Source organism: uncultured Duncaniella sp., from assembly GCF_910577345.1.
In the GTDB taxonomy this organism is placed as follows: Bacteria; Bacteroidota; Bacteroidia; order Bacteroidales; family Muribaculaceae; genus Duncaniella.
In genome coordinates this window covers 57,672-115,342 of sequence record NZ_CAJTMT010000007.1, presented here as the reverse complement: position 1 = coordinate 115,342, position 57,671 = coordinate 57,672, and the positions used below count along the sequence as shown (strand labels likewise).

The window sequence follows — 57,671 nt, the reverse complement described above, 5'->3', positions numbered from 1 at the left end:
AACCGGAAGCGGTAGAACGGTATTTTGTCACGCATTTCTGTACGGGACCATTTGAAAAAATCTCATTAGTCCATATCGGATATACATGGCTCCATGACCTTGATACAACATTCTTCATACATACCTTTTCGAACTCATACTCAGTTTTCCCCTCTGAATCAATTTCCATTACTTTCTCATACCATATAGGAGTAGCACCTGCTTGTCCTGTAAGATAATCTGAATATGGATTTATGGAAAGAAAACGATCATGTACACCAATATATTTATTCCCCCCAACATATCTGTAACACCAATAGGGCGTATCCGTTATGAATGTATGCAGCAAGGGCGCGGCACAGATTTGGGCGAGACCATTGCCGTCTATTCCATATATATATTCCTTGGTTCTGAAATCCTCAGATCCTGAATTTTCTTTCATTCTTATAGTCCTGACACGAAGCCCTCCACCTTCTGAAAGATTTATGCCATTTTCTATGTGGTCTTTGGCCCATTGTGGCACCTCCTGTTCCGGGAACCGGTGTACCTCATACTCCCACTCGACGCTTCCTCCTGTAGGATAAATGGCTTTAGTCAGCATGTAAGCCCTCATCTTCTCTTCATCAATTCTCCTATCCGCACCACTTATAATTTGTCCGTTATTGATGTTTTCCGTCATTTTGACTTCGGGAGAGGGCCTGAGGTTATTATCTCGTCCATTATAAAATCCCCACCAATCAATCATATCACCTCGTGAAAATGTATTCCGGTCATATTCAAAAGAGTATATCTCTGAATTCTGAATCGTAACACCTGACAACAACTTAGGATCTACAGAATGATCCATTGCTGCCGTAAACACATTTTTATCATCACATGACACTGTCACAGACTCAAGCATCCTCACACTGCCACCATAGTTGCAATCAAGCTTTCCTCCAGGAAATGTAATGCTCAACAGATCCTTTGTATTATAATATGTATGTGGTTCTTTACTTTCAATCTTCCCGATATTATTGATATATGTAAAAGGATGGTTATAAGTATTATAATAAAGCGAAGTTGGCGCCTGAATTTTAAATTTCCAAGCTCCATGATTTACCAACTGCCATTCGAAATTAATCATACTTCCTGACTGAAGAGTTATTGACGTCAGCAGCCACTCTGTACGCATATTCAGATAATCTATGTACTCACCGTCAATAGAAAAATCATAGATTACTCCATTTGGATCCGTTACCTTTATATAGGACAACTCTTTACCGCTTTCTATTATATATTCATCGCAATCAACACCATGGAACGCTCCATCCTTATATATCAAGGTCAAAGTCTTATCAATCAGATATATCGTATAGATGTCATGCTCGGAATCGTAATAACCCGGATAGCCCTTTGACCCTGCACCATATATCGCTACACAGCCGTAACCGTTCATGTAGCTTTCCTCAACGAAATCGGACCCCTTATCCCCGACAAACGTAAAATACTCATCCGGACGTCCCATTATCTGCCTTGACACGCGCAGAGGGGGCGTGAGCACCCAGCCGTAGCCTATCGGCTGCGGGTCATCCTCCGGTTTTATGCCGTTGGACCGGTACTGCAAGGTTATCGGAATCTTGAACCCCTCAACTTCAATTGTATATATCGGAACCGAGAACTCACACGCCCCCGTAACCAATGCCGGAGTCGGCATCATCACCTGACGGATGGCCTTTGCCTGCGGCGATTCCGGCCAGACATTCTGTTCCGGCCAGGGTACATCAAGCGCCACCGTCCGCAGGCAGACAAGCAGAAGGATGAAGATATGTGACAGTCGGTTCATACCGGGAGGGAGATTTATGGGAATTTAAGGTAAATGTGATGCAGTGTCAGATGCTGACCGTTATCTTACGGTTGGAAGGAGTCCCCGCCGATACAGTCAGTATGTACTGGCCCGGGGGAAGCGCGGGAAGCGGAATCTCCCACAGTTCGCTATTCAAGGTAGCGCCGAGCGGTTCGTGATGGAACCGGCTTCCGGCTATGTCGGAGATATGCAGTGTAAGGTTCACATCAGCAGGGAAATCCCCCTCAATCCTCACCATACTCCCCGAAAGCGAGATTCTCGCATTGTCAAGGGCATCCTGCACAGCCTCGCGTAAAGACTCTTCATTCATTGCAATTTCCGAAGCGGGAACGATGAAAGCCGAGGTCACCGACGACACCTTACGACCGTTGTGGAGCACGTTTTCCGTAATCTGCAATGCCACTGGCAAAGTGTCGCCCGCCACGAACCAGCGCGTCCTGACCGTCTCGCGCGTCCTCTTCAACCCGTCCGGCAGCGAATCAGAGACCAGCCATTCGGTGAAGCTCCGGCGCTCAGTGACAGCGTCCGCACTGACAGCATTACCTTCGGCAAGGACAAGGCGTCCCCTAATAGGGTACAGCGACTCATAGCTCCCATCCTGACCGAGCGCGAAAGTCCGGCAGTAGACACCCCTCGTCCCGCCATCCTCGCGTCCCAACAGCAACGGATTGCCGAAAGCCGAGGTCGGGATGGGCGTTTCAGGCACAGCCTTGTAGAATCGCGTCTCCTCCCCCATGTAGAATGCAGAATCATTCCTGAGTCCGTACCACTGTCGGCAACCCGAATAGATCTCAGCCACAAGGGTGTCGCCGTAGCTGCGGTACATCGGACATCTGTCAGCCCGCTCCGACTGCGAGAAATCCCAGACCGTCCCCTCTGCATCCACCTTCTGAGACTCCATGGAAAGTCTCCGGTCGTCAGCAATCCCAAAAAACGAAACAGCCATGACAACCGACACAGTCACTGATATTTGCACCCAAGGTTTCATCGTTCGCAATATACGAAATAAAAACCGCGTATGCAAATTTATGTCAACAAATTTGCATACGCGTTAAATTTAAATTCTTGCGTTGGGAGCGTCCGGCTCAATATCCGGAGGAGGTGACTCTATATACAGGGCGGTGACTCTATATTTCGGGGCGACGACCCAATGTCCGAAAAGGCAACCCTATATCTTGAAAAAGGCGACCTGACGTCAGGTCTGCGCGTCAGAACGTGCAGGTGAGGGTGAAGCCGGGGGCACCGCCGACGAGGGTCGGCATGAGGGAGGAGCTGAACGAGGGGCGCCGGTTGATGACCGACGGATTGTCCTTGCCGAGATGGGCCTTGCGTTCGTAGCTTCCCCTGAAGAGGTTGACAACCTCATTGACCGGGTCGACAAGGAAGACAACGATGTTGCCCATCAGGCGCGATCCCCAAAGCGTGTAGTCATGCTCCACGATGTGGCGCTTGCATTTGTAGAAAAGCTCGCCGATGATACTGCCGATGACCGGAGTGATGACAATGTCCTGATACGACGGACGTTCCATGCAGGCCTCGACACCGAACTCCCACCCGACCGTGGAAATGAGCGCCGAATAGAGCATCGATCCCCAGAAGCTGAACCCACACGAGCGGGCAGCCATGAAATAAGCCGCTCCTGCGTAGGGGTGAAGGATATAGTTGAAGATGGCATTGTCATGGTCAATCTCAGGATTCTCGACAAAGATATTGTCATACCAACGTGTGTAGAAAGGAGTGTCCTGAAACTCGGCACGGTTCCAGGAAGTGGCATCCTCAGGCAGACATTGCAACACGAAGAGCGTCCCGAGGAAGGCTCCTGAGAGCACCGCCGTGTTGATCCACATCCTGTGCCAGTCGGGATGCGAGCCTCTGTGGCGCGAATATGGTTCAAGATAGATGCTCCAATGTTTCTGCGGGATGTCGACCGCAGGGACAGGGATGTTATCATCATACTCCAGGTCCTCAATTGTGGCCACCGGAGGGAAGACAGCCGCGTTGCGGAGCGGACTCGTCTGCGGGTCGGGCGTGAGGCGGAAATCCTCTATGCTCTCGACCTCTATGTCAAGATGTCTGACGGCCAGCGTGTCACTGTCGACAATCTGACCGACGACGGGTTCGACAGCCGTGAGGCTGATGCAGCAGGCAAGAAGCGCTGCCGTGCGCCGTGTGTGTGTTTCTCTCGTTCCCATAATATAAATAGTTTTATATTACGATTTTATTTGTTTCTTCGGCCGTGGGAGTGAATAGCGTGCTTGTTGAGAAGTATTTTTGTGTGTTGATGCCACACGGCCTTTATCGTGAGTTATGTTATTCGGATCTTACTTAAATAACACCCGGCGAGGCTCCCCGGCAAACATATCAATAGCTAAAAAAACTTAACGGAACTGCTCATCAACTTTTCGTCCCGTATAGGTGTTAATACACCGAGAATCACTTTCAACCGACACTATTAACCGTCCAAAAAACAACTATTATTATGAGCGAGAGAAAAACCAAATCCGGAACTACACTGTGGCTTGCCATAGGCGTGGTTGTCCTTATAATTCTGCTTATGTTATGGCTCACTATCGCCGACCTACTCGGCGATACCGACGTCGCAGCCTTCATCCCCCCGATGCTATAACGGCACACTAAAAATCCCCCGACCCTGAGAGAAATTCAGTGGAAAGGGCACATAAAGACGTAAGGTCAGAAGAAACATAAGATTTTTTCAGCTACTCGATTGGCCGATAAACTTATGTCGCTTCTGACCTTACGTCTTTATGTACCCTTCCATCCAATGAAAAAATTAAAGAGCCTCACAGACTTGCTCGCCTCACGGTGATTGGGGTCTGGGGCTCTTTTGTGTCCGGGCGATGGAGTTGGGGGACGCCCGGACGGGCGGGTATTCAATATCTTTACGCCTTCTTCACTACGCGGCGCTCTTTGATACGGGCCTTCTTGCCTGTGAGCTTGCGGATGTAGTAAAGTTTTGCGCGACGTACCTTACCATACTTGTTGATGGTGATTGAGTCGATGAAGGGTGACTCGATCGGGAAGATACGCTCTACACCGATGTTGTCGGAAATCTTGCGTACAGTGAAACGACGCTTGCTGCCGTCGCCTGAGATGCGGATAACCACACCACGATACTGCTGAATACGCTCTTTGTTACCTTCCTTGATGCGGTAAGCCACTGTGATAGTGTCACCGGGCTGGAAGTCGGGATGCTGCTTGCCTGTTGCAAAAGCCTCCTCGGCAACTTTAATTAAATCCATTTTTCTATTCGAATATTAAAAATGTTAACACTAATCGCAATATTCGCAGGCTGCATGTCCTGCCAGAGATTACGAAATCGGCTGCAAAGGTAAGGGAAAATCAGGTGAATTGCAAGAGTTTGACTGAAAAAATTTCCGTCATTCACCTCATTTTCAAACCTCCCCACCACATCTGGGAAGATCAATCCACAAACCAACCATCCCAAATTGACACATCCCATCTGAACGACGGCATCCAAGGAGTGTAGCCCCTAAAATCATGCGTGATGTCCGGCAGGACATCGATTTACTCGTAACCCGGATCTAAAATCATGCGTGATGTCCGGCAGGACATCGATTTACTCGTAACCCCGTACATCGAAGCGTAGCGAAGATGTTCGGGGCTCTGACACCCACACGCAACAGCGTGTCCGGCAGGACACGGATTTACCGATCTGCATAGCCAATGTCTTTACGTAAATCGATGTCCTGCCGGACATCTTGTGGATGGGTATTCCTGAACCCCGGACATCTGCGCTACGCTTCGATGTCCGGGGTTACGAGTAAATCAGTGTCCTGTCGGACACTAATTCTGTCGGACACTAATCATCCCTATAACCAATCCTCCATCATGATACATCTGACGACGGTCAATCCCATGGAATACTCACAATCTTCACATTGTCCAGAATCGAATCCATCAATGCCCGCTTCTCCTCCGGGATATTCTCGTATGAGATATCGATACTGTATATGAAATAGCTGTCCTGACGGAAAAAGAGACTGTCGCGCGTAAATGCCCGCGACCTTGCCACATTACCAAGCCTACAGTTGTAAAGATTCATTTCGTTATCTTCGAATTCGGGATTTACACACAAAAATCCATAATGAAAAGTTAACCATCCATTTCCTTTTATACCTACTTTGTGAAATTTATGGAAACCCTCTGTATATCTATCGATAGGCCTACTTGGAATTATGTCCGATGAAGTAGGTATTGATAGTATGGCCATGATGTGCTCATCACATATTATAGTGTCGTGAAATATGGCTTCCCTTTTCTTACGCCACACTGCCTTTATCCGCTCCCTTATCCCATCATCCTGTTCCTGAATTGGAGCCGACATCTCAGCATCGCATACAGGCACTCCCAACTGCGCCATAACAGTCGACGAGAATATGCCAACGACACATAGTATAATAAGTAACAGTCTCATAATCTGCCGAATTTAATATTCTTCAAAACATATTTTTTCACTTGACATGGACATCTCTTTAGTCCGTTTGATGACATCATAATCCCATGGTATCCTCTCTCCATCATGATACATCTGACGATGGTCAATTCCATAACCATTTCCAAGATATTTGAATGATTTAGGATCTGCACCATCGACAATATACCGCCTCACATACATACCTCCCCACCCCGTACCATCTTCATATTCGCCATCCTCACAAATGGATTCTATTGGATAGAATATATAGTTTTCATCTTTAGAATAATCGCTTCCAACACATACCATAAAAGTATTAACATCAATTTCTTGCATAGGATGATAGCTTCTGTCATCATCCGGTTTTCCTATAAAATAGCCACTATAAATCCAATTACCACGACGATGATAACAGCCACACTCTTCTCCATCGGAAAGACTTATCCACACACCCGCATCACTGACCTCATCATATCCTTTAGGGCCACAGCCACATAGGGAAAGAAGAATCAGCATACATGAAACAATATATCCGAATTTTATTCTTTTGCGCATATTTGGAATTATTTAATACGACGAAGATTCACAAATACAAAACTGCCATCATCCTCCGAAACCTTTCCGGATACTCTTTGCTGAAAATATCTCTATCGCAAGAAACAAACCCTGTTATGAATTTTTCATGGCATCGTCGTTTGAAGCGATTGGAGAATGACGCATCGCAAGTTACTGATTTTATTTGGGATATGCAATATCTGTTGATTCAATCTGTCAAGGAGATATGGACTATCTAAATACAATTGATATTATCGGTCCTCACTCTTGGCAGAAGCTTATATTCGCCAGACATTTCTGAAATGTTGCCATATCACAAACATTATTGTCCACAATAATATCTTTACCATATAAATACCCCAGAAAGTAATTGTTGAATACGGGTACTCCGTCAACGAGAACAGGAGAACCTCATTGATTGCCAATATTCCAAGACAAAATATTCCAATGCTGATTTTCGCCATCCGCTCCAACACTCCGGAGAGATTGCCTATAAATAGGAAAATACTTGTAGTCAGCCATGCAAGCAACAATGCCGGCGAAGTCATTAACCATAATCCGACTCCCTCTTGAAACACATCTTCCACCGCACACCCATAAGCAAGCAATGGATAGACACACAGCCAAAACCCCGTATGCAAGCCAATCAACAACGCGGCACTCTTTACAATGCTGCGAAAAAATGTGGCAACAATCGTTACAAATCTTATTTCCCTCATATCTGATGATTTCTTTTTGAATGTATATACGAGGCAAAACTTTCGTAAGAACCGATTAACCTTTTTTACGTTTAAATTGCCTTTTGAACTCCTCACCGTTTTCAAACCGGTAATATATCAGACCATACTTCTTCGAGATGACAAACGTAGACATTTTATTCTTAACTTCCTGAACCCAAAAATCTGAATATTCTGAATTGGTTGAATCCGCAATAATGCAATCATGATACAGCACTGAGTCCATCATAAAATCCCTTGTTTGCAATGGCCTATACATATCCCCCTCATAGTCAGAATACAACCTGTTCAAATCGAACCTAGCCCAAAGCCCATCCTTATTTATCAACCGCTTAACCGCTAAACCGCCGGTAAAGACAGTGTCATTTTGACGAATTTCAAAATCATATCCGGCATTCGCCTCATAATCACCGGCACCGGCTTCTGTAAATTTAAACCTATTTGTAGAATTATAAATATTAACTCCATCATACGACAACTTTGCCGTATTTCCCAAATTCGACAAAAATGTTGGTGCCGGATAGTGACTGTAGCACTGAATCCAGCCCAGATCCTCCTGAGAAAGATGTGTCATCCTGAAATAGACACAATTAGACAAACAAAGACAGACGAGGATAAATATCATAATCACATGTCTCATAAACCAACTTTTTCAGAGAATAATTACATATTAGAGTTAAGCATTAACGCTCCTGCAAGATAGGAGCCTCATATTTCCGAAGTTCACTCAATACATACTTTTCAAAAACATATTCTATCTCGGTTTTCTCCTTTTTAGGTATATCTTTCATACGCCTGTAACCTCGAAATGCTTTTTTATCGTAGGTCACACCAAGTAGCATGTAATTAGTTGGCCCCCTTTCGCGCATGTCGACAACTGTCTGAAGAACAATTACTGTATCCCTTATGGGTACACAAAAATGATATACATACCAATATTCCAGATAAGCGTCATCTTGAGACACAATGCTGTCGTTTATTGACCGAATCACATTATATTCAGGATGCTCTTCCTTGATGGCTGTTATGCCTTCAACCAGTTGTTTGGACGACATGTCAAGGGCATATATTTCCCTTCCGCAGAAACTCCCGGCATACTCATAATCACAGCCGGCAATAACCACAAAAATGCCAAATATTAATGCAATAATTAACTTCTTCATAGACACTCTTTGCTGAAAATATCTCTATCGCAAGAAACAAACCCTGTTATGAATTTTTCATGGCATAGCCGTTTGAGGCGATTGGAGAATGGCGCATCGCAAGTTACTGATTTTATTTGGGATATGCAATTTATTCCCGGATTATTATCGCACAATCTGCCTGCAATCGCCACCATAAATCAAAAATTAACGGCCTATTTTTTGCCATCACGATAAAAACCTTTAATTTTGTGGGAAACCTACCCACGATTACTGTTTTTTCAATGGGCACATTTCTTAAAATCAAATCTTTGGGGCTGACAGCCCTCATGCTTCTGGCAGTTTCATGCTCGGGCCGACACTCTGTCGATGTAGAGCCGACGGACCCGGCCATTCTCTATATGGGCCGCATACTCGTCACCGACTCAACAGCCCCGACCTTCACCTATCCCGGCACAACCGCCATGCTCAACTTCGAGGGCAACGGCATAGCCATGGCAGCCTCGCCCGGCAGCGGACAGTTCATGGTCGAGGTCGACTCGATGGCTCCGTTCAAAATCAACTTCACCCCCTCCGATTCACTCATCACCCTCGCCGATTCACTCGCCGATGGCCCCCACTCGCTGCGCGTGACCTACGCCATCGAGGGCTACGAGAAGCACCCCGAATTCCGCGGATTCACCATCACCGGCGACAATGCCAAGCTCCTCCCCGCTCCCCAACGCCCCGGCTTGAAGATTGAATTCATCGGCAATTCCATCACCTGCGGCTACGGCACGGAAGCCGATAGCGGCGACATCCATTTCAGCTACGATACCGAGAACCATACCCTCAGCTATGCTTATCTCACCGCCCGCGCGCTTGATGCCGACTTCAACATCGTGGCCCGCTCGGGCATAGGCATGTATCGCAGCTACGGCGGTCCGCGCGAAGGCACCCCCGCCGAACGTATGCCGGTCGAATATGACCGCACCCTCATCTACAACCCCTCCCACTACTGGAACCACCGATCATTCCGCCCCGACATCATCTGCATCAACCTCGGCACCAACGACACCTCGCTGGACAACTACGACATCGAACTTTTCGAGACGGCATATAAGAAATTCCTCGCCCATCTCCACATCCTCCAGCCACAGGCCAAGATTGTATTGCTGACAGGCCCGATGCTCCACGGACAGGCCCTCGACGACGTGAAAGCCTCGCTCGACCGTCTTGCCGAAGGCAACGACAATGTCTATCGCTTCGACCTTTCCGAACAGACCGGAGAGCTGGGCTATGGCGCGGACTATCACCCCTCAGCCGCCCAGGCAGCCAAAAACGCCGGAGAGCTGACCACCTACCTCCGCACCCTCATCCCCTGACACATCATCTCCTCCATTTCTTTCCCAATCTACCACACATCCCGGAAGAATACTGTATCAAATCCTCACAGAGGATACAAAAGTACAAAAGAGCATAAGCGACAAAAGATATAAATAGAGAATCTGAAGATAACTTTCAATCTTACAGAAAACTATATATCTTTTGTCGCTTATGCCCTTTTGTGGTTCTGTATCAAAAAACGGAAATTCCGAATTATGATACAGCTCTCATATCAATTTAAAATCTTATTTCCCGGGCATTACAACCATTTCCATCATTCTTGAATCGACAGACAATACCACCTTATCAGAGGTAAGGCTTATGACTTTATATTCCATGTCATCATCCATCATATTCAGAACCAAAGTTTTTGTACTTGACTCATACCGGAAAGAACCACCCATAGCACTGCCCTGCACACTTGAACTCCAGATGCCTTTGGAATCAAAATAGTATGTCCAGGGATAAGCGGGACGATTGTCAAGCGTCGCTATGCCAACCATTGTCCAAGTCTTGTCATAAAGCAAGGATATGTCACCGACTGTAAAAGGTTCCTTTGTGATTCTGGTCAGCAGGAAAGGAGCCTTGACGGCCTCGCTGTTATCCCAAAGCATGATTATATCGTCTGTCACCTTCCTTACGCTCACACTGCCACCCTCGGATGTATCAAGAATACCCTTCTCTGCATCGTAACTGTATGTTCCGGGTTCAAAGTGTTCGCCGTCAGCCATAAACCACTTCATATACCCTTCTGAGTTGAACCCATACATCGCACGGCCTGCGACGCCCCAATCACCGATAAGTGTGGATAGAGGACATGGAGCATAATCAGTATCGGGAACGCTCGGATCCACCGCTCCTTCCTTCACAAGTGTCATCCTTTCGCCCTCCGAATCAATTATGACAAGCAAACCGTCGCTCAGTTCCACAATCTGCCAACGCTCTTTTTCACCCATACAATTAATCACCACGCTATGCTCGGATGCATTATAGGTGTAGGAGAATTTCAACGTCATTCTCCCTGAGCGGGATGATAAGCCGGACACAGTTCTCGCACTCATATCCTCATCATCAAAGTCACCCGAGATATAGCCGGTACCGTCAGCATTGAATGTGTACTGCATACCATAGAGGTTCCATGTGCCGATAAGCTCCTGAGGCACATCAAACTTCTTGTCATCATCATCGTCACTACTACAGGACGACACGGCCAAAGTCATGAACAAAGCAATAAATATTGCTACAAACTGATTCAGTTTACTGGTTTTCATCATTCTATTAAATTATTAATTATCTAAGATTTAGCGTCATAAGCCAACATAAACGAACAAGAACATAATTGTTTGCAAATATAGGTAAACTGCTCAAATTACCCCCCCCCGATTTGTTAATATTAGTTAACACAACCGTTAAATCCGTAAGATTCAAGCATCCGGAATTATAATCAGTCCGACAGCCGTTGCCCTATCCACCCTTCTTGAATTGATATGAACCAAAAATTAACCGTCTATTTTTTGCGGTCACAATAAAAACTTTTAATTTTGTGGAGAAGCTAACTATCACAGTTTCCATGGGCATCCGTGTCATATATTTCCATCACGACCAAACCCATTATCAACTCTCTCCACTTAAACGACACTCAATACTGAACACAAGTGGATAATAAAGATTTCTCAAACCTCCTTGCCGAGCGCATACTCATCCTTGACGGTGCCACCGGCACCATGATACAGTCCTACGGTCTCACCGAGGCAGACTTCCGCGGGAGTCGCTTCAGTGACAGCCTCTGCGACCTGCGCGGAAACAATGACCTGCTCGTACTCACCCGCCCCGACATAATCCGGGAGATAGCCGAAAGATATATCGACGCGGGAGCCGACATAATCTCTACCGACACCTTCAACGCCAACGCCATCTCAATGGCCGACTACGGGATGGAGGGCCTCGTCGGAGAAATCAACCGCGAGGCCGCCAGACTGCTGCGGGAACTCGCCGACAGCCGCTCGGCAGAACTCGGCCGCCCCATACTGGTAGCCGGTTCGGTAGGGCCGACCAACAAGACCGCCTCGATGAGCCCCGATGTCAACGATCCCGCCTTCCGTGCCGTGACATTCGATGACCTTTTCAATGCCTACCGCGAACAGACAGTCGCACTTATCGAGGGGGGCGTTGACCTCCTGCTCTTCGAAACCGTCTTCGACACCCTCAACCTCAAAGCCGGACTCGACGCTGCCCGTCAGGCCATGGACGATTGCGGGAAAAGATGTCCTGTAATGGTGTCGGTGACCATCTCCGGTCCTGACGGCCGCACCTTCTCAGGCCAGACACTCAAAGCATTCCTCGCCTCCATCGGCCATGCCGACATTGCCACCGTCGGCATCAACTGCTCGTTCGGAGCCGCTGACATGCTCCCCCATGTCGCCGAACTCGTCCGCATCTCCCCCATGCCGGTCAGTTGCCATCCCAATGCCGGACTCCCCAACGCAATGGGTGAATATGAGGAAACACCGGAGACAATGGCCCTCCACATCCGCGAATATCTCTCGCAAGGCTTGCTCAACATAGTCGGCGGCTGCTGCGGCACCACCCCCGCCCATATCGCAGCCATAGCTGCTGAGGCCAAATGCCATTCCCCCCGTCCCCTGCCCGAAATTCCGGCTGCCATGCACCTTTCAGGCCTCGAACCGGTCGACATCCGACCAGACTCGCTCTTCGTCAACGTCGGTGAGCGCTGCAATGTGGCCGGGTCGCGCAAGTTCCTGCGCCTCATCAAGGAGGGAAAACTCGACGAAGCCTTGACCATCGCGCGCAAGCAGGTGGAGGACGGTGCACAGATTATCGACATCAATATGGACGACGGCATGATGGATGCCCGCAAGGAGATGTGTGGCTTCCTCAACCTCATCGCCTCCGAGCCAGACATAGCGCGTGTACCGGTCATGATCGACTCATCGAAATGGGAGGTAATCGAAGCCGCGCTGAAATGCGTGCAGGGAAAGCCGATAGTCAACTCCATATCGCTCAAGGAGGGTGAGCAACCTTTCCTCGAACATGCACGGCGCATCATGCAGCTCGGAGCGGCCACTGTCGTCATGGCCTTCGACGAAACCGGTCAGGCCGACACATTCGAACGCAAGACCGAAGTCTGCGCCCGCGCCTATCGTCTGCTGACCGAAGGCCTCGATTTCAACCCCGAAGACATCATCTTCGACCCCAACATCCTCGCCATAGCAACCGGAATGAAGGAACATGACCGCTACGGACTCGACTTCATCCGCGCTGTCAGGTGGATAAAGGAGAATCTGCCGGGCGCAAAGGTGAGCGGAGGTGTCAGCAACCTCTCCTTCTCCTTCCGTGGCAACAACTATCTCCGCGAGGCCATGCACGCCGTCTTCCTCTATCATGCAATCGCCGCAGGAATGGATATGGCGATTGTCAACCCCTCCTCGGCTGTCACCTACGAGGACATCGAGCCGGAACTGCGTTCGCTGTTGGAGGACGTCGTGCTCTACCGGCGCGAGGAGGCTGCGGAGGAACTGATCGAACACGCCCAGCAGATGCTGCGCGAGAAGGAATCCGCCTCGCAGTCCGGCACAGCAACCGCTGCCAAAGAGGAGGAATGGCACAAACTCACGGTTGAGGAGCGCCTGACCCATGCGCTTGTCAAGGGTATCTATGACCATCTCGACAGCGACCTTGCCGAGGCTCTTGAAAAGTATCCGGACCCCGTCAGTATCATCGACGGCCCTCTGATGGAGGGAATGAACCGCGTCGGGCGACTCTTCGGCGAAGGGAAGATGTTTCTGCCGCAGGTCGTGAAGACCGCCCGCACGATGAAACGCGCCGTCAGCATCCTCACCCCTGCCATCGAGGCGCGGAAAGATTCACGCGAGGCCGCAAAAGCCGGAAAAGTGATATTCGCGACGGTTAAGGGTGATGTCCACGACATCGGAAAGAATATAGTCTCGATTGTCCTCGCCTGCAACAACTACGAGGTCATCGACCTCGGCGTGATGGTTCCGGCGGAGAAAATCGTCAGCACAGCCATAGCCGAGAAACCTGACCTCGTGTGTCTCTCCGGCCTCATCACCCCCTCGCTTGAGGAGATGGCCCATGTGGTCGAACTGATGGAAAAGAGCGGACTCGACATCCCGGTGATGGTCGGAGGTGCCACAACATCGCGCATCCACACAGCCGTGAAAATAGCACCCTGCTATTCCGCACCGGTCATCCATGTTCCCGACGCATCGCAAAACCCTCTCATCGCCGCCCGTCTACTCAACTCGTCTACACGCGAGGACTACATCCGTGCACTCCGCGACGAATATTCCACCCTGCGCCAACGCGAACAGCTCCGCAACACGCCCAAAATTCCTCTCGAAGAGGCGCGCAAGCGCTCAATCCGCCACTCACTGCAACAGCATAATCCCGTGGAGCCTGCGGTCAAGGGGCGCACTGTGATGGATATTCCCTTGTCGGAAGTGCTGCCATTCATCAACTGGCGCTTCTTCTGCAACGCATGGAAGATGCCGGGCGACTTCTCATCGGTCACCACACTCCATGACTGCCCCTCCTGCCGCCGCGCATGGATAGAGAAGCATTGCCACGGCGACGTGCAGAAGGGTGAGGAGGTGTTGAAGCTCTATGACGATGCTTCAGCTCTCCTGCGCGAACTCCAACGCGATGGGACGGTCTGCAAAGCTGTCGTCACCCTGACCGAAGCATATCCCGAAGGTGACGACATCATCATATCGACCGCAGAAGCGAAAGAGGGTGAAAGCTCCACGGTGCGTATCCCGACCCTGCGGTCGCAGACTCCCGAAAAGGATGCTCCGACACGCTCACTTGCCGACTACATCCTTCTGGAGAATGACCACATCGGCGCTTTTGCCGTCACAGTCGACCTCTCGAAACAGCGCGAACGCTTCGATGCGGAGGGTGACAGCTATCGCTCCCTACTCGTCCAGAGCATCGGTCACCGCATCGCCGAAGCAGCCTCAGAGTATCTGCACTCGAAAGTGCGCCGTGAGCTTTGGGGCTATGCAAAGGATGAATCCCTGACCATCCACGAACTGTTCCAAGGCCGTTACAGCGGCATACGCCCGGCTGTCGGCTATCCCTCCCTGCCCGACCAGAAACTCACCCACGAACTCGCCCCCCTCCTCCGCTTCGAAGAAATCGGCGTGAGCCTTACCGAAAATGGAGCTATGGAACCCTCGGCAACTGTATGTGGCCTCTACATAGCCCATCCGGAAGCCTCCTATTTCCTCATCGGCCCGGTCGGCGAGGACCAGATGGCCGACTATGCCCTGCGCCGGAAGTTACCGATAGAGGAAATCCGCAAACTCCTCGCGCATAATTGAGGCCTATATGCTACATAGATAATTCATAGGGAAATACAGATACATTAGAAAATAGCCACCCTCACTTGGCATACGCGCTACAGCGCGTCCCTACAAAGCATCCAGCATGGCTATTATCTATACTCTATACTTTACCCTCTATACTGAAAAAATCTCTATACTGAAAATTCTATACTCTATACTTTAACCTCTATACTCTCAATTACCATGCTAATCAAGACCTACGGTGCAGCAGTGCAAGGCATTGACGCTCTCATCATCACCATCGAGACCGTATCGGAAAACGGTGTGCAGTTCTCGCTTGTCGGGATGGCAGATACAGCCGTCAAGGAGAGCTATCAGAGAGTGGTTTCCGCGATAAGCCAGTCGGGCTACAAATGGCCCCGTCGGCGCACGGTCGTCAACCTCTCCCCAGCCGATGTGCGCAAGGAGGGAGCCGCCTACGACTTGCCCATCGCCATAGGTATATTGGCCGCATGTGAGCAGATAAGTCCGTCGATTCCGCTCGACTCCTTCATGATAATGGGCGAACTCTCGCTCGACGGCTCCATCCTGCCGATAAAGGGTGTATTGCCTATGGCCATAAAGGCACGGGAAATGGGATTCAAGGGGATGATAGTGCCTGTGGCCAACGCAACGGAGGCCGCAGTGGTCAACAATCTGGAGGTCTACGGCATGTCGACACTCCGCGAGGTGATTGAATTTGCGACAGGAAAGAGCGTACCGACACCGGTCGTGGTCAACACACGGGAGGAATTCGCCCGCGCATCGGCCATTTTCGACTGCGATTTCTCGGAGGTGAAGGGTCAGGAATTGGTCAAGAGGGCCTTCGAGGTGGCATGTGCAGGAGGCCATAACATTCTTATGGTCGGCCCTCCCGGAGCGGGCAAGTCCATGATGGCCAAGCGTCTGCCGACCATACTTCCGCCACTTACCCTCGCCGAGGCACTTGAAACAACAAAGATTCACTCCGTGGCAGGAAAATTGCGCAGCGGTTCACGGTTGATGACCTCACGGCCTTATCGTGCGCCACACCACACCATATCGCCCGTGGCACTCGTGGGAGGTGGTGCAAATCCTGCGCCCGGCGAGATTTCACTTGCCCACAACGGTGTGCTTTTCCTTGATGAATTTCCGGAATTTTCGCGCCAGGTGCTCGAAGTGATGCGTCAACCGCTCGAAGACCGCCACATCACCATTGCCCGCGCGAAATATACCATCGACTATCCCGCCGGATTCATGCTCGTGGCCTCGATGAATCCCTGTCCCTGCGGTTACTACAACCACCCGACCAAGGAGTGCATCTGTTCACCCGGAGCGGTGCAGAAGTATCTCAACAAAATCAGCGGCCCGCTTCTCGACCGCATAGACCTGCAGGTGGAAATCTATCCAGTGGCGTTCGACGAACTGTCGTCGAAACGCGAGGGGGAGAAGAGCGCGGTGATGAAACGCCGTGTAGTCGTGGCGCGTGAGATACAGGCCTTGCGCTTCGCCGGAGAGCGAGGCATCCACTCCAATGCGCAGATGAATTCGCGCCTTCTCCGCACCCATGCAGCCATTGACCGTGAGGGCCTCGAAACCTTGCGTGAGGCCATGACGCGGCTCGACATGAGTGCCCGCGCCTACGACCGCATCCTCAAAGTGGCCCGCACCATCGCAGACCTTGAACAGGCAAGCTCCCTCATCGCCACAGCCGACCAAACCGGCACCACCTTGTCGGCCGACGCTCTCCGTGCTGCCGTCAACACCCCCATCCTCCCACATCATCTCCACGAAGCCCTCTCCTACCGCAACCTCGACCGTGGCAACTGGGGCAAGACCGTGGACAAAGCACCGTTTTGAATGTGGGATAAATGGCTAAATGGGCCGGAGGATTTGAAAAACAACCTGCGCGGATGGGGTTATGTGTTGTTATGAATGTCCGCGCGGCTGTGTCAAAATGCCCGGCGCTAATGGGTTGAAATTGCCCGGTGCGGATGGGTTGAAATGCCCTGCGCCGATGGGTTGAAAATGCCCGGCGCCAATGGGTTGAAAATGCACGGCGCCGATGGGTGGGAAATGCCCGGTGCCGATGGGTTGAAAATGCCCTGCGCAAAATATATTGAAAATGCCCGGTGCCGATGGGTTGAAATGCCCGGCATTGATGGGTTGAAAATGCACGGCGCCGATGGATTGAAAATGCACGGCGCGGATGGGTTGAAAATGCCCGGCGCCGATGGGTTGAAATGCACGGCATTGATGGGTTGAAATGCACGGCGGGGATGGGTTGTAGGGACGCTTTTCAAAGCGTCCGCAAATAAATATTGGTATTCATTGTCGCGGATGGTTTTTGCATTGGATGGTTTTCTTTTTCGGGATGTATTCATTTTGCGGACGCTTTGAAAAGCGTCCCTACCGGGCGGTAAATGGATATTTGTTGGTTGGGAATTCGGTGATTGGGCTTTTGGAAATTGGGTTATTTGTTAAAATTAGTGAATTTATATTTTAAAAATCGTATGTTATAAAACATATTTATAAAACATTTTGTACCTTTGCGGTGTTTCTTAAGAGAAAGAGATAATTTTTTAGGTTCTATTCAATTTTTTATATTTTAGGTTCTATTTAATTCTTTATCATTATGAACAACATCATCAAAAAAGCTGCCAACGCATTCCGCACCGCAAGCTATTGCATCGCAAGAGCCGAACTCTATCTTAATGAGGTAAAGAATGCTCAGGAGAAGTAAGTTTCTTTTCCAAATCCCCAACGCTGCGTTCCTTTTAGACAAAGGGGCGTTTTTTGTTTTTATAGGGGTGGTGTGGGATGTTTTCAGGGAGGATGATTGATGTTGCGGACGCTTTGAAAAGCGTCCCTACCGTAGTTGTATTTATTAGGGATGCGGTCGGGAGGGGCCGTTAATTCACTCCAAATTTGTTGACTTATCGGAATTATCGTACTTTTGTGTTGGATGAATGTCATGCTCTCCCCAAATAATGTCCATTCCCAAATAATGTCTATCATAAACAATCATGCAAATGCACCAACAAATGCCAATTGATACCGACCGACGGATACCTGCCGGGCAGGGGTGGCTTGCGCTTTCGCCGGTCATCGTGTTCCTGCTGCTCTATGTGGCCGTTTCAATCATACTCGACGATTTCTACAAGATGCCGATAGCCGTGGCGCTTGTAGCGGCTTCGATGTGGGCGGTGGCTATCTATCGCGGACGGCCTCTGATGGAACGCATCGAGACCTTCTCCCGCGCTGCCGGACACTTCAACATCCTCTACATGATATGGGTCTTCGTGCTTGCCGGGGCCTTTGCGAGTGTGGCAAAAGAAATAGGGGCTATTGACGCGACCGTCAATCTGACCCTCCGCTTCTTCCCTCCGGAATTCGTGATTCCAACCCTCTTCTTCGCAGCATGTTTCATATCCCTGTCGGTCGGCACATCGGTAGGCACGGTTGTGGCCCTCACGCCTCTCGCTGTTGAAATCGCACAGATAGCCGACGCCAACACTGCCTTCTATGTGGCGGTCGTGCTCGGAGGCGCCTTCTTCGGCGATAACCTTTCGTTCATATCCGACACGACAATAGCGGCCACGCGCTCACAGGGATGCAACATGGCCGACAAATTCAAAGCCAACCTCTGGATAGCGCTTCCGGCCGCGCTCATCACATTGGGGGCATATATCATCATGGGTCAGGACACCCCGCCGATTGTCCTCGCCCGGGAGAGTGACTACTTCCTCATCCTCCCCTATATAGTCGTGCTCGCCACTGCCATTGCAGGAATCAACGTGACTATAGTCCTCTCGCTCGGCATACTCACCGCCATCATCATGGGAGTCATCAACGGTGTAAGCCTCATTGACATGGCCTCATTCGCAGGCTCCGGTATCGACGGGATGGGCGACCTCATCATCATCACCCTCCTCGCCGCCGGAATGCTCGGACTCATCAAGGCTGCAGGGGGCATACAGTTCCTCCTGCAAGGACTGACCTCACGCATCTCGGGCCGACGGGGCGCACAGGCAATACTTGCACTGCTCGTGGGCATCGTGAACCTCTGCACGGCCAACAACACCGTGGCAATCATCACCGTTGGAGGAATCTCACGCGACATTGCCGAACGCTACGGAATCGATCCCCGCAAGAGCGCCTCGCTGCTCGACTCGGCCTCATGCGTGGTGCAATGCCTGATACCATACGGGGCACAGACCCTTCTGGCCACATCGCTCGCCGGCATCTCTCCGGCGGCTCCCTTCCCCTACCTCTACTATCCCTGGGCACTCGCAGCGATGATAGCACTCTCCATCATCTTCCTCTTCCCCCGCAGGCTGAACTGACAACTCAAAACTAACAACTCAAAACTCCCAACTCAAAACTAACAACTCAAAACTCCCAACCCCATCCCCCCGCGATAAATCTAACAACTCAAAACTAACAACTCAAAACTAAAAAAACTCCCCGTGTCACGCAACCTTCTCGCCCGCTACATCTGGCTGATAGATACCATACGCCGCTACGGCTCCATAACCCGCGAAAAGCTCAACGAGCTGTGGATGCAATCGCCCTATTCCGAGGGCGACCCACTCCCGAGGCGCACCTTCTACAACTACAGGGGAGCCATCGAGGAACTGTTCAACATCAACATCGAGTGCAATCCGACCACCTACGAATACTACATCGACTCCGGCGACTCCCATCAGGCAAGTGTCACCGACTGGCTGCTCAACTCAGCCGCGATGAGCAACGTGCTCTCCTCCGTGAAAGATGTCTCCGACTCCATCTTCCTTGAGGATGTCCCATCCGCGCGCCTGTATCTCTCGCAGGTCATTTCAGCCTTGCGTGAACGCCGGCCCCTCCACTTCACCTACCGGCCATACACACGCGTCAATCCCACACGCGACGTGGTCATCGAGCCTTACTTCCTGAAAATCTTCCGCCAGCGATGGTATGTCACCGGACTCAACACACGCGACGGAATCATCAAGACCTACGCACTTGACCGCATGGAGGACGTGATTATCGGCAGTGAGACCTTCACGATCGACCCTGATTTCAACGCCGAGAAATTCGTCAGCGACTCCTTCGGGATAGTCTTCACACAGGCCGAGCCACACGCCGTGGTCATCCGTGCCACCGCACGCCGGGCCAAGTATCTCCGCGCCCTTCCGCTCCACCATTCACAGCGCGAGGAGATTCACGACTCATTTTCCGACTTCCACTACCGTCTGCGTCTCACCCCCGACTTCGTCCAGGAACTGCTCTCGCTCGGTGCGGATGTGAAGGTAATCTCGCCCCCCGAACTCCGCGCGATGGTCACCGACGGTCTGCGCAACGCCCTTGCTCAATACGAGAACGCAACCGACAACTGACCGAATCCCGGAAGGGGGAGGGGGTAAAATTCATTCACAAACGTATCTTTTTCTGCAAAGATACGTTCACAAATCGCTCAAAAAGGTGCGATAATGCAAAATCCGTTGCATAAACGATTTATTATTGGTAAGTTTGCAGTAAACCAAAGGGGCGGAAATGACCTCTACCGCTACTCTTCCGGCCCCGGAATCCATCCCCTGCATCATCACAATTTACCATCTTAAATCATGAAAAAGATTTTGCTAAAAGGTCCGTTCATCGCAGCGACAATGCTGATGACCGGAACCGCCCTGACCGCATCCGCGGCAAACGAGGCGACCGTCACTCCGCGCTTCGACGCAATCGACTCCACCCTTACCATCCCCGCTGAAATCTACGGCCAGTTCGCCGAACATCTCGGCACCTGCATCTACGGAGGCCTGTGGGTAGGCCTGGATTCTCCGATAGCCAACACATCCGGCTACCGCAACGACGTGTTGGGTGCATTGAAGGAACTGAAAGTCCCCGTGTTGCGCTGGCCCGGCGGATGTTTCGCCGATGAATATCACTGGACCGACGGCATCGGCCCCAAAGAGAACCGCCCCGTGATGGTCAACACCAACTGGGGTGGAACCATCGAGGACAACAGCTTCGGAACACACGAATTCTTCAACCTCTGCGAACTCCTCGAATGTGAACCCTATCTGAGCGGAAACGTCGGCAGCGGAACTGTTGAGGAACTTGCAAAATGGGTGGAATATATCACCGCCGAGGATGGCCCGATGGCCAAACAGCGCAAGGCAAACGGCCGCGAGAAACCCTGGAAACTGAAATATCTCGGTGTCGGAAACGAGAGCTGGGGCTGCGGCGGAAACTTCACTCCCGAAGCATACAGCAACGAGTATCGCCGATATCAGACATATTGCCGCAACTTCAACGGCAACAAGCTCTACAAAATCGCATCAGGCGCAAGCGACTATGACTATAACTGGACCAAGGTCCTGATGAAGAACGCCAACCGCCAGATGGACGGCCTCTCGCTCCACTACTACACCGTGGCTGGCTGGAACGGAAGCAAGGGCGCGGCCACAAAGTTCAGCGACGATGATTTCTACTGGACAATGGGCAAATGTCTGGAAATAGAGGATGTCATCAACCGCCACGATTCAATCATGGGTGTCTATGACCCCAAGAAGCGCATCGGACTGATTGTCGACGAATGGGGAACATGGTGGGACGAGGAGCCGGGTACCGTCAGAGGCCACCTCTACCAGCAGAACACTATGAGAGATGCTCTTGTGGCCGCGTTGAGCCTCAACGTGTTCCACCGCCACACCGACCGCATCAAGATGGCCAACATCGCCCAGATTGCCAACGTGCTTCAGTCGATGATTCTTACAAAGGATGATCAGATGGTACTGACCCCGACATATTATGTGTTCAAGATGTACACTCCGCATCAGAATGCAACCGTCATTCCCCTCGACATCAAGACCGACATACGCAAGGTGAGAGGCGACCGCAACGTCCCGACCGTCAGCGCCACAGCATCCACAAAGGATGGTGAAATCAACATCACACTGACCAATATCGATCTCAACGAACCGGTGGAGGTCAACATACCTCTCGCCGATGTGAAAACCGGAAAGGTCAAAGGGGAAATCCTGACAGCCGCGAATATCGACGATTTCAATGACTTCGGTCAGGCAGAGAAAATAAGCATCCGTCCCTTTGACGGAGCCAAGATGTCTAAAGGCTCTCTCCGGGTGAAGCTACCGGCAAAATCCATCGTCAACCTCACTCTCCGGAAATGACAGTGGATAGAAATCCGTAAAATAGCTGATAAAGGTACATAAGGACATAAGGCCAGAAGATACAAAAGATTAATTTTCAAGTAGATTATGCTATAAAATATTTATATCATAATTTATACTACTGTCACTATCATATAACAAATTTGTCAGATTGCTTCAAGTTAATGCAGAACGCGTTATAGGGACTATCATATAACAAATTTGTTATATCGCTTCAAGCTAATGCGGTACGTGTTATAGGGACTTTTGTATTATTTACTCGAAATTAATCTTTTGTATCTTCTGGCCTTATGCCCTTCTGTACCTTTCTCATAGATTTACGAATTTTTCGCAGCTAACCAATTACCATCCGGAGCTGGGTGTCCGCAGGACACCGATTTACTCGTAACCCCGTACATCGGAGCGCAGCGTAGATGTGCGGGGAGTGCTGGAGTGATTATAATATCGTGTCCGGTAGGACACGGATTTACGGAGTGGTGGAGCTTTTTTTGCGAGGGTTGTTTTTTTTACTGCGCGGTATTGTAATGCTTTGTGTTTTCCCATCCTGTGTTGTAAATCGATGTCCTGTCGGACATCTTTTTCTTGTTACTGTTTCTGTCCCCGCACATCTACGCTGCGCTCCGATGTACGGGGTTACGAGTAAATCAGTGTCCTGCGGACACTCAGGGCCGGATCGCAGCTAACCAATTGCCATCCGGAACTCCTCATCGCCACGAGGCGAGGAGGAAAGATTTAAACTATATTTTGCACCGGAAGGACAACGGACAATAAAATAAGAAGAAACCGAAGTCGGCAAGATAATAACAATGCCGGCTTCGGTTTCTTTTTATTTTCTATGCCCCTCGCTACCCGGGGGCTATGATTTCCGGAAGGATTCAACCCGGAAATCAAGGGTAATCACTGCTGGGTGGAAGGATTGTTTGTCTCGTAAAGGAGATAACGGAGAGTGGCGCGGACTGAGTATTTGCCAAGGTCGCCGAGGTTGCAGTCAAACGAGATTGAAGCACCTGTGCGGAGCACACCGTTGACACGGATATTGCTGATAGTGCAGTCGGGAAGAGGCTTGGCGGTTGTTGACTCAACGACATTGGGGCTGTAAAGATCCTTCACATCGTCAGCATCGGTCGAGATGACATATCCGTCGTTGGTAAGCACGATGGGAAGCTCGCGGGCGGCAAAGTCATAGCGTGTCATGTTCTTGGAGTACTTGCCACCGAATACAGCGAGAATTGCGGTCATCTTCTCAGGGTTGATGAGAACCTTATAGGATGTCTCCTTGTCGTTGGTCACAGAGTAGAAAGTCTCTGTGGCATCGGGAGTGAGATTTGTAGCGGAGATGGAACCGTAGTAGGTCGACAGCATCGGATAGGTGGTCACCTTGTAGCGGTCATCGACAGTGAAGTTGACATTATAGACCGAAAGGAAAGGATAGGAACGGAAGTTGAAATCCTCGATGAGCATTGACGAGGTCTGGCCTACGGGCGAGAGTGTAGTGGCCGAGGCTGTGTAGAAGCCGTCGTTGGTGTCGAGTTTGAAAGGCATGTCGGGAAGACGCATACTAAGACCATTGCCTGCGGCGAGCTTCAGATTTGACATCTCGATCTTGAGCAACTGGGTCGACATGTTGAACTCAAAGCTGTAGGCCGGATTCAGACCGATGTAGGTCTCCTCGGTTTCCATGTCAACCACACGGTTGAAGCAGTTGCTGGGACCGTAGTTGAAAGTGTATTTCTGATCATTGCTACCGGAACCGAGGCAGGAGGTCAGAGAGAGGGTGGCGGCAGCAAGGACGCCGAATGAAAGAAGGTATTTCTTCATAGTGCTGGTTGATTTATTTTCTTTTTGGGTTGTTTTCAGGGTTAATGATGCTATTGTCGGGATAGATGTGTCGATGTTTAGGCCCGATTTTTATATCAACGTAGGCAATAGGACGATTATTATAAGCCTTTAGCAGCCTCTCAGTTAAAAAACTAAAAAACTCAATCCTACTGTTGCTTAGAGCGATTGGAAATCGAGACGCAGTGTCACTCCACCGCGAACCGGAAGACCGCGCTGGAAGAAGCTGTTGGACATTGACTCGTAGCGGAAAGTTGAGAAACGGGTGTCGGTCAGGTTCTTGCCCCAGAGGTCAACCGATCCACACGGAAGGTCGAAGCGCAGATTTGCACCCAGCTCGGCATAGAATGGCTGCTTGTAGGTGTTGGCCTCGTCCCAGTAGATGGAACCCGTGCCGCGCATGTCGGCTGTGAGGCTGATGCCTTTGACGATGCGGTTGTCGAGGGGATGGCGGTAGGTGGCGGCAAGATAGAGGGTGTTGGAAGGGGCGTAAGGCACATGCTTTCCGGCATAGCTCTCCTCACCGACCTTGAAGCTGCGGAAGGTGGCGTGGGTGTAGCCGTAGGCGAGATTGAAGGCCCAGTTGCGGGTGGGATTGTAGGCGAAGGTGAACTCACCACCCATGCTGCGGGTGCGGTCAGCATTGGCCATCACGCGTCCGGTTGTGGTGCCTTTGGGGAACATGGTCAACTGCTGATCGCGGCAGTTGATGAGGAAGAGGGCGAAGGAGGAGTAGACTCGGCCGTGGTCGACACTGAAATGTCCGCCGAGTTCATAGTTCCACGACACTTCGGGGCGATATTTCACAAGCGCACCGACATTATAGTCGTTGTCACCCGAAGGACGGCCCATCATCTCGTTCATCTTGTCCTGCATCACATCCTTCAGACGCTGCTGGAGGAATTCGGAAAACATCTGGGTGTTGAATCCTCCGGCCTTGTAGCCTTTGGAAACCGAGAAGAACAGGGCAGAGTGAGGAAGATTGTAGGTGATGCTCACCTTGGGCAGGAGCTGCGTGAAATGCTGCGACAATCTGTCGGCCTCGTCAATCTCTACACCGACCGAACCGAGGGGTCGCTCTCCGCGATACATCGTGCATGATGCAGTGCTGTAGCTATGATATTTCAAGGACGTATGCTCATAGTCAAGACGCAGTCCGGCAGCGAAAGTGAAGTTGCGCCAGTCGTAGGAACTCTGATGGTAGAGAGCCACACCCTTCACCGGATTTGTGAAATCCGAGCCGAGGAACAGTTCGGGCTGGTCCCACCCGAGACGCATTCCCGCAGGAAGATGGGAATTGACATTGTGGAGAATCAGATTGTCGATACCGTCCTCCTTGAATGTGACGGGAGCACTCATGTTGGCATACTTATAGAAGCCGAACACTCCGGCAAGCCAACTGTAGCCTCCGACCGACCCGCGCATCACGACATCCTGCGTCAGACTGCGGTCGTGCTGCTTCTGGGTCAGTGTGAAATAGCTCTCAGGGAGGAAGTCCTGGTCGAGCGTGAGATTGTCGTCGACATACTGGAATCCGGTGATTGAGGCGAGGGTGAAATGGGGCGTTACCCAATTGAGGGTCAGACCGTCGGTGAAGGTTGAACGTTTATAGAAGCAAGTGTCGTTATAGTTGATTTTTTCTGTCTCCTCGAAGGCGTAGGGATAGCCGCTCTGGCGAGAATGGCCGTAGGAAGCCACATTCTCAATCAGCAGATTGTCGGCCGGTCGCCATGAGGTTTTCCATCTCAGGGAGCCGTTTTTCTCACGGTCGGCCCGCTCTCCATTATAGGTGTTGCGGAAATAGCCTCCGCGATAGGCACCGTAGGCGCTGACAGACATGCCCAATCCACGGGAAAGCAGCCCGTAGGCTGAGAGTCCGAGACGGTAGTTGTTGCCGGTCGCAGCCTCGGCCATCGCACGCACACCTTGATAGTGAAGCGGGGAAAGTGTGGTAATATTGATGAGTCCGGCAATCGTGTTGCGCCCGTAGAGCGTAGACTGCGGACCGCGCAACACCTCGATGCGCTGTATGTCCTGCATGTCGAAATCGTAGGCATCCTTGTTGAGATACGGGACATTGTCGACATTCAGTCCCACGGCAGGCTGATCGATTCTCGCACCTATACCTCTCACATAGACCGAGGCCGTCATCCTCGACCCGTATTCAGGCATATAGAAATTGGGAGCAATCTCCGAAACACCCTTCATGCCGGACACATTCAAGCGCTCCAGCTCACCCTGACGCAAAGTGGTGACAGACACCGGCTGACGCAAAAGCGAACGGGCCTGTTTGATGGATGTGACCGTGACCTCGCCTATTGCAAGGGTGTCGGGACCTTCTTTTATACGAGGAGTGGGGGGATTGGCTTCAGTGACAGCCGATGCAGAGAAGACTGCAAGGCCGAAAATCGATGTGAGTAACGCTAAAGGGCGTAGAACCATGAGAATTGGATTACGGATTTGAAAAACAGACTGCAAAGGTAGTGATTATTTTCCGAGTGGGTCATTAAATTTCCATTAAATCCCAATCACTACCGCATCCACCGCCCTTGACCGGTCCCACTTCGGAATGGACTCCACTGCTTATGGAAGAGTTTTCAACTGCTTTCGGTATAGTTTTCACTACTTTTGGGATAGTTTTCACTACCTCCGGGATAATTTTCACTGCTTTCGGGATAGTTTTCACTGCCTCCGGGATAATTTCCACTGCTTTCGGGATAGTTTCCACTGCTTTCAGAAGTGTGAGGATTGGTTTCCTACTGTAAATTACTTCTCAAAAGTCCCTATAACGCGTTCCGCATCAGCTTAGAGCAATATAACAAATTTGTTATATGATAGGCCTAATCTGCTTTCATCCTTCATCAGGAAAGGCCGGATTTACCGCTATTTAGAAGATTTAACAAATCACAAGCCGAATTCGATTGTATATATATAGAAAATGACTACCTTTGCGCCCACGAAAAAACCGGGAACAAAAATATAAACTAATATTCATATATCTAACACATTACCACCATGTATTGGACACTTGAACTGGCATCAAAACTCGAAGACGCACCCTGGCCCGCCACCAAGGAAGAACTCATAGACTATGCAATGCGCTCCGGCGCCCCCATGGAAGTCATCGAAAACCTCCAGGAAATGGAAGACGAAGGTGACACCTACGAATGCATAGAAGACATCTGGCCCGACTACCCCCAGAAAGAAGACTTCTTCTTCAACGAAGAGGAGTATTAATTGCAAAATAATAATCTAAGAACCTAATAACCAGCGACACAAGCATGAATTAAATGTTTGTATCGCTGGTGTTTTATAGTCCAACCAGATAAATAAGCTTGTATTCAAACATTCCTGGCCGGTAAGTTTGTATACGGGTTCTCTTCGGAGGATATATGTGTGAGTAATATGAAAAGACACAGCGAATATACTTCCGGCCTTGATTATAGTACTTGACTCTTAGTATTGGATTCCATCTCACTGATGGACAATGTAGCCTTCCTGATCGTAGCAGCGACGATACCGGTGTATGAGTGATATGAGAAATCTTAATTGCGGGTCAGTAGAGGTCAGAGTTGAATACTTTGTGTATTGAATGTCGTATCTCTCTTTTGATCCATGACTGATTCTTGATTCAATGTCTACCGGAATTATGAATGCCCCCCTGTCCCCCACATAGGGTTTGAATTGTGAAAGGAAAATGGAAATACCAGCCAGATCGAAGTCTCCGAAATGAAGATATCTGTTCGATATTCTTCCCAACCAATGCATTAGATCGGACGAGAATGCATATCTCGCCACAAACAATATACTCTTCTCTTCAGCGGTCAGAAAGGATTCCACCAGTTTCCGTTGCTTGCGAATATTGAGAAAATTCTCCATGTTCTCGACTCCCACTACGAGAACATCCTTCGGGACAATAAAATTTTGCCAATCAGCAATATATATGGTACTACCTTCCGGCGGTTCCAAAGAGAATGGTTTTCCGTTGAGTTGACAATCTATCTTATCGTATGCATTGATAAGGAAGCCGGGACAACTACGCTCGCTGCGTAGTTTTGAATTACCAGACAGTGCCGCCTGGTTTCCACGAGTATGCGTTCCGATAAGAAATTCGGCAGAATCAAGATCCGAGAGAGCCTCATTATATGTCGGCAGCGCAGACTTCAAAGCCTCAGGATTATTGGTCCTCAGAGATTTCTTGCTGCCGTGAACCTCAATCGAGATAAGCCCTTCATGTATCAGTGACGAAGTTAACGACTTTGGTAAAGAAGAATATGCGATCGACTTTCCTTCGATGATAACGCGCAGATTTTCAATTAGTCGGGGAGTAATCCTAATCTTCATAATGGTTTGCTTGCCTGGTTGAAAGAATGGATTGAACTATTGTACGGGCATCCTTGTCTTTAGAAAGCATATAGAGATGTCGGTAAGACAGTGGACGGTGGGCTTTGGGCGATGAATTGACAATAAAGATGTCTCGTTCGTTTGCGAAATTCAATATCCCTTGGATATTTTCGTCAGCAAGGCGTCCTATTTCGTCCATCATGCAGTGTAGTCTGAAATCGCCCGCTTGTCCTGCACGACGCTTGAATACGCTCACCAACAAAATATTCATGATTGCCTTTACCAAAATATCTGTACCTTCCGATCCTACTGCCCTTAGATTCTCAGTCCAATCAGTGGTATTGTCGTTTTCTTCGATTTTGAATTTCAAAGAGAAAGTCTGTTCAAGAGGTAGTTGAGTAAGGTCGGAGGTGCGCGTGAGAATCTCGGTCAGAGATTTTAGATACTTGATTGCATCTTTGTTGATATCGTCATGATTCTCGCCAGAGAAGAGATTAAGAGCTCCAAGTTCGTATTGGTTGGCATTCCAGAAATCCGTAATGTTTTGCAACTGCTGTATAATGGGCATCGTACTTCTGTCCAGTCTCAAGGTGATGCTCCGAATGACTCCGGCGAACGTCTTTCTGGAGAAATCATAATTAATATCGCTGACAATGCGCCGTATCTCTGATTCGCGGCTCAGCAACATGCTGAAATCGGAGGCAGCCCGTGAGAGTATATCTCGATATAAATTACTCGTAACACATTGGTATTCTTTTATTTTATCATTCACTACGAATTCCTCCAGACTGTCGGCATACCGTCGATAGCCGGCCGTCGAGTCAAAATCGAGCGGGAACTTGAAGGTATTGTTAGGCGAGAATCTCTTTTGGAATTCGTTGATCTGGCTTTTGAGTGAATCGGACAGACGGTAGATTTCTCCGGTGAGATTTTTTATTGTGTCAACTATGGGTAGACATTCCTGTTCGGTAGGTATGGAATTGGCCTCCTTCAGTTCTGGCGGACAAGCAGAAGAGTCGATGAAGTCATTGGTCTTTTGCATGGCCTCAACAGCTCGGGAGAGCGATGCTTTCAACTCTGACAGTGCAATTTTCTCCTCCGATTTTTTCAACTTGAGCTTTTGATATTTTCCGTCAAATATCTGCTTAAGAGCGGAATCTGCAGCTTCAATGTCTTTCTTTTGAGACTTGAAATCGTCTTCATGGTCAAGCAGACGTTTACAGTCATTCCGGTATGTAGCCACAATGTCTCGTTCCCTTTCGATACTGTCGATTCTGCTCTTGGCCACGCTAATCTCCTTTTGGAGAGAATCGGTCATAGTTGTGTCCACCCCAGCTCCTGATAGTTCCGCGCGCTCATCGCATTTTATCTGCGCGATTTTAACTTCGTCTTCCTCCAGACGCGCAGCTATCTCAGCCTTGTAAGCTCTTATAAGCCCGTCAAGACTGTCATGGTCATTCTGTCTTTCCGTATCTGTCGCTTTTCTGAGGGTTTTCAATTCTTTGTCGCGCTTCCCCCTGGCTTTTTCAAGGGTGGCCTGCAATTCTTCATCCTTGAGCTTCAACTCTTCTAACTCGTCTGCATATCGGGAATCAGTCTCCTTGAGCATTTCGGCTTCTTTGGCTCTGATTCCTTCAACACGCAACTCCTCTTTTCTGATACTCTGACGTTTAACTTCAATTTGACAGGGAATCAGACCGTTTTTTGCTTGTATCGCTTTAATTGACTGAAACAGATCTTTTTGCTTTTCTTGGATTTTAAGTTCCGTTGCTTCACGTGACTTGATGATTTCAGCGTGTATGGAGTTGATTTCCAACTCGAGTTCGCGGACAGTTTCCTCTATCATTGCTGGAGTACGCACCTCTTTATTGATGCTGTCAAAGTCGATGTCTATGCCGAACAGGGTATTGGTGTCCGTGTCGATAAGTTTAGGGTTAAGTGTCTGTGAATAGAGCACATTCCTTTCATCAACAACCTTGCCTATCGACATTTCCCATGATTTCACATGTTTGTCAAGCCATTCGCAGAATGATCCATTAAATTTTTCAAGCGTCCGCATTTCTTCTGTTAGCTTGGTTTTCAAGTTGTCAGCCTTGGCCGTCAGCTTGAGTTCCAGTAGTTGGAGTTCATTTTCCAATTCTTGACATTGACGGTCAACGCGGTTTTGCAGACTCTCCAGATGATTGTCATTTTGCAGTTTCTTGCGGTCCAGGTCAGCCACCTCTTTTCTTAACGATGCAATAGCGGCCAGACACTTGTCTATGTCCTGCTTCAGTGGTGAGGATTTTGACGCTTTCAACCGCTGCATCTCGAGGTGGTGGATTGCCTCTTGGTTGACACGCAGATTCTGATTGGTTTCGTCAATCAATGAGTTGAATTTCATGCGTATTCCATCCTCAGCTTTTGCCAGATTTTTCAGTCGGTCAGCTTCACGCTGGTTGAAATCTGAAGTCGCCACATTAGATTGCTCTTTGCGCAACTGCACGTACTCTTTTCTGGCATTATCAATACTGTCGATCAGCGATTTGTATTTGTCGGAGATCGACTGGTACTGCGCAAGCGCCCGCGTGAGGAGCTGCTCTTTTTGCCGGAGGTCAAGACGAAGTCCTGACAGGCTTGTCACGCGTGCGACTATCGAATCTATGTCCATCTCGGCATATTTCTTCCTTAAGGTTTTGACTTCCTTCAGCTTTTCATCAAGAGCTCCTATCTTTTTGAGATTTTTCTCATGTTCCAACCCATATTTTTCATTTAATCCGGAAATCCGGACGTCAAGATTTTTGACGGCTTCTTCTTTTCGGGTGATTTTGCTTTGAAGTACCGGCAGATCACTTTCGGTACGGTATAGGGCATAAATTAGCATTCCGCAATTCTCGCGCAGGGAGAATTCGGATGCGGTAATAGCGTGTGCAGTGTCGATTATATGGTCTGCGTCACGCCGGATCTCCACTATTCCATGCCTGTTTTTGGCGGTCCATAGCGCGAGGTCTTTCAGTTCGTCAGTGAAATTGACAAGCTTGGAACGGAAGAAATTCAAATCGATTGATATTTCTTCGTCATCGTCCGAGATGCTGTTTATGATGGTGTTTTTAATGAAAGCCGCATCGACACGTTCATTGAGAAAGACATTCTGGATGATGCGTCTTATACTCTGGTATTTTTGGCTGCGCAACAGGTAGTATTTCAACAAGTCCTTTTTCATCTTAGTGCTGCGGTAGCCATAAATGACATCCAGATACTGCGTGTATCTATCAATTATCCCGCTGAGGTCTATACCTCGGCTCTGTATGCGTTGTCTGACCGTGGCTGGGTCTGAAGCTACCATACCCAGAGAATCAACAAACCAATCTTTGTCGTAAGCTGCATCAACAAATCTGAAAGTCGCGCGATTATGGTGACGGAAGAGAACCACGCAGAACGGATGCTCATCATCTCCTCGCGAGACTTCGTAAATGATATATGATTCAGGCGTAGGAACATAATAGTCGTCAAAAGAACTTTGGTTCTGTTTTCTAAGTCCAAGTTTGTCCTTGTCGGCATTGTAGAAAAAAATGAGGGCCCGGAGCAGCGTAGTTTTACCTACACCCTGTGTGCCGGTGAAATGCACATTGCCATCGAGAGCCACTTCGCCGTATCTTATGTGGGCGCTATTGATAAAAATTATTTTATTTAGAAATCTCATCTTCGTCTTCAAAAGCTATAAGTTGAACCAAATCTTCAAGATACCGGTAGGCCGAAGTGACCGAGTATCGTTGCGTGACATCGTCGAGCAGCTCGATGAACCCTTGTTTTGTGAGTTCCTCAACCAACCGGATTGCTATCTCATCGTGACGTGTCTTGTTATCGTAAAGAAATCTTGCTTTATCCCGGAGTTCTATATCAGCATCAATCTTCACTATCAGGTCGGCCGTCATAAAAGAAAATCCGGGACCGAAGGCCGGCTCCCAAGCTTTGAGGAAGTCAAGCACATCTATCCAATGACCCATTTTCTTGAGTTTGTCGGTCAGAGCGGTTTTAGATTCACGTCGTGAAAAATGGAAGTATTGTTTCCCTTCTTCGAGAATAAAACCTATTTTCGAAAAATAAGCGGCGTAGTCCTCCCGGTTATCCTCAAGATCAATATAAATCCTGCGTATGCTCTCGTCAACGCTGTCAGCAGGGATGAAACCACCGCGGCTCAAACGCTCAAAAACTTGTTGTACATATTTCATGGCCTGTTAAAAATTAAAGGGTATTCAATATTTCCATCACACTTCCACTCGGATGTTATCAACAGTCGGTTTGGATGGTTAAGAATAATCTCGGTATAATATTCCACTTTCCGTTCCTTGGCTTGAGGTTGGGTATAGGGATATGTCACCACGAAGGTATACAGGTCTTGCGATGATGCGAAAAAAGCGTTGGCGATAACATCCGTGTCAACGAAATCCTCTACTACGAAGCCAGTGTTCATCTCGCTGTCGGTCAAGGGTACTGAAGAGACTGTCTTCTGATTATTCAGTCGCTTGATGATTTTGCGTGCCTCAGTTATTACATCCAGACCATCATCGGTGTTGCGGAGAAAATCAAGAGATATTTTTGTTGAATAGTAGGATGTGGTCTCCAATATCTGATGGTGAATCTCTTGGAGTACATCGCGGATGTTGGTGGTTCGCTCCCATGTGAGTTGGTCTTTAAGATATTTCAGTTTTCGAATCCTCTTCACCAGTCTGTTATGCGCGTCAATCTGATGAAGATAGTCCCTGATGGTACGTTCGAGTTCAATCAAGGAATGGAAGATATCCTTAAACTGAATTCTCACGTCTGTCGTCAGACGGGAGATTCTATTGTCCGTCGAGAGTACATCAAGTGTATCCTTACGTTCGTCGATAAGCCTTTCGGTACTTCTGATCAGATTCGCGATGCTTTCAAGAGTCGCGAGGTTATTCTCGAGCTTCTGACGCTTTATTTCGTAATTACGCTCCTGACGGTAGGTATCGTTAATCACGCGTTTCAACTCGATTGTCTTATTGGCAGCTTGGGTGGCGATGTTGCGTAGCGAGCGCCTGATGCGTCGCACATACTTATCCTGATTCTCTTTATGGTCGCGCTCCTTAAGATAGAAATCAATATTTTCTTTGAGTGAGCGGACGTTCTCCTCAACCGACGAGCTTGTTATGTCTTCATTAAGCCGAAACACTTCCTCAAAGAAATGTTGATAGTTCTCTTCGAGTTCTATGAGATTATCCTCATAACGTATTACCCCGTAATCGATGAGAAGGCTGAGATTTTTTTCACTGTCAACAAACTCCAAAGCGTCTTCGTAGGTAACGTCAAACCTCAATCGCGCCTGAAACAGTTCACGTAGAAGTTTGCGCTCTGAATACAAACGTTTGAGCAATTCATCAATATTAGGAAAGATTTTCATAAATAAGATGCATTACGGTTCGAATATATCATCAAGGGTAATGACCGAATTGATTTCCAATGACTGAGGATTCCTCACCAACCCGGAAGACGCCACCATTGTGAGCTGAACTCCTTTCTTCGGAGCGACATCCTGCTGATAACGGCTTCTGCGAAGATTCATTTCAGCCAAATAGAATGGAGTGATGGCAAAGGGACTGTTGGTGAATTTCATTTCACAGATATTGACAATGCCGTCAGCACGGTCGATTATCATGTCAATCTGCATAGCCGGATATGAGTCGTTTTCGGGAACACTCCATGCAAAGTATTCGCAATAAACACCCCCTATGCCAAGTGCTTTTTGAATCTGAGAAATATGGCGGTAACATACTCTCTCAAAAGCCAAACCTCGCCAGGAGTTTATGGCACCAGTGTTCTGATGTGTGCTCCAATAGTTGGCCTTGGCATTTTTTTTCAAAACAAAGTCATGATAAAACAAGGTGAAATTGTCGGCTAACTTAAATAAAACTCCTCGTTTCCTTTTTGTCGGTTGTGCCATCTCTATGATAAAGCCAGATAATCTCAGATTGGTAAGTATCTCGGTGAATTTTGCTGACATCCCGATTCCGGATTTTTCAGATATCTCTTTAGCCGTCATTCCTCCTTTCTTTCCCATGAGCGTTTTCACAATGGATTCATATCTTTCCGGAGAATTGAACATGGATTTAAATAGCGCGTGATATTCAATTTTCATGGGTGCCTTTTCCGAAAAAAACAGTGAGTCAATATTGGCAGACAAACTTTTTACCGGGTCTATCAATGTCCAATAATATGGTACTCCCCCGAAAATCATATATGCCTCGGCAATAAGATTTCTGGTCCAATTGAATTTGTGAATATTGCAGAATTCTTCGCATTCGTTTAATGTAAAAGGTGTAAGTTCAATCTGGCGGGTTACGCGATTATACAGCCCACCTTTACTACTGAACACCTTCTTTATCATCCACGAAGTTGCACTTCCGCAGATTATTAGGAGTATATCTTTAGTCCATGCTGCCCAATCATTCCAAAAATGGCCCAGCGCCTTTACAAAATCAGAACCTCTCGCATCCATCCAAGGCAACTCGTCAATAAAGATTACTTTCTTTCCTCCTACTTGGGAGAAGCCTTTCTTAGATTCAACAAGAGTTCGAAGCATATCAAAAGCATCAAACCAGTTTTGAGGTTTACCGCATTTGGATAGCCCGTAGCGTAGTAATGTCCGGTGAAATTCCGACAACTGCTGCTTGGTATTATAATCTTCTACACCTGTATAGGCGAATGTGTAACTGTTTCCCATGAATTCTTTCACAAGAAATGTTTTGCCTATCCTACGTCTGCCATATATGGCAATGAATTCGGATTGGGATGAAGCGATAGCATCCGAAAGAATCTCAATCGGTGCGTCACGACCTATAATGCTTAAGAATGATTGGTTTGATTTGCTTTTCATGAGGCAAAGATATAAAACAAATTCGACAGATGAGTACTTTTGAACGAAAAAATAGCAATTAAAAGTAACATCCTGACTTAATACCCACCATGAGTAGCATCCATTCCAACGATTCAAAGCTGCAGTACACAGCCATAGTCTCATCAAAGAGTGGTCTGCATTTGAGCTCGAACGATGCGAACAATATGTGGCGCAGGAATTAACAATATGTGGCGTAGGAAGTAGAGATATAAATTGCCCATGAATTGGAGATATAATTGCGCGGGAATCGGGGGGATAAATCGTTGATAAAAAACAAACCCATCCGTATGCATTATTTTTCACACACGGATGGGATGACTATTATGGCTGTTTGTTGTTTGAAAGCTTGATGCCGTCTGATAGACCAAGATTTAGGAGACCAGAATTTAACAGACCGGAATGTAAGAGACCAGAATTTAACAGACCGGAATGTAAGAGACCGGAATGTAACAAACCGGAATGTAAGAGACCGGAATGTAAGAGGGAGGGTTGTAAGAGGGGTGGCTTGATTGCGCCAAAGGATAGGCCGGTGAATAGGCCGATGGATATGGAGTATACTCCAATCCATGAGGTTTCCTCTCAGTTTATCAAACCACAATCAGGTGGGTTGAAAGACGGCCTTTGGGGGAGATGGCGGTAATGATATAGAGGCCGGGGATAGTCGGGGCGGTAAGGGTAGAGATGATGCCGGTCGAGCCGATGGAAGCAGCTTGACTCAGATCGTGGCGTGAGATGAGCTGACCGGCTGTATTGTAGACCTCGATCATCGACATGGATTCACCTTCGATGGTGACAGTCCCTCCGGCAGAAACGCGCAAAGGAGTTGCCTTGAGAATCCCGATCGATGAATCCGAAACTATATCACCAATGCCTGAATATGCACCTCCGACCGACACCTCACGGGTGACGCTCTTCCCTTTATATGTGGCAGTGATAGTACCATAGACAGGGGTTGAAGCCGCCGTGAAGATGTTGCCGTCGACAGTTCCCAATCCCTCAGAGCAAGTAAGTGTATAGCCGTCGGTAAGCACTTCGAGCAAGGAGCCGTATTGATTATAGACAAGTATATCGGGGGTGAAAGCCGCATTAACGGGAAGTACGATGACCTCATCGGGATTCTCAATCACAAGCCGCGAGACCTCAGAATCAGCGGGAGCATCATCGAAAACCATCAGACAGTTCGCCACGGCACGCGGAGTCGATTCAGTCGTCTTATTGACAATCCTGTCGGTCACATAAAGCTCGGCCGAACCTCCACCATCACACTGCATCATGTCCGAACAACCGAAATGACGTGCAATCTGCGAAGCCTTGGCGGTATTCATACCCGCCGACTTGCCATAGACAGGATCGGTCGACTTATCAATGACCATCATGTAGAGTGTCTTGCGGTCAGGGGAAGTCCCGTAGAGCGACCGAGGATAAGTCATACTGTCGTAGTCCGACGCATTGCATTTCGTCGACACCTCACCATCGTGCATCGTCAACAGATTTCCACCGATGGCAGTCTCTACAAGAGGATAGACCGGTGATGAAGAGGGAGAGAACTGGAAAGCATACTTGAGCGACACTTTATCGCCGACCTTTACATTGGCAAGCTTTACGCGGCCGTTTCCTCGACCGACTATCGCCAGATCATGGTTGCCCAACGTACCGGTCCCGGCATCCGTACGCACTTCCTTGACCTCGAAATCAATGAAACGGCCCCCCATCCACTGCTCACCGTCAACCAGGTCAAGAATCACCTCTACGGCGTCGCCGCCCGACGCAAGCTGATAGAAGCCTTTGTCGTCACGCTCGGAAGAAATAGGTTGGAAAGCACGGTTAGCGCCATAGAAACTGTTGTAGATTCCGATTTCATCCGGATGCACGCCCTTGTTGCACTGGCTGACAGTATAAAGAGCGATACCGTTGTTGATACGCATCACCATCGAGGGGAGGCAATAGTCAATATAGACCTCCTTCTCGGGAGATACAGCCATCAGTCCGGTTATGGTCACCGGGCCGCCGAAGGCCATTTCGGAGGCCATGTTACATTCAGTCACCATCTTGCCGTTGCGGATGGAAGCATTGCGTGTCTGCGAGGAGAAGAGCTTTCCATCGGGGCTTTGCGAAGTGACAGCCCAGAAATTGGCATTCTGTCCGGCAATGGCCTTATGGCCCGCGATCGACAGGCGCGAGGCGGCATTGACAATCTTCTCGACACCCTTGGCACTCTCATTAGCGACAGCATTCTCGATGCGGACATGCTCATTGGTAAGGTCGGCTATGACCATGTTGACGTTGAGCGGAATCTCGGGAAGACGCAGACGAAGATAGGTCGTACCCGGTCCGATCTGACGCTCTATCAGACGGTCCATCTGATAGGATTTTCCATCTATCATCACGTTCTCCGCACTGGCCGAAGGCGAAAATGCCGAGGCGAGTCCAATGACCGCAAGAGCGCAACATTCAGTAAGTTTCTTCATATTATCTCAATGATATTATTGGATTGAGTATAATTATTGTTTGCAAATATGAACGCACCGAAGCGAGGGTTCATCCTAAAAGACCCGCGTTCCGGTGCGTTCGTCTTGACAGCTATTACTTCACGATAAATTTCTTTCCGTTACGGATATAGATGCCCGGGGCAAGAGGTTCCCTGCACTCCACACCCATGATGTTGAAGATGCGGTTGTCGGTCTCACGCATATCCTCGCCAATGATGTCGATGGCGCTCTGGCTACCTTCAGGAGCTATGCGCAGATTGTCGAAATGCCAGGGATAGCAGAGCGATGTCACCGTGAGCTTATGTGTACCTGCCGTAAGGAGGATTCCACGGTAGTCAGGCTCCTCATTGTAGACGGCGGTCACTTCGTTGTCGCCACCGGCCTTTGGCCAGAAGTAAAGCACATTCGAGATGCTTCCATCGGCTTCCTTGGTAGAAATCCAACGGTCCTTATCGGCAAGGATGGCATCAAATTCCGCACCGTCTTCGGCAAATACCGAGGGCACAGAGGGACGCAGAGGCTGGTCGGCAGGAGTCTGCTCCTCGCCATCGACCGACAGAATCATCGAGGCAGCATACTGCTTGGGCCAGTTGAGTGTCGGGTCATTCTCGATGCTGTACTGATAGCCGGGAGCGACGCCTGTTGCAGCTACGCGTCCGTATTCGCTCCATGGCACGGAATGCTTGACAGAAATGTCAACCCTCATGTCGGTCGGAACAGTCACTGTATAGCTGAACGCCGAACCCCAGTTGGCTATCGCCTGCTCGCGCGAGATAGTGCGGTTGCCATCGGTCGGGATGATAGCCGAATAGCTGTCCCAGCGGGGGTCGCCCATTGCGGCGACATAGTGACCGCCTGAAGCGTTTGCGTCAGCCGTGATGAAGACATCGGAAGCATCGTCGCGGTAATCGGAAATCTCATAGAAAGGCACTTCTGCAGGCTCGGTCTCAAGCTCATTCTCGCTGACGAGATAGAGCACGAAATGACCCGGAGTCAGTTCGTAGGTCTTCTCACCTGCGGCATCGGTCTCGGTTGTTCCGTCCATCAGCACACGTTTCACAGCCACATCCTTCTGAATCGTGACATTCTGAGTCTTGTGGATGTCACCGTTGAGAACCATCATGAAAAGATTCTTCCCGTTGCGGAGCATCGAAACGCAGACACCGGGACCATCAGAAGTGACAGAATTGATTCCCACCGGGAGCATATCCTTTGTCAGACGGGTACATCCCACCGGAGTCTCGGCATTAGTGTGGCCGGCACGGAGGAATTCGGCACCGAGGAACACCCATGTGAGCGCATGAATGTCACGGTTGATGTTCTGAACCATGTACCACACGGGGGTCTTCTGGTCATTGACATCAATGGGCGCATCATAATAGGTGTAACCACCGTAGGGATTCGGACACTTATAAGTGAAATACTGCACACCCTGCGCACCGTAGGCGAGATTGCCGAAAATCTGTACACGCATGTGGTCCTCCTCGGGGGTAGGATAGGAAACCCCGGCCTTACCGCAGTTGGATGCTACCGAATGGGCGAATGCCCAGAAAGAGGTCTTGTAATACTTGGCAAGTTTCGAGACGATTTCGAGATTGTTGAAGAAATCAGGCTCGATATAGATTTCCTTAGAGTCGTCATACTGACGGACGGGATAGTAGTCATAGCTGATGAAACCTGTGCCGACCTCACGCATGAATGTGTGGACATACTCGTCATAGCTTGTGAAGCCGATGGCATTCATGTCGGTGCTGATGTTGAGCAGGTTTCCGTAGAGGATATGGTCAGTGTCAAACTCGCGGATCCAGTTGACCTTCTGTGTCATCTCCGGGAAATGCTTGCGGTGCGGTTCGTCCATGATGAACCATCCGCCGAGGCGGTCCGACTTGCGGGCTCCGGTGACTGTGGACTTGACCTCATTGTAGTTGCTCAGTCCGGCCTTGCAAATCATCGAAAGCTCGGTGCCTTCGCGGAGGTTGATTTTGACACCATTGATTTCCTGACCGTCAAAAAGGAAAGCGTTGTCCACACCGGGCCATGCAGTTCCCTGTGTAATGGTGAAACCGCAGTCCCAGAGTTCCTGATACTGCTTCTGGAGGAAGGCGGGAGCTTCATCCCCCATTCCGCCGTTGAAATCAACGGATCCCCATGCATATATAGGGAAGTATTTTCCTGTCGGATGAGTATAGAAGGTGTTGAGTTCGGGCAACTGATTGTTGCGTACTGAGTGACCGCCCTTCTTGTCAGCGGCAATATTGAAATCCTCAGCTTCGATGAGGTTCTCGCCGGCCGGATTAAGATTCATTTCCTTGAAAGGAAATTCATTTTCATCATAGCGGATGTTGCGGACCTGAATGGCACCGCCGACAGGAAGTCCGGCAAAACGGATGTCCTGATACTGTCCGGCTTTGTTGAGGAAACGGGTCGAGGTGGCTGTACGCAGAGCTGAAACATCCACACGGAATGTTTTCCACTCATCCGTAGCCGACATTGTATTGTCAAATGTGTAGGTACGCGTAGCCGAACCAAGGAACACCTTATACATGATCATGTCAATGTTGTTGATGTCGTTGGTCGAGCGATACTCGAAGCACAGAGCCGTGTACTGAGAAGGCACCGCCTCTGTAATGGCATTCATACGAAAGAACGGAATATAAGCGGCTCCATCGTTTCTCTCGCATGTCAGAGTCCAGGTAGAGTTAGAGGCATCATAGTCAGAGGAGAAACCGGAATTTGAAGGAATTTCGGCAATTTGCATAGGATAGCCCTGCGCCACGGCCATAAATGGAAACGAGACCACAAGAGCCATTAAAATAGATGTGATTTTCATGGGGGTGAGTGGGGGTATTGGAAATATTCAGTTGGACAAAGTATCGGGCAGAAGAACCTAAGAACAAACAGGTTCTTATCGTTCCTCCGCCCGATATGGATGAAATGAATCGACAGTATATGTTACTGCTCTAAGAGTATGTTTACTTTTAACTGTATGAAATCTTTTTAAGTAAACATACCCTAAAACGGGACTATTTATTTTACAATAAACTTCTTGCCATTCTGGATATAGATACCGGGGGCAAGAGGAGCCTTGCACTCAACACCCATGATGTTGAAAATACGATCATCGGCAGGACGCTCGGGAGTTACGGTGATGTCCTCGATAGCAGAAGTAGACGAATTGACCCAACGCGGATTTTTCACCCACATCATCTGATCTTCCTTATCCATTTCAAGGAACTGGAACCACATTGAATCCAATGAGCCGAAGACAGTTGCAAAACCGATTTCCTTGATAGGATCGGAAAGGTCAAATTCAGCAGTCTTCCACTCTGCCTCATAAGGATCGTCCTCTCCAAGACCGACAAGAGTAGCAGGTTTCACAGTCTTTGCAATCTGGCCACCCTGGAAAAGATGAACGGCGGGAGTCACATCATGACCGGTAAGCTTATATTCAAACGCAAAAGTAGTTGCGGTTGAGGGAAGAGTCTTGATCAGCTGTGAAGTAGCGAGGATGGGGTTATCACCTGTGCGTACGAAGATATAGGTTCCTCCGTCCATGTCAGTATCCATGTCACGGTTGAAATCAGTGTTAGGCAAAGTGAAATCTTCCGTGATGTCACCGGTTACCTCACCACACTCGGCGGCAGCTTCAGAAAGTGAGAGAAGACGGATATTTTTCACGGTCAGTTGCCAGCCTTCTGACTTGTTCGGATCGTTGGTATTGATCCAGAAATAATGGCCTACCTTACCCCAGCCTTCATTACGGTCAAGAGGTGCATAGAGAGTCTGATAGTCGTCAGCCACAGTCATCATGGAACCGTCAAAGATATTATGGGTGTTGGCGATTTCATGCTTCCATACAACGAGATTGTTGATGGGACGGTTTGTCTTATACTCAAAGGCAAGTACGGTGTATTCCGCAGGACATTCCTCAGTGAGTTTTACAGTACGGAAATAAGCTGCACCACCGGTAGCACCGGAGTTAGTTGTGAGCGTGATGGAGCCATCTTCATTGAAAAGAGGATCGCCATAGTAAGTGTCGGTCTTGGTGCCGTCAACAACAGCATATTCCATGTGACCACCGCCGTCGGGAGCCATATTGTTACCGTCACGGAATGTAAGGGGGAAAGATGCCGAAGCCGAAAGAGTGGCGGCTAAGAAGGCGCACGGTAGTAAAGTTCTAAGTTTCATAAGAGCTTGGTTTTTAAGGTTAATGTTTGTTTGGTTTTTGTGGAATTGATACTAAAGTAAATGTTTAGGTCTGGAGATTTTTTGACAGAAGTCACATAAGGACATGACTTTAAGAGGGTGTTTCAACATGAAAGCATTAAAAATGACAAGAAATAAATTCTTTTGCTTGCGATGTCCTTACGTTCCTTCCGTCAAAAAAGTGGAGCGGTGCATATATTGATTGGAAATCTGTCGATCACCAACCGGGATTCTGGAATTTCAAGCCGGTGGCAAGCTGCAGAGCAGTAGCCTCCTTACCCGGAACGGGACAACGGAGGAATTTATCGGTGACAGCCGAACGGGTGCCCACGGCGTAGCGCTGATAGCCCGTACAGGTGCGGTACTCGATACCGTTTTCCTCATCAGGAACAAGGTTGCCGTTTTCGTCACGGTCATAATCAAGGTCGCTGCCAAGCGCGACTTTCATGACGGTCTCCCCGACGGGACGCATACCTGTGACAGTAGCGGTCTTGTCAAGAATCTTCCAACGGCGCACATCGAAGAAGCGATGGTCCTCGAAAGCAAGCTCGACACGGCGTTCGTTGCGGACACGGACGCGGAAGTCATCGCAGCTCATACCGTAGGGGAGCGAAGGCATCTTGACACGGGTGCGCACCTTGTTGACAGCATCGACCGCTTCGTTGGGAACTGTCCCGGCGGCAGCTTCATTGGCAGCCTCGGCATAGTTGAGGTAAAGCTCTGCGAGACGGAACACACGGTAATAACCGTCCATGTTGGCGGTGCGCGATGAAGTGATGTTGAAATACTTGTGGAGATAATATCCGGTGCGGGTGTAGAGGATATTGGACATCGAGGCATTGTATTTCGAACCCTCGCCCGTATAGATTGTGGGATTGGGACGGGTTGCAAGCTGATGGGCAGGAGCACCGTTGTAGTAGACGGTTGATTTCAGACGCGGGTCACGGTTGGCGTAAGGGTTGGCCTCATCATAGAGAGTGGCTTCCGGATTGATGATGGGCTGCAGATGGGCTGCATCCGAATATCCGAGAATCGGGAGTTTGCCATCAGTGGTCTCGTAGGAGTCGATAAGCTCCTGCGAGGGGCATGAGCCCGCACGGACCTGACCGGAGACGAGCGGTGCGGTGTTATACTGCCATACGTTGCACTGCGAGATGCCAAGGATTGTCTCCTTTTCATTGTTGCCGTTCACGTCGGGTTTCTTCTGGAAGAAAAAGTCGTAGGCACAGTTTGAAATCAAGTTATCGTTGTTGGCCATGGTCGGACCGGTTGTGAAAAGCGCATAGCCGTTTTTCACACAATCGTCAAGGGATTTCTTGCAGATTTCAGCAGCCTCCGTCCAGGTGATGGTACCGTCGTTGTTGAGCGGGGAGGCGGCATAGAGTGCGGCTTCCGACATGATGGCACTTGCGATAGCCTTGTTGATACGCATGAGGTCGCTGTCGGATGAACCGGAACGCCAGTCGACATATTCACAGTCCAAAACCTCCTGACAATCGGCGAGAATCTGACGCACGACTTCGGAGAATGTGGCGGGACGCACCTTCGAATAGTCGTAGTCCGAATCATCCTTCTGGTCAAGAATCAGGGGCACACCGCCATAAATCTTGGCGAGCTGGAGGTAATAGTAGGCACGGAGACCGTAGGCCTCGGCACGGTAACGCTGACGGTTTCCGTCCTCAAGGATATAGGCGTTGTCGATGTTATGGATGAGGATGTTGCAGTTGGCGATACCCTCATAGTATTTCTCCCACTTGTCGAGTGCGGTGAGAGGATTGTTGGATATGGTCGCAAGACCGTTGTTCCACTGCGCCATTGCTCCACCCTCCACGTCGTCGACATCCTGGGCATTGTCCGTAGCGGCATCAAGGAAAGACTTGTTGGAACCGTAGGCCGAGCCGAAGGAAGCGCTTGTCATGGGGACATAGCAGTTGTTGAGCCATCCGGCGGTCTGGATCTCGCTCTGGAAAATCTCATCGAAAGGAATCGAACCGTCAGGATAGTCGGTGATTTCTGTACATGAGGCCATTGCCACCGCAAGAGCGGCAAAGGGTATGATGGTCCTGATATAGTGTTTCATTGGTTTAGGTCTGATTAGAAGTTAATGTTAAGACCGAAGTTAAAGGAACGGTAGATTTTGGAATAAATCTGGTCGACCTCGGGGTCAAGACCGTCAAACTTCATGTTGTCCCATGTCAGGAGATTCTGGCCGGTGACATAGAAACGGAGTTTGGACATGCCCATTCGCGAAACGATTTTGTCGGGGAGTGAGTAACCGAGAGTCACGTTGCGCAGACGGAGATAGTCAATCTTCGAAGCGTAGAAGGCATTTGCCTGCAGGCTTGATGATGCTGACGATGAGAGAGCGGGATAATTGATTGACTTGCCATCGGCATAGCGTTCGGCGGTCCATGCACTGTTGTGGAGAGGCATATAGACACCTTCGGTTGTGATACCGTCGACATATTCGGCCACACCCACACTCTTGTTGAAGAGTGCCGAGCGGCCACCTTCGCCAACGAAGTCAAGGAAAAGGTCGAAACCTTTGTAGTCGAGCTGCACGGATGCACCGTATTCAACGCGGGGCATGTCATAGACACCGGAAAGGGGAGCATAGTCACCCTCGTCAATCACGCCGTCTTTGTTAAGGTCCTTGAATTTGAGATCACCGGGACGCGGCTGCTTGCCGGTGTAGCGAAGGTTTGAATTGTCAATCTCAGCCTGAGAATTGTAGAAGATAGAACCGTTGGAATTGTCAATGAGGTAGCCCCATTCCTGTCCGATGCTATAGCCGGTCTTGCGATAAGGATAGGCATAGCCGGCATCGGCGTATGAAAGTTCGCTTGCCGATACCCAATGGTTTTTGTTCCATCCCATTTGGCCGGAAGCGCTGATGCCGAGGCCGCAGGGGAGTACGGTGCTATAGGTCAAACCGAGGTCAATACCGTGGTTGAAAATCTCACCTGAATTGGTGAAGGCACGGTTGGAGGAGGTGATGCCACCCAATGTCGGGGTAAGCTCCGACTGGAGGAGCACACCTTCCTGATTGGTGCGCCAATAGTCGAAATTGATGTGGAACTTATCCCAGAAACCGAGATCGAAACCATAGTTCTGCTGCTTTGATTTCTCCCAGCCGATTGCAGGATTGCCACGGCGGAGATTGGTCACCCCATAACCGGTGTAGATACCTGAGATGCCACCGACACCTGCGCGATACACATTATTATATAAGTAGCGGGAATCCTGATCGCGGAGTGAGTCATAGTAGAGAGCGCCGTAGGATGCGCGGAGTTTCAGATAGGTGACAATGTCGTTCTTGAACCAGCTTTCCTCAGATGGAACCCACGAAGCGGATACTGTGGGTGAGAAATGGAACTGGTGGCCCTCGGCCATCATCTCCGAACCGGAATGATTGAAATCAAACTGGAGGAAGTAGCGGTTCTTGAATCCATATTTCACCTCACCGGCAAGCTCGATGCGGTTGGAAGGGAGAAGGAAGGCATACTGATACCATTTCGTAGCATCGCCGCGGTAGTCCTCGGAAGTGTAGTAGAGGAGGGCTTCCACAAGATGATCATCACCGAAGATACGACTGTAGTTGAGCATGGCCTGGATGTCCATATAATAATTGGTGGTCGTACCCTTGGCCCATGAGAGAGGTGTCTCTACATTCGATCCCCACGGAGCGTAGGTCTGGGTGTTTTCGTTGAAGACAACGCGGCTGTAGTCATGCGTACCGCCACGGATGCCGTTGTAGATTGAACTGTAGCCGAAAATTCCCTTAAAGGAGAGACCCTTTGTCAGAAAATCGAGCTTGATGTCAAAACCGATATTGGCTGCAAGATCAGTGCGGGTCATCTGGTTCACACCGGAATAGTTGATGGCACCACGGAGAGGATTTGCATAGCCTTCATTGGTAATTACGCTTCCGTCGGGGAGCACACCGTCCTCAACCCAATTGGGAGTGGTGTACATCAGCTTATAAATCTCGGCTGCTCCGAGATAGGCTGCATTCACACGGCGAACACCGATGTTGGTATTGGCGAAAGCGCGCATCCAGGGGGTGAGATCAACGTCAAGGTTGGAGACAACGGTGAAGCGGTTGGTATAGTCCGAAGGATTGTACTTGTCGTCATACGAAGTGTTGTACTTTCCCGATTCGCGGGCGAAACCCACGTTAATATAGAAGCGGACCTTTTCGGAACCTGCACCGACCTGAACATTGTATTTCTGGAAGAGCATATTGTCCATATACATGTCGCGCCAGTCATTGTCCGTACCGGTGCCGTCCCTGAAGGCAGCGAGTTCGGCCGTGGAGAATTTCGATGCAAGACCGTCGTTGTTGAGAGCGGTGTTGCGAAGGAGGGCCTGCCCGTAGGCATTGAGCATGTCGGGGTTGCGGGTAGCCTTCTCGACACCGACATTAGCCGATATTCTGACCTTCATAGAGTTGTTCTCACCGTGCTTGGTGGTGACGAGGATGACACCTTGGGCACCCTGGGGACCATAGAGGGCCTTTGCAGCCGCATCCTTGAGGATGGTGACCTCTTCGACTGTTGTCGGGTCAAGGTCAGCTATTGCCATGAAAGGCATCGGAATGCCGTCAAGAACGAGAAGAGCGTCGGTGGCGTAGGGGGAACTTTGACCACGGATGACACCGTTGTACCAACCCGAAAGTTTGCCACGGATGGCGCTTTCAAGCGATGTTCCCTGCCATTTGTCAATTTTATCGGCTTTGACGGACGACTGCGCACCTGTGTAGCTGTCGCGGGTGTCAAGATAGCCGAATGCTGCCTGAAGGTCCTGCTGACCGTACGGGATGGAGTCAGGCGCGGTAGCTGCCATGGCTGTCAGCGAGGCAGATACCAGAAATATCGGAATTATGCTTTTCTTGTGAATCATGATAGTTTAGGTTTGTGGTGAGGATTATTCCCAACCGGGGTTTTGCCAATAGTCAGCACCGAAGCCGGTGAGCGAACCGAGAGTGCTCGCTTCTTTCAATGGAATCGGGACCAGACGGTATTTCGCGGCTGAGGAATATTTGCTGAGGCCGTTGCCCTGTTCCTTTCCGAGCGGGAAGCGGACGTAGACATACTTGGAACCGTTTTTATGAATCCACATGCCTGTATTGTAGCGTTCCTCCTTGATGTCCTCGTTGGTTGTACCCCAGCGACGGCAGTCGAAGTAACGGTGTTCCTCAAAGGCAAGTTCCACCTGACGCTCATGGTGGACAATGAGGCGTGCATCATCCTTGCCGGAGGCCGACTTATCGACAGCGGCGGCAAATCCTGCGCGGTGACGGATGTCGTTGACAAGGCTCATGGCTTCGCTGATCTTACCTGTCTCAGCCGCACATTCGGCAAGATTGAGGTAGATTTCGCCAAGGCGGTAGTATTTCCAGTTGCCCTCGTCCTTCATCTGACCAGGGGTCACCTTATAGGTATGATATTTGTTGTTGTAGTAGCCGGTGCGGGTGTAGCGCTGCGAGGTGATGTCGATTTTGGCATTACCACTGCCGGAAGCATATCCGCTCTCCTTGCCGTCCCAGGATGTCTCGTTGTTCCAGGTCTCGACAGTCTTGTTGAGGACACCGGTGTTGAGTTTTGATCCGTTGTAGATAACAGAAGCGTAGAAACGTGGGTCACGGCCGACGTAGGGGTTCTCAGGATCATAGCCCGACTTGGCGTTGAGATTGATGTCTGAGTGCTTCTCGTCAACGTAGGGATTGGCAAGATTGTAGATTGGCTCACCCGTAGCAAGCATATCGTAGGCATCGACGAGCTCCTGAGTGGGAATACATCCGGCCTGGTGGGTCTCGACTGCAAAGATGGGCACACCGTTGATGGTCGAATGGTTCACACCCCAGTTGAGGGGGCTGCCCCAGATGGTTTCCTTATCATCTGACTTTGATCCTGCATAGCTGCGCGAGGCGAAGTATTCCTGATAGGCATTCTGATAAGCCTTGCTGTCGACGAGGTGTTCGTAAAGTTCATAGCCGTTTGCAATGAGAAGGTCAAATGCCTTTTTATTCTTATCGTAGGCATACTGCCAGAGGTCCTCACCTCCACAGAAAAGTGGACTTGCGGCGAAGAGCGACGCCTGGGAGATGATGGCACAGGCAATGCCCTTTGTCATGCGGTTTTTCTGCTGCACGGCGGTGATGGACCAGGGAAGGTTGGGACTGTCAAGGACAGACTCGCACTCGCTCACTATATGCTGGAGAACTTCCCAGGCCGCTTTGCGTTCCATCCCTGCGTAGGATGAGGTGACGTTGAGCGCATCAGTGATGATGGGGAGACCGCCGTAGAACTTCACGAGCTGGAGATAATAGAATGCACGGAGCACACGGGCCTCAGCCGTGCAGAGCTCACGCTCCGACTCGCTTTCAAAAGCTGCGGTGGGGAAATAGTTGAGACAGTTGTTGAGAATGCGGATCATGGCCCAGTAACGTACCCAATAACCGCCGTCCCATTTGCCTTGACCGGTATCATCCCACTCGAAACGGTGTTTCGTCGAGTTGCAGTTGCCGGCATAGATGTCGGAAATGATGAGAGGCTGATACTCTGCGGTTGACCATCCCTCGTCGGCCATGTCAATCAGGAAGTTGTCAAAGAAGTAGTACATGAACATCTTCTGCGGGATGTGAGACCATGCGGAAGCGAAATAGTCCTTGGTGTTCTCAGGTGTCGAGAACACGACTTCGAGAGTCATGCGGCCGTCAGGAGTCACGTCAAGGTCGTCCTGACATGATGAGAGTGCCAGACCCGAGCCGCAGACAGCCGAGACAGCCAAAAATATATTTATAAAATGTTTTTTCATGATCTGAACGGATGTTGATTGGTTAGAGGTCTATTGTGACACCGGCCGTGTAGGTCTTCATGAGGGGATAGGAAGAGAAGCCGCTCTGCTCGGGGTCAATCATCTTGGTGTGGAGCTTGTTCCAGGTGTGGAGGTTGTCGGCGCTCATGTAGATGCGGACATTGTTCATGCCGATCTTCTTTGTCAACTTCTGGGGAAGAGTGTAGCCGACAGTGAGGTTTTTCAGACGGATGTAGGATGCGTCCATCGTGTAGTAGTCATTCGCGGTATGGCTTGATGTCTCCACGAGTGAGAGGCGCGGATGTGTGATGGTCGCACCGGCTGCATAGCGCTCGTCGCTCCAACGGTTGTCACACATATCGGAGAAGAAGACTGTTCCGAAACCTTCATACATCACCTGACTGCCGAAGTAGCGGGTATATTTCCCGACTCCCTGGAGCATCACCGAGAAATCGAAACCGTAGGCGTTGCCACCGAGGGTCAGACCGTAGGAGATACGGGGGAGAAGGCTTGAGTAACCGATGGGCGCGATGTCCTTCTGGTCAATGATACCGTCATTGTTGAGGTCCTTGTAGACGAAGTCGCCGCGTTTGGGCTGGATGCCTGAATATTCAAGGCCACGGAGGGCAATCTGCTCGTCAGAGTTAAAGAAACCGGTTCCGTCAAGACCGAGTTCGGGGTTGACGCTGCGGTCAATGAGGTAGCCGAACTGCTGACCGATGCTGAAACCTTCGGTGCGGTAGGGATAGGCGTAGTCATCACCGAGATAGACCTCATCCGCATTAATGACGGTATTCTTGGCGTAGGAGAAGTTGCCTGTGAGGAAGAAATCGAGATTCCGGTTGACCGAATAGTTATAGCGTGCAGAGATTTCATAACCTGTGTTCTTCACCTTTCCGAAGTTTGAACGCGGGAGCTGGGTAGTGGTCAGACCTCCGAGGCTCGGAATCGTGTTGCGGGAAATCAGAATGTCGGAACGCTTCTCATAGAACCAGTCAAATGTGACATCAAGGCTGCGGAAGAGTGTTAGGTCAACTGCATAATTCTGCTTCCATGCGGTCTCCCAATGGATGTCGGGGTTACCGATAAGGCTTTCGTAAATCACACCTGTTCCATCGCCGGCACTTGTAAGCGAACCGGGAATCATGATGGCATCCTGAGCGTGATAGATGAACGGGACCTTGGAATTGTTGTCGAGATAGAGGAAACGATGTTTCTGACGGAGGGCTTCATCGGCTCCGGCATAAAGTTCGTCGTTACCGACCTTACCGACTGAAACGCGGAATTTAAGCTTGTCAAGCCAGCCGTTTTCGGCAAGGGGACGCATGAATTTTTCATTTGACATCACCCAACCCACAGAGAATGCCGGGAAGAAACCGAAGCGGTGGCCGGGAGCGAACTGCTCGGAACCGTTGTAGCCGATGTTGACTTCGGCGAGGTAACGCGAATCGTAGGCGTAAGTGAAACGTCCGGCGAGACCGATCATCTTATAAGGTATGGAACCGAGGATGTTTTCTTTCTCGTCGCGCTGGAAGAGAGCCATACCGGTCACGTTGTGGACATCATTAAATGTGCGGTTGTAGTTGACCTGTGCCTGCACGTTCATGAACCAGCGGCTGACGTCGGCACGCGAGAGTGCGAGCTGACCGTCGTCCTCGGAGTTGCCCTCCATAGTGAAGACGGGATGGTCGTAACTACCGGGATTGAGGTCGTAGCGGTAACCGGAGAAATCCTTGCTGCCCATCGTGAGCTGCTGGGCGTATGTCTCGAAGGAGATGACACCTCTTGCGGAAAGACCCTTGGTCACACGGTCAAGGTTGAAATTGAGCGACGCGATGGCGTTGGCCGAGGCTTCGACGAGAAGTTTGTAGCCCGAACGGTTCAACTGACCGTAGGCCGACTGGGCGAGTGAAAGCTCATTGTCCTGCACAACGCGCCCACCCTTCACATAGTGGAGTGCAAGTGACCCGTCGTCACGGACACCTTCCGACACAACGAATCCGTTCGATTCGTTGCCGGCGATTGTGAGAGGACCGGGGACGGTCGGTTTGGAGGTAAGGGCTGCCCAACGCAGACCGGATGTATCGGCACCGGCCATGTTGGCGGCTGCCTGATTGGTTTTCTTGATGGATGAGCTGACATCGAGCGAGGCGCTGATCCAGTTGTTGAAATTATAGTCGAGGTTGGTGCGGATGTTGTAGCGGTTCATCTTTGACTGTGGGTCATAGCCGAGCACATCCTTGGATTCTGTCTTATACATACCACCTTGATAGACATAACCGGCGCTGGCGAAGTATTTCAGTTTCTTCGAACCGCCCGAAAGGTTCACGTTGGCCTGAACCATGTTTGAGTGGTCCTTCAGATATATATCACCCCAGTCCGTGTCGGGATACCAGTAGCGTATGGCGGGATCATCCGAGCCTCCGGTCTTCCAGAGGTCATAGAGAGCCACCTGCGCGTCGGTGTATTTCGGGACACCGCCATCGTTGAGAGCCGCTTCATTCGCCATGCGGACGAAATCGTAGGAATGACGGCCTTCGGGCCAATAGTTGAACTTCTGCATCGAGTAGGTCACCTGACCGTGGACATTCACCTTGCCCTCCTCACCTCGGCGGGTGGTGATGAGGATGACACCGTTGGCACCGCGCACACCGAACACGGCAGTCGATGAAGCATCCTTGAGGACACTGATGGACTGGACTTCGTTCGGGTCGATTTCGCTCATGGAAGTGCGGGGGATACCATCGACAAGGATAAGGGGAGATGTACCGTTGGTAGTGGCTGCACCGCGGAGGAACATTTTCACATCATCCTCACCCGGAGCACCGCTCTGCTGCATGGTGGTCAGGCCGGGGAGCTTGCCGGAAAGAGCGGCTGCAAGGTTAGGCTCAGACGACTTCTTGATTTCAGCCGAACCGACGGCTGCGACCGAACCTGTGACAGTCACTTTTTTCTGCTGACCGTAGGCCACGACGACGACCTCATCGAGATCGGTGGTCTCAGTCTGCATGACCACATTGATAGGAGTGCTTGTCACGGGAATCTTCACGGCCTTGTAACCGATATAGGTGATTTCCAAGACCGGGTTTTTCGTCGAGAGTTTCAACGAGAACTCACCGTCAATATTGGTGATGGTTCCGTTCTGGGTGTTCAATTCTTGGACTGTGGCGCCGATGATAGGCTCACCGTCTCCATCTACTACTGTGCCGGTGACTATGGGAATGTCGGCTCCCCATACGGCCGGAATGGAAACCAGCCAAAGCAGCATTGCCATGCAAATCGCAATGAAGTGTTTTTGATGGTAGGTCATGATTGGTTAATTAAGTTGGTACGCAAAGTTAATACCTACATGATTGACATGCTTTTCTTGTAGTTTCAACTTTATTTATATTTGTTTCAATTTTATTAAGGTATTGTTTGCAATATGTGTCATCGCAGATTTAAAACATTTTAAATCAGTTGTTTACACAAATAACATCAAATCAGTATGACAGTAATTGCATGTTTTTCAATCGTGTCTTTCCAATCTCATCAAAGAGAGGATTGATAGACATAATTGAAGCGTCCGCCGGGAGCGGTGTCGCCATTTATATAAAAATCCATTATGTCGCCGGGAGTCTGCATGTTGTCGTTCCATTTGAACTCGAAGTCAAGGTCATTGCCGACATTGAGCGCGGATTTCGGAATCGCGATTTCAAGCACATTTCCATTGACGGTGTAACGTCCCGTGGCTGTTCCGCTCCATTCCCAGGAGGGTCCCGCACACTTCTCGATAAAGACCTTGCCGTCCTTCGGTGACTTCCGGTTGATGATGAAGTCATAACCGTTCCAGCCGGTCGATTTGTCGCGGTCCGCATCAATGAAAAGCATCATCCAGTTCGGATCCGAGGAGGGTGTGAGGAGTGAATCGGTTTCAACGCGGAAATAGACATTCTTTTTGTCATGGGTCACCTTGGCGCCGACGATGTCATTGCGGCCGGAAGTATTGGTGTAATACTTGTTGTAGCGTCCGCGGTGGTCGCGGTGAAAGGTGTTACCACGATAAGCCTTATAGTCGGGAAGCACATTGTCCCATTCCCCTTTCCGGCCAAGGCGGATTGTCTTCGGGGCGGATGCTTTGCGGGGTGCAGACATGCCTTTGTAACGGCGCACATTGTCGACAAGTTGCTGATAATAGACATCACCCTTGTCGCCCCACCCTTTCGTCGGCTCGATGTCGCGGCTGTGGTCACGGTCAAACTGGTCGACAAACGAAAGCGGATCGCTCCAGCCGTGGGCTTTGGTCCACATGCCCGATGTCCATTCGTTCCAACCGGTCACAAAGACCATATCAGGTTGCAGCTCGTCAATCGCACGGTCCCATTGTTCCTGGAAATTCCAGCCATAGAGATAACCGTCCTCACGCGGGTCGACACCTTTGAGCTTGCTGTAACTGCGTCCGTAGGTTCCCGGAAGATTGAAGGCACAGCAATGGCCTCCGCTGAGATCGCGCGCATTCTGGGCAATGCCGACCACACACTGTTCGGGCCTCCCTTTCGAGGGGTCATAGCAATAGCCGTGTGTGGGATAGACTTCGAGCCATCCCCATTGGAAAGAATCGGCCGGAGAACCGTTGACATAGTCCGGCTGCCCGGGACGGAAGGTGAAAAACTCCCTGATTTTCCCCTCCACGCCTGTCTCGGCAAGATTGTCGGGATAGGCCATGATGAGCGGTTTACCTTTCCAGTAAAACCATAGATTGCTGTATTCCCCTTTGCCGTAGAGCTTATTGTAGAGGTTGATGAGCGACGTGCGCGAATCCGCCGTCGGAGCGAAGGGAAGCATGAATGCAATCTTCGGGACATTCACCCCATCCTTCTGCGCACGGTCCCATGTCTTGAGAAGGGCACGGAATGACTGTTCCCAGAGAAGCGAGCCGTTGGTACAGTCGAAAAACACACAGTCAATACCTGCATCTGCAAGCATTTCGGCATGTTTGCGCAACACCCACGGGTCGGTGGTGCGGTAGTAACCGAATATCGGCTCATCCCAATAGAAGACTCCGGGACGGCGGCCGGCCTCACCCCAGGCTGGATGATTGTAGTCATTGATTGCATCCGGATGTTCCTTCAGCACCTCTGTTATATTCTTAACTTCGACAGAAGTATCCTCATTTCCACCATTGCCGTCGTAGCCCTGGTGCCATGTCCAGTAAAACATCCCGACGAAACGGTCGTCGCGCTTCTCGCCTGCTGTCTCATAGCTACGGGCCTTGCGCCCGAGAGCATCGGTCAGTGACCAGTTGTCACTTTCCACCGTGATGCTCCCGGGATTCGCGGCCTTCACAATCGGACATAGCATTAATGGCAACATTGCCATCATCAATTTGCGATAAGTCATTGTTTTCAGCGTGTAAAATATATGGATTGGATATTGGAATTTTATTTGACAGCTACTTTAACCGATTTTCCGGCTGAAGTGACGATGTAAAGCCCTGAACCGGGCATCGTAAGAGTCCCGGAGCTTTCACCGGAAGCAACTGTCGTCCCGAGGATACTTGTGACAGTGAAAGGTTTGTCACATTCCACCCGGAGCGCACAGCCCGACAGCGAAACTGCCCTGAGCTGCGCAGCAGTCGTTGCGACACGGTCAATACCTGTAGTTCCGTAGTCCCAGCGGTAATTGTAGCAGAAACGGCGGTTGGGAGCAGTGTCTCCATTGATGCACAGCGATATTGCATCGTCAATATCAGCAGGATTGTCAGCCCATTTGAAGTAGAAATTACCCTTGTCGACATCGGTCAGGCCAAGAACTGAGAGAGGCATCTCGACAACGAGATGATTCCCTTCGGTGCGGAACTGCGCCAGCGCATGGCGCACCCACGCGGAAGTCTCGCTGTCCCATTTCATCACCCAAGTCTCCGTGGCCGACTCGAATTCCTTGTTCAGAAGAAAATCGAAGCCCTGCCAGCCTGTCTTGAAATCACAGTCGGAATTTATGAACAGCAGCATCCAGTTGGGGTCGGTGTTAGGGGTAAGGTCGTCGGCTGTACAGACATAGAAATCAATTTTGTCGCCACGGACATTCACTTTTGAGACGAGTATGTCGTTGCGGCCGGAAAAATTTGAATACTTGTTTCCACCGTAGCCGGTATAGTCACGATGTGTCACATCCCCGGGCGTATCCAGAAACTCCTCTTTCACACTGTCCCAGAGCGAGAAATCTGAATCAAGACCCAGTTCCACTCCGCGGCTTGCCATCGGTGCCTCGCGCACACCCTTGTAGCGGCGTATGCCGTCGACCATCTGCATGTAGTAGTTGTCGGTTCCTCCACCCTTCATCGGCTGAATCGTGCGGTTGAACTCGGCATTATACTGGTCAACGAAATGATAGTTGCTCTGACGGCCCATGAAGCTTACGCCTCCCTCGACGGCAAACTGGCCGGCAATCCATTCGTTCCAGTCATTTATATATATGAAATCCGGGTCGACACTGAGAGCTTCTTCCCAACGCTCCTTGAAGTAGAAGCCGTAGTATTCGGGATGCTGAATCCATTTTTTATTCAGATATTTTCTTTTCGGCAAATCATACTCGTCAAGCGACGGTTCGCCTGCCGCAAGAGTCCAGCTCTTGCCGACCATAGTCGACGCATGTTGGGCCGGGGTGACGGCCATCTGCTCGTAGCGTCCATTGTGTTTGGCAGCGCGTTGAGCCGGGGTAAGCTGCTTGACATGGATGTCCTGAAGCTCATAGCCGAAACTCCAATGGTCATCGACACCTAAATAAGGCTTGCCGTTGAAAGAATGATAGCCCCACCACAGATGGCGCAGGGTGAAAAAGTCATGGAAATCAGCCGGATATGAGGCATCCTCGTTGTAAAGCATCAGGGGCTTGCCATCCCAATGAAACCAGAGGTCCTCATACATCTTGTTGAGATATATCTTCTTGTAAATGTCAGTCAAGGTTTTCGACACGTCGTTGTTATATCCCCAGAAACACACTTTGGGCACCACGTTGCCCTCCTTCTTCATGGCGGTCATCACCGAAAGAAGTGCGTTCCACTCATCATAATAGGAAACACCGTTAGTGCAGTCGAGAATCAGCACATCCACACCCGCATCAGAGAGCATGGAGATGTCTTTCCTGATGACGTATGGGTCACAACTTGTGAAATATCCCAATTCAGGTTCTCCCCAGTGGTAGGCAAATTCATGAGGCCACAGACGATGGTTGTAGTCCAGACGCGCCGAGGGGTCTTCCTGCAGAATCTTGGTAACATCCGAGGCGTAGGGAGCCTTGAAGTTGGTGTAGAACCAGTCGTAATGCCACGACACATAGAATATACCGACCGTACGGTCCTTATCAGTGCGCAAAGGCTGGTCGTCAGCAGTCGGCAACACTCTGTCAATTCCGTCGATGGCCACCCATGTGTCGGGGAAGAGATCGGTTACGGGAGTGTCGGCCGACACTCCCTCCGACCATCCGAGGGCCATAAGTGTTGCTGTCAAGGTAAGCAGTCCTTTGTATTTCATGATTCAGGTAGATTTTGAAGTAAGTTGATTATCCTGTGGAGGAATTTCCATTGACGGCCAAGCCCATGAAACCGACGGGCTTTGGCAGTCGCAAGAAAAAATGTAGGGTTTGTAGCAGTCCTCTCCGCGAAGACGTTCTGACCGGGAGCTCTGTCGGAGTCCATCAATCCGGTGCTTTCATACACAGGATGAAATGAATCCGTCAGTCATACTCTCCGGAAAGAATCTGACGATAGTTAATGTATTTCAGTCAGTGCTGTTTGTAGACATGCTTATTTTATGGATTATTTGTTCACTTTCACGCCTTTGGGAGCTTTCACGCTGACCACGGTCTTCCCGCTCTCATCCTTGCGGGCCTTTACCGAGACGGGACCGTAGGGTGTGGGGACAGTTCCCTCTGCGAATGCAAGATTGCCGAGGTTGGGTTTGACCTCGATGGTCTTGCAACCGGGTTCAACCGGCTTGACACCGAGCACATGGCGCTGCAGCCACGGAGTCGGACCGGCACCCCAGCCGTGACACATGCTCAGACGCAAACCGACGTAGCAATACGCTCCTCCCTGGCTGTGAATATCATATTTCCCGTCAGGGACAATCTCGTCAATGCGGGCCGCATTCTTGGTGTCGGGATAGTTGAGGTCTTCCCAGAAAGTGGTGCCTCCGAGGTCAATCATCGCTCCCCAGTAGTCACTTATCATATCCATCGCCTTGTCGATATGGCCGTTTTCAGCAAGTGCCTCGACAGCATAATAGCCGTAGAAAGGCGAGAAGGAATTGATTCCGTTGTCAAGAAGTTTGCCGCAGTCTTTCTGACGGTCCTTTGACAGACCTGAGAGAAGACAGAGACTGACAGCCTGGCTGGCATCCGTGCGCTTTATGTTGAACTTGTCCATGCGTTCCATACATTTCGACGCAACGGCATCCATCTCCTTGTCGTCAAGCCACCCGGCAATCTGGCGCGCTGCGTC

Annotated in this window: 37 protein-coding genes (2 of these 37 cut by a window edge); 8 read left to right on the top strand and 29 right to left on the bottom strand. The window is 49.9% G+C overall.

Features of this window, described 5'->3' with window-relative positions; genetic code table 11:
• The 3 genes from QZ310_RS05085 to QZ310_RS05075 form a co-directional block, all read right to left on the bottom strand.
• Positions 1-1,804 carry part of the coding region annotated (locus QZ310_RS05085; protein ID WP_297071060.1) for a hypothetical protein on the bottom strand (this coding region is incomplete at its 3' end). The annotated region extends 528 nt beyond the left edge of the window, so 1,804 of the 2,332 annotated nt are shown.
• 46 nt (positions 1,805-1,850) lie between these two features.
• On the bottom strand, positions 1,851-2,726 hold the full coding sequence (locus QZ310_RS05080) for a hypothetical protein (protein WP_297071057.1): 876 nt from the start codon (positions 2,724-2,726) through the stop codon (positions 1,851-1,853).
• A gap of 307 nt (positions 2,727-3,033) precedes the next feature.
• A complete protein-coding gene (locus tag QZ310_RS05075) occupies positions 3,034-4,017 on the bottom strand; it encodes a DUF3943 domain-containing protein (RefSeq protein WP_297071055.1) in 984 nt (327 codons plus the stop codon).
• Positions 4,018-4,304: 287 nt separating this feature from the next.
• On the opposite strand from QZ310_RS05075, the gene QZ310_RS05070 reads away from it, so the two are divergent.
• Complete coding sequence (locus QZ310_RS05070; RefSeq protein WP_297071053.1) at positions 4,305-4,451, top strand: hypothetical protein; 147 nt, start codon at positions 4,305-4,307, stop codon at positions 4,449-4,451.
• Between the two features lie 274 nt (positions 4,452-4,725).
• Here QZ310_RS05070 and rplS read toward each other — a convergent pair whose 3' ends face one another.
• From rplS to QZ310_RS05040, 6 genes are all read right to left on the bottom strand, one after another.
• Entirely contained in the window at positions 4,726-5,085 is a 360-nt protein-coding gene (rplS, locus tag QZ310_RS05065) for a 50S ribosomal protein L19 (protein ID WP_297071051.1), read from the bottom strand.
• A 629-nt stretch (positions 5,086-5,714) separates the two neighbouring features.
• On the bottom strand, positions 5,715-6,281 hold the full coding sequence (locus tag QZ310_RS05060; RefSeq protein WP_297071049.1) for a hypothetical protein: 567 nt from the start codon (positions 6,279-6,281) through the stop codon (positions 5,715-5,717).
• A gap of 12 nt (positions 6,282-6,293) precedes the next feature.
• Positions 6,294-6,836, bottom strand: a complete 543-nt coding sequence (locus QZ310_RS05055) for a DKNYY domain-containing protein (RefSeq protein WP_297071047.1) — start codon at positions 6,834-6,836, stop codon at positions 6,294-6,296.
• A gap of 278 nt (positions 6,837-7,114) precedes the next feature.
• Positions 7,115-7,555 carry a hypothetical protein gene (locus tag QZ310_RS05050; protein ID WP_297071045.1) on the bottom strand — a complete coding sequence of 147 codons (441 nt, stop codon included), beginning with the start codon at positions 7,553-7,555 and terminating at the stop codon, positions 7,115-7,117.
• 55 nt (positions 7,556-7,610) lie between these two features.
• Entirely contained in the window at positions 7,611-8,147 is a 537-nt protein-coding gene (locus tag QZ310_RS05045) for a hypothetical protein (RefSeq protein ID WP_297071042.1), read from the bottom strand.
• A 109-nt stretch (positions 8,148-8,256) separates the two neighbouring features.
• The gene (locus QZ310_RS05040; RefSeq protein ID WP_297071040.1) at positions 8,257-8,736 is read right to left on the bottom strand and encodes a hypothetical protein; all 480 of its coding nucleotides are present in this window, start codon (positions 8,734-8,736) and stop codon (positions 8,257-8,259) included.
• Positions 8,737-8,999: 263 nt separating this feature from the next.
• Between QZ310_RS05040 and QZ310_RS05035 the strand changes: the two genes are divergently transcribed.
• The gene (locus QZ310_RS05035) at positions 9,000-10,079 is read left to right on the top strand and encodes an SGNH/GDSL hydrolase family protein (RefSeq protein ID WP_297071038.1); all 1,080 of its coding nucleotides are present in this window, start codon (positions 9,000-9,002) and stop codon (positions 10,077-10,079) included.
• 246 nt (positions 10,080-10,325) lie between these two features.
• Here the strand turns inward: QZ310_RS05035 and QZ310_RS05030 are convergent, their stop codons facing one another.
• A complete protein-coding gene (locus tag QZ310_RS05030; protein ID WP_297071036.1) occupies positions 10,326-11,354 on the bottom strand; it encodes a hypothetical protein in 1,029 nt (342 codons plus the stop codon).
• A gap of 381 nt (positions 11,355-11,735) precedes the next feature.
• Between QZ310_RS05030 and metH the strand changes: the two genes are divergently transcribed.
• Entirely contained in the window at positions 11,736-15,443 is a 3,708-nt protein-coding gene (gene metH / locus QZ310_RS05025) for a methionine synthase (RefSeq protein ID WP_297071034.1), read from the top strand.
• Between the two features lie 207 nt (positions 15,444-15,650).
• The gene (locus QZ310_RS05020; protein WP_297071032.1) at positions 15,651-17,285 is read left to right on the top strand and encodes a YifB family Mg chelatase-like AAA ATPase; all 1,635 of its coding nucleotides are present in this window, start codon (positions 15,651-15,653) and stop codon (positions 17,283-17,285) included.
• A 107-nt stretch (positions 17,286-17,392) separates the two neighbouring features.
• Here the strand turns inward: QZ310_RS05020 and QZ310_RS05015 are convergent, their stop codons facing one another.
• Entirely contained in the window at positions 17,393-17,809 is a 417-nt protein-coding gene (locus QZ310_RS05015; protein WP_297071030.1) for a hypothetical protein, read from the bottom strand.
• A gap of 660 nt (positions 17,810-18,469) precedes the next feature.
• Between QZ310_RS05015 and QZ310_RS05010 the strand changes: the two genes are divergently transcribed.
• The 3 genes from QZ310_RS05010 to QZ310_RS05000 all read left to right on the top strand — a co-directional run bounded on the left by QZ310_RS05010 (position 18,470) and on the right by QZ310_RS05000 (position 22,597).
• Entirely contained in the window at positions 18,470-19,771 is a 1,302-nt protein-coding gene (locus QZ310_RS05010; RefSeq protein WP_297071028.1) for a Na+/H+ antiporter NhaC family protein, read from the top strand.
• A 123-nt stretch (positions 19,772-19,894) separates the two neighbouring features.
• A complete protein-coding gene (locus tag QZ310_RS05005; RefSeq protein ID WP_297071026.1) occupies positions 19,895-20,803 on the top strand; it encodes a WYL domain-containing protein in 909 nt (302 codons plus the stop codon).
• A gap of 228 nt (positions 20,804-21,031) precedes the next feature.
• Positions 21,032-22,597: an alpha-L-arabinofuranosidase C-terminal domain-containing protein gene (locus QZ310_RS05000; RefSeq protein WP_297071024.1), complete on the top strand. Its 1,566-nt coding sequence runs from the start codon at positions 21,032-21,034 to the stop codon at positions 22,595-22,597.
• Between the two features lie 897 nt (positions 22,598-23,494).
• Here QZ310_RS05000 and QZ310_RS04995 read toward each other — a convergent pair.
• The 3 genes from QZ310_RS04995 to QZ310_RS04985 form a co-directional block, all read right to left on the bottom strand.
• Positions 23,495-24,415 (bottom strand): hypothetical protein, encoded by a 921-nt coding sequence (locus QZ310_RS04995; protein ID WP_297071022.1) that lies wholly within the window; start codon positions 24,413-24,415, stop codon positions 23,495-23,497.
• Between the two features lie 177 nt (positions 24,416-24,592).
• Positions 24,593-26,875 (bottom strand): TonB-dependent receptor, encoded by a 2,283-nt coding sequence (locus tag QZ310_RS04990; RefSeq protein WP_297071021.1) that lies wholly within the window; start codon positions 26,873-26,875, stop codon positions 24,593-24,595.
• A gap of 64 nt (positions 26,876-26,939) precedes the next feature.
• The gene (locus QZ310_RS04985; RefSeq protein WP_297071019.1) at positions 26,940-27,161 is read right to left on the bottom strand and encodes a hypothetical protein; all 222 of its coding nucleotides are present in this window, start codon (positions 27,159-27,161) and stop codon (positions 26,940-26,942) included.
• A gap of 287 nt (positions 27,162-27,448) precedes the next feature.
• Between QZ310_RS04985 and QZ310_RS04980 the strand changes: the two genes are divergently transcribed.
• Entirely contained in the window at positions 27,449-27,670 is a 222-nt protein-coding gene (locus QZ310_RS04980; RefSeq protein ID WP_297071017.1) for a DUF2795 domain-containing protein, read from the top strand.
• A 237-nt stretch (positions 27,671-27,907) separates the two neighbouring features.
• Here QZ310_RS04980 and QZ310_RS04975 read toward each other — a convergent pair whose 3' ends face one another.
• The 15 genes from QZ310_RS04975 to QZ310_RS04905 all read right to left on the bottom strand — a co-directional run.
• Positions 27,908-28,777: a hypothetical protein gene (locus QZ310_RS04975; RefSeq protein ID WP_297071015.1), complete on the bottom strand. Its 870-nt coding sequence runs from the start codon at positions 28,775-28,777 to the stop codon at positions 27,908-27,910.
• Positions 28,767-32,402, bottom strand: a complete 3,636-nt coding sequence (locus QZ310_RS04970) for an ATP-binding protein (RefSeq protein WP_297071013.1) — start codon at positions 32,400-32,402, stop codon at positions 28,767-28,769. The genes QZ310_RS04975 and QZ310_RS04970 overlap by 11 nt, the downstream gene beginning before the upstream one ends.
• Before the next feature lie 40 nt (positions 32,403-32,442).
• Complete coding sequence (locus QZ310_RS04965; protein WP_297071011.1) at positions 32,443-32,988, bottom strand: hypothetical protein; 546 nt, start codon at positions 32,986-32,988, stop codon at positions 32,443-32,445.
• Complete coding sequence (locus QZ310_RS04960) at positions 32,985-34,184, bottom strand: hypothetical protein (protein WP_297071009.1); 1,200 nt, start codon at positions 34,182-34,184, stop codon at positions 32,985-32,987. Before QZ310_RS04960 ends, QZ310_RS04965 begins: the two co-directional genes overlap by 4 nt.
• A 12-nt stretch (positions 34,185-34,196) precedes the next feature.
• Complete coding sequence (locus QZ310_RS04955; RefSeq protein WP_297071007.1) at positions 34,197-35,657, bottom strand: ATP-binding protein; 1,461 nt, start codon at positions 35,655-35,657, stop codon at positions 34,197-34,199.
• A gap of 608 nt (positions 35,658-36,265) precedes the next feature.
• On the bottom strand, positions 36,266-38,146 hold the full coding sequence (locus QZ310_RS04950) for a phosphodiester glycosidase family protein (protein ID WP_297071005.1): 1,881 nt from the start codon (positions 38,144-38,146) through the stop codon (positions 36,266-36,268).
• Positions 38,147-38,261: 115 nt separating this feature from the next.
• On the bottom strand, positions 38,262-40,997 hold the full coding sequence (locus QZ310_RS04945; RefSeq protein WP_297071003.1) for a beta-galactosidase: 2,736 nt from the start codon (positions 40,995-40,997) through the stop codon (positions 38,262-38,264).
• Positions 40,998-41,194: 197 nt separating this feature from the next.
• The gene (locus QZ310_RS04940) at positions 41,195-42,355 is read right to left on the bottom strand and encodes a hypothetical protein (RefSeq protein ID WP_297071001.1); all 1,161 of its coding nucleotides are present in this window, start codon (positions 42,353-42,355) and stop codon (positions 41,195-41,197) included.
• 235 nt (positions 42,356-42,590) lie between these two features.
• Positions 42,591-44,453, bottom strand: a complete 1,863-nt coding sequence (locus tag QZ310_RS04935; RefSeq protein ID WP_297070999.1) for a RagB/SusD family nutrient uptake outer membrane protein — start codon at positions 44,451-44,453, stop codon at positions 42,591-42,593.
• Positions 44,454-44,467: 14 nt separating this feature from the next.
• Positions 44,468-47,275, bottom strand: a complete 2,808-nt coding sequence (locus tag QZ310_RS04930) for a SusC/RagA family TonB-linked outer membrane protein (RefSeq protein ID WP_297070997.1) — start codon at positions 47,273-47,275, stop codon at positions 44,468-44,470.
• Positions 47,276-47,299: 24 nt separating this feature from the next.
• On the bottom strand, positions 47,300-49,192 hold the full coding sequence (locus QZ310_RS04925) for a RagB/SusD family nutrient uptake outer membrane protein (RefSeq protein ID WP_297070995.1): 1,893 nt from the start codon (positions 49,190-49,192) through the stop codon (positions 47,300-47,302).
• Between the two features lie 22 nt (positions 49,193-49,214).
• Positions 49,215-52,502, bottom strand: coding sequence for a TonB-dependent receptor (locus tag QZ310_RS04920; RefSeq protein WP_297070992.1), 3,288 nt, complete (start codon positions 52,500-52,502; stop codon positions 49,215-49,217).
• 221 nt (positions 52,503-52,723) lie between these two features.
• Positions 52,724-54,571 carry a hypothetical protein gene (locus QZ310_RS04915; protein ID WP_297070990.1) on the bottom strand — a complete coding sequence of 616 codons (1,848 nt, stop codon included), beginning with the start codon at positions 54,569-54,571 and terminating at the stop codon, positions 52,724-52,726.
• Between the two features lie 41 nt (positions 54,572-54,612).
• Complete coding sequence (locus QZ310_RS04910; RefSeq protein WP_297070988.1) at positions 54,613-56,703, bottom strand: hypothetical protein; 2,091 nt, start codon at positions 56,701-56,703, stop codon at positions 54,613-54,615.
• Positions 56,704-56,987: 284 nt separating this feature from the next.
• On the bottom strand, positions 56,988-57,671 hold the end of the coding sequence (locus QZ310_RS04905; protein ID WP_297070985.1) for an alpha-L-rhamnosidase C-terminal domain-containing protein. Its footprint extends 1,044 nt past the window's final position; 684 of the gene's 1,728 nt are visible here — the last part of the coding sequence; its start codon lies off the right edge, out of view; the stop codon is at positions 56,988-56,990.

Excerpts from the sequence above, each read along its gene's own strand:
- QZ310_RS05050 (WP_297071045.1), bottom strand. The coding sequence starts at position 7,555 with ATGAGGGAAATAAGATTTGTAACGATTGTTGCCACATTTTTTCGCAGC.
- QZ310_RS04915 (WP_297070990.1), bottom strand. The coding sequence starts at position 54,571 with ATGACTTATCGCAAATTGATGATGGCAATGTTGCCATTAATGCTATGT.
- QZ310_RS05015 (WP_297071030.1), bottom strand. The coding sequence starts at position 17,809 with ATGAATACATCCCGAAAAAGAAAACCATCCAATGCAAAAACCATCCGC.
- QZ310_RS04980 (WP_297071017.1), top strand. The coding sequence starts at position 27,449 with ATGTATTGGACACTTGAACTGGCATCAAAACTCGAAGACGCACCCTGG.
- QZ310_RS04940 (WP_297071001.1), bottom strand. The coding sequence starts at position 42,355 with ATGAAACTTAGAACTTTACTACCGTGCGCCTTCTTAGCCGCCACTCTT.
- QZ310_RS04960 (WP_297071009.1), bottom strand. The coding sequence starts at position 34,184 with ATGAAAATCTTTCCTAATATTGATGAATTGCTCAAACGTTTGTATTCA.
- QZ310_RS05010 (WP_297071028.1), top strand. The coding sequence starts at position 18,470 with ATGCCAATTGATACCGACCGACGGATACCTGCCGGGCAGGGGTGGCTT.
- QZ310_RS04955 (WP_297071007.1), bottom strand. The coding sequence starts at position 35,657 with ATGAAAAGCAAATCAAACCAATCATTCTTAAGCATTATAGGTCGTGAC.
- QZ310_RS05000 (WP_297071024.1), top strand. The coding sequence starts at position 21,032 with ATGAAAAAGATTTTGCTAAAAGGTCCGTTCATCGCAGCGACAATGCTG.
- QZ310_RS04965 (WP_297071011.1), bottom strand. The coding sequence starts at position 32,988 with ATGAAATATGTACAACAAGTTTTTGAGCGTTTGAGCCGCGGTGGTTTC.
- QZ310_RS04990 (WP_297071021.1), bottom strand. The coding sequence starts at position 26,875 with ATGGTTCTACGCCCTTTAGCGTTACTCACATCGATTTTCGGCCTTGCA.
- QZ310_RS04995 (WP_297071022.1), bottom strand. The coding sequence starts at position 24,415 with ATGAAGAAATACCTTCTTTCATTCGGCGTCCTTGCTGCCGCCACCCTC.
- QZ310_RS04930 (WP_297070997.1), bottom strand. The coding sequence starts at position 47,275 with ATGATTCACAAGAAAAGCATAATTCCGATATTTCTGGTATCTGCCTCG.
- QZ310_RS05035 (WP_297071038.1), top strand. The coding sequence starts at position 9,000 with ATGGGCACATTTCTTAAAATCAAATCTTTGGGGCTGACAGCCCTCATG.
- QZ310_RS05075 (WP_297071055.1), bottom strand. The coding sequence starts at position 4,017 with ATGGGAACGAGAGAAACACACACACGGCGCACGGCAGCGCTTCTTGCC.
- QZ310_RS05030 (WP_297071036.1), bottom strand. The coding sequence starts at position 11,354 with ATGATGAAAACCAGTAAACTGAATCAGTTTGTAGCAATATTTATTGCT.
- QZ310_RS04950 (WP_297071005.1), bottom strand. The coding sequence starts at position 38,146 with ATGAAGAAACTTACTGAATGTTGCGCTCTTGCGGTCATTGGACTCGCC.
- QZ310_RS05055 (WP_297071047.1), bottom strand. The coding sequence starts at position 6,836 with ATGCGCAAAAGAATAAAATTCGGATATATTGTTTCATGTATGCTGATT.
- QZ310_RS05070 (WP_297071053.1), top strand. The coding sequence starts at position 4,305 with ATGAGCGAGAGAAAAACCAAATCCGGAACTACACTGTGGCTTGCCATA.
- QZ310_RS04925 (WP_297070995.1), bottom strand. The coding sequence starts at position 49,192 with ATGAAAAAACATTTTATAAATATATTTTTGGCTGTCTCGGCTGTCTGC.
- QZ310_RS04920 (WP_297070992.1), bottom strand. The coding sequence starts at position 52,502 with ATGACCTACCATCAAAAACACTTCATTGCGATTTGCATGGCAATGCTG.
- QZ310_RS05040 (WP_297071040.1), bottom strand. The coding sequence starts at position 8,736 with ATGAAGAAGTTAATTATTGCATTAATATTTGGCATTTTTGTGGTTATT.
- QZ310_RS05020 (WP_297071032.1), top strand. The coding sequence starts at position 15,651 with ATGCTAATCAAGACCTACGGTGCAGCAGTGCAAGGCATTGACGCTCTC.
- QZ310_RS04910 (WP_297070988.1), bottom strand. The coding sequence starts at position 56,703 with ATGAAATACAAAGGACTGCTTACCTTGACAGCAACACTTATGGCCCTC.
- rplS (WP_297071051.1), bottom strand. The coding sequence starts at position 5,085 with ATGGATTTAATTAAAGTTGCCGAGGAGGCTTTTGCAACAGGCAAGCAG.
- QZ310_RS05045 (WP_297071042.1), bottom strand. The coding sequence starts at position 8,147 with ATGACACATCTTTCTCAGGAGGATCTGGGCTGGATTCAGTGCTACAGT.
- QZ310_RS04935 (WP_297070999.1), bottom strand. The coding sequence starts at position 44,453 with ATGAAACACTATATCAGGACCATCATACCCTTTGCCGCTCTTGCGGTG.
- QZ310_RS04975 (WP_297071015.1), bottom strand. The coding sequence starts at position 28,777 with ATGAAGATTAGGATTACTCCCCGACTAATTGAAAATCTGCGCGTTATC.
- QZ310_RS05060 (WP_297071049.1), bottom strand. The coding sequence starts at position 6,281 with ATGAGACTGTTACTTATTATACTATGTGTCGTTGGCATATTCTCGTCG.
- QZ310_RS05080 (WP_297071057.1), bottom strand. The coding sequence starts at position 2,726 with ATGGAGTCTCAGAAGGTGGATGCAGAGGGGACGGTCTGGGATTTCTCG.
- QZ310_RS04945 (WP_297071003.1), bottom strand. The coding sequence starts at position 40,997 with ATGAAAATCACATCTATTTTAATGGCTCTTGTGGTCTCGTTTCCATTT.